Here is a 57,671-nt window from a genome sequence, read left to right as displayed (position 1 = left end):
TTCGCTGATCTACGACATCATGTCGGATAAGCAGCGGCGCGACTACGAGGAATTCCTCGAGGTCGACTTCTCGTTCGAGATTCCCGGCCTGGCCCGGTTCCGCGTCAACTCGTTCAATCAAAACCGCGGTGCTGGTGCGGTGTTCCGTACGATTCCGTCCGAAGTGCTCACGCTGGAGGATCTCGGCGCGCCACGCATCTTCCGCGATCTGATTGAACAGCCGCAGGGTTTGATCCTGGTCACCGGTCCGACCGGTTCGGGCAAGTCGACCACGCTGGCGGCCATGGTCGACCACGTCAACAAGAACGAATACGGTCACATCCTCACCATCGAGGATCCGATCGAGTTTGTGCACACCTCGCAGAAGTGCCTGGTGAACCAGCGTGAAGTGCATCGCGATACCCATGGCTTCAATGAGGCATTGCGTTCCGCGCTTCGCGAAGATCCCGACTACATCCTGGTGGGCGAGCTTCGCGATCTGGAAACCATCCGCTTGGCGTTGACCGCCGCGGAAACCGGTCACCTGGTGTTTGGCACGCTGCACACCAGCTCGGCGGCCAAGACCATCGACCGCATCATCGACGTATTCCCCTCCGGCGAGAAACCGATGGTGCGCTCGATGCTGTCCGAATCGCTGCGCGCGGTGATTTCGCAGTCGCTGCTGAAGAAGGTGGGCGGCGGCCGTATGGCGGCGCACGAGATCATGGTTGGCATCCCGGCGATCCGTAACCTGATCCGCGAGGACAAGGTGGCGCAGATGTATTCGTCGATCCAGACCGGTCAGCAGCATGGTATGCAGACGCTGGACCAGAATTTGCAGGATCTGGTGAAGCGCGGCCTGGTGACCCGCCAGCAGGCGGGGAGCTATGCCAAGAACAAGGATGTATTCAAATGATGGCGGGAACAGAGAACAATGAACGGGAAACGGGTGAAAGCCGCACCCGGCATTTCCGCTGCTCTTTCTCCGTTCCCTGTGTTCCATTCTCTGTTCCCGTCTCCCAAGGAGACATCCCATGAGCGACTTCGATTTCACCTCGTTCCTGAAACTGATGGTGCACAAGAAGGCGTCGGACCTGTTCATCACGGCCGGTGTCGCGCCTTCGATGAAGGTGCAGGGCCGCATCGTGCCGATTACGCAGAGCCCGCTGTCGCAACAGCAGTCGCGCGATATGGTGCTCAACGTGATGACGCCCTCGCAGCGCGAGGAGTTCGAGAAAACCCACGAATGCCAGTTCGCGATCTCGGCGCAGGGCGTGGGCCGCTTCCGTGTGTCGTGCTTCTACCAGCGTAATTGCGTGGGCATGGTGCTGCGCCGGATCGAGTCGAAGATCCCCACCATCGAAGAGCTGAACCTGCCGCCGGTGATCAAGCAGCTGGCGATGACCAAGCGCGGCATCATCATCTTCGTCGGCGGCACCGGTACCGGTAAGTCGACGTCGCTGGCGTCGATGATCGGCTATCGCAACGCGAATTCGACCGGCCACATCATCACCATCGAAGACCCGATCGAATACGTGCACAAGCACGAGGGCTGCATCATTACCCAGCGCGAGCTGGGCATCGACACCGATAGCTGGGACAACGCGCTGAAGAACACGCTGCGCCAGGCGCCCGACGTGATCATGATCGGTGAGGTGCGTACGCGCGAGACCATGGAGCACGCGATCAACTTCTCCGAAACCGGTCACTTGTGCCTGTGCACGTTGCATGCGAATAACGCCAACCAGGCGATGGACCGCATCCTGCACTTCTTCCCGGAAGATCGCCGCTCGCAGCTGTTCATGGACTTGTCGCTGAACCTCAAGGGCGTGGTCGCGCAGCAGCTGATTCCGACCCCGGACGGCAAGGCGCGCCGCGTGGCGGTGGAGGTGCTGCTGGGCACGCCGCTGGTGCAGGACTACATCCGCCAGGGCGAGATCCACAAGCTCAAGGAAGTGATGAAGGAGTCCACCAATCTCGGCATGAAGACCTTCGACCAGAGCCTGGTCGAGCTGTATCACGCCGGCGAGATCTCCTACGAGGACGCGCTGCGCCACGCCGACAGCTCCAACGAGGTGCGCCTGCGCATCAAGCTGGCCCAGGGCGGCGATGCCCACACGCTGTCGCAGGGCCTGGACGGCGTGGAGCTGGAAGAGACCCGCGATTCGCAGAACTTCGGCGGCGGTTTGCTGCAACGCTGAACTGCCGTTTCATGAGGAAGAAGAAAGGAGCCCAGTGGGCTCCTTTCTTTTTGGGGTGATCGCGATGGCGCCGGGAACGTCGTTGCGAAGGTGATTGCGATGTCGCGTAAAAGCTTGCTCCAACCTTGCGATGATCAATTAGGCCAATTCATACATAAGGTTAGGTAATTGCGCACTGCACAATCAGGCCGTTACCTGTGACACGGCTAGGAAAAATTAGTTACGAATTCGTTGTGCTTCGTAGTTTGTTGCGCTATACAGCCCGCTGCTCTTTGGGGCTGGACGGTGACAGAAAGGGGGGCTCGTTGCAGGCCTGTGTCCGCGGTTTCCGTCCAGATAGTGCAATTGATCTTCTCTGAGCAGGGCCCTCCCCGGGCTCGTTAGACCCACATCCCCGGCTCGCAATCCCCTGCGAGTCATGCGTTTACAAGCTAGTTGATGGGAGTACAACTCGTGAGCTATTTCGCTGCTTTTACGAAGCGGCCTAAGGGACGTTCGTCCCTGGCCCTGGCCGTTGCCCTTGCGCTCGCAAGCACCGGCGCCCTCGCTCAGTCCAATATCACCGGCTCGATCTTCGGCCAGGTCGCTGCCCAGTCCGGCAACACCATCGAGATCAAGAACGTCGACACCGGCCTGACCCGCTCGACCTCGGTCGACGACTCTGGCCGCTACCGCTTCAGCTCGCTGCCGACCGGTCGCTACCAGGTCACCCTGAAGAACAACGGCGCCAACGTCAGCACCCGCGATAACGTGGAGCTGAGCATCGCCGCCGGTACCGAAGTTTCGTTCGGCGCTGCGTCCGCTGCTGCCGACAATGCGAAGAACCTGGACGGCGTCTCGGTGGTGGCTTCGGCCCTGCCGGCGATCGACGTGTCCTCGGTCGATACCCGCACCGTGCTGACTTCCGAGCAACTGGCCAAGCTGCCGATCGCTCGTGACGTTGCCGCCGCCGCCCTGCTGGCGCCGGGCGTGATCGCCAACACCGCCTACCCTGGCGCGCCGAGCTTCGGTGGCTCGGCTTCGTCCGAGAACGCCTACTTCATCAACGGCTACGCGGTGACCAACCCGCTGACCTCGATCAGCTTCACCCAGCTGCCGTTCGACGCGATCGACCAGCAGCAGACGCTGACTGGTGGCTACGGCGCCGAGTTCGGCCGCTCCACCGGTGGCGTGATCAACATCGTCACCAAGCGCGGTAGCAACCAGCTAAAGGGCGGCGTCTACACCATCTGGGAACCGGAAGCCGGTCGCGCGAACCCGCGCAACAATTACTTCCCGAAGACCGGTTTCTACGGTGCCGGCAGCACTACGCCGACCGACGGCACGCTGTACCAGTACAACAACCGTAACCAGTACTGGAAGTCCACGGTGGGCGCGTACGTGAGCGGCGCCTTGGTCAAGGACCGCTTGTTCTTCTACCTCAACACCGAAATGAACCGCCAGGAAGGCGCCAGTGTGCTGTCGTCCTCCAATTCGTCGGCGGCTGCGTCGAACATTGGCTACAGCAGCTATACCAGGAAGATTCCGCGCTGGACCGGCAAGCTCGACTGGAATATCACTGACAACCACATCATCGAGTTGACCGGTGTGTCGGACAAGACCGAGGTCCAGTCGGACCGCTACAGCTATGACTACGGCACGCTGAGTCACGGCACCAGCAAGACCGGCAGCGTGTACACCAAGGACGGCGGCGATCTGTACGTCGGCAAGTACACCGGCTACATCACCGAGGACCTGACCGTGTCGGCGCTGTACGGCACGCAGAAGGTCAACCATGTGCAGGTCAATGGCGGTTACGACCCGAACTGCCCGTATATTCAGTCCAGCACGGTGAACCAGGTTCCTGGACTGGCGTACAACACCTGCCAGACGGCCGTGACCTCGACCATTCCGCTCGACGGCGCGAACGACAAGACCCACGGCTGGCGACTGGACGTCGAGTACCGCATCGGCAGTCATGACGTGCGCTTCGGTTACGACGCCCAGAACGCCAAGTCGTTCACCGGCAAGAAGTATGCGGGCGACTACGCCTGGATCTACGGCAAGCAGGCGAACCCGAACGCCGCCGCGAACGCGAGCCTGAACGTGATCGGTTCGCCGGCTTCCGCAGGCGGATACGGCACGCAGGGTTATTTCGTTACCAAGACCTACAGCACCACGAGCGCGAATATCGAGACCGATCAGGCGGCCCAGTTCATCGAGGACCGCTGGCAGATCAACGATCAATGGTTGCTGTCGGTCGGCCTGCGCAACGAGCAGTTCACCAACTACAACAAGAATGGCGAGGCTTACATCAAGCAGCGTCACCAGCTGGCGCCGCGCCTTGGCGCGTCGTGGGACGTGTTCGGCGATTCCACCTTGAAGGTGTACGCCAATGCCGGCCGCTACCACCTGGCCGTGCCGAACAGCGCCGCCGCACGCAGCGTTTCCGGCTCGATCCTCACCAGCCAGTACTTCACCTACACCGGCGTCGATCAGAAGTCCGGCGTGCCGACCGGGCTCAACCCGATCGCGGTGAGCCCGAACAACCCGTACCTTTGCACCAGCACTGGCGGCGTCTCCACCAACATCGAGTGCGGCCCGGCGCCGGACCCGCGTACGGTGGCAGCGAAGAACCTGCGCGCGCATTACCAGGACGAGTACATCCTGGGCATGGAGCAGCAGATCACCCCGAGCTACAACTGGGGCGCCAAGCTGACCTACCGCAAGCTGATGAGCGCGATCGACGACACCTGCGTCCCGGCACTGGGTGGCCGCTGCCTCACCTTCAACCCGGGTACCGGCAACACCTTCAACTTCCTGCAGCCGGACGGCAGCATCGTCTCCAAGCACTTCAGCAAGGAAGATCTGGGTCTGCCGGATCTGAAGCGCAAGTACTACGCGGTTGACCTGTTCGTCGAGCATCCGTTCGCCGACAAGTGGTACGGCAAGGTGGCTTACACCTTCTCGCGCAACTACGGCAACACCGAAGGCCAGCTGGCCTCCGATCTGGATACCGGCATCGGCGGCCAGCAAGACGTGTCGCGTACCCAGGACTGGGATCTGGCGCAGCTGATGGTGGGCTCGGGCGGCGTGCTGCCGAACCACCGCGCGCATCAGGTCAAGGCGTTCGGCTACTACCAGCTGGACCAGGAGTGGCGCTTCGGTGCCACGGTGATCGCGGCTTCGGGTCGTCCGAAGAGCTGCACCAGCTACTATCCGACCGCCGACCAGGGCTTGTACAACAGCTCCACGTACTGGTTCTGCGGTCTGGCTGGCTCGGGCACGGCACCGGGTACGAAGGGCTATGTTGCACCGTCGGCGGATTACACGATCTCGCCGCGCGGCTCGCACGGCACCACGCCGTGGACCTACCAGTTGAACCTCAACGTGGCCTATACGCCGGGTTGGATGGACAACAAGCTGACCCTGCAGCTCGACGCGATCAACGTGCTGAACCGTCAGACCCCGCAGATGTACAACTTCCGTTACTCGTTGAACCGCACCACGGTGAACCCGTTGTACGGTCGTGAGCTGAACTACACGGATCCGCGTTACTTCCGTGTCACCGCCCGCTACGACTTCTAAGCGGGATGGGTAGATCCGGCATCCTCGGGTGCCGGATGCCGCCTCGAAAAACCACCGGCGTCCGCCGGTGGTTTTTTTTCGGTTCGACGGGCAAAGTCGTGACTCTTTCAGGCTAAGCCGACTACCGCGGCGCGGCGCTATCGCGCATGCTTCCTGTGGATGCCGGTTCCGCCAGGGAGACGTTCTGGATGAAACTTTTCTATTCGCCGACCTCGCCCTATGTGCGCAAGGTGTTGGTCGTTGCCTACGAATTGGGGCTGGCGGATCGCCTTGAGCGGCTGCCCAGCGCGGCGCATCCAATCAACCGAGACCTCACGATCGTGCGCCATAACCCCTTGGGGCAGGTGCCAACGCTGTTCATGGACGATGGCCGGGCGCTCTACGACAGCCGCGTGATCTGCGAGTACTTGAACGATCTCGCCCAGGGTGATCTTTTTCCGCGCACAGGGAGTGCGCGATGGGTGGCACTGGGCGACCAGGCATTGTGCGACGGCATGCTCGCCGCCGCGGTGTCGATGCGCTACGAAACCGTGGTGCGTCCAGAGCATGCACGCTTCCCGGACTGGGTCGCGGGACAGAGAGCGAAAATCACCGATGGCCTGCGTTGGCTGGAAAGCCGGGCTGCCGAGCTGTCATCCCGCCTCGACATCGGCACGATTTCAGTCGCTTGCTTACTCAGCTATCTCGATCTGCGATTTCCGGAGATGAACTGGCGCGTCGATCATCAGGGCTTGAATCAGTGGTACGACATTTTTCAGCTTCGTCCGTCCATGCAGGCGACGGTATTGGGGTGAGCTTGCCGGACTGAAGGCACAAAAAAACGGGGAGCCATGGCTCCCCGTTTTTTGTTGAAGCGATGAAATTACTTCAGCTCGGTCTGGCTGGTGAACACCAGGCCGGCGTTTTCCACATGCATCTCGCCGTCGATCGCCTTGATGTGCTCGGCTTGCTGGCGCATCGTTTCGAACTGGGCTTTGGAGCGTTCGGCGGCTTTCTGGGGAGCGGCTTCATCGTCGCCTTCGGCACTGCCTTCGCCGTGGCCCATCGACGAGGTGAGTGCGGCGATGCGTTCGGACTTCTGCGCCATGGCCTTGATCCAGGACGCGTACATGTCGCCGTTAAGATGCAGGCGGGTCATGCGGCCGGCGTCGCCGGAGGCTGCCTTCAGCATGTCGCCGAGCTTGCCGTCTTCGCCTGGGCCGATCGCCAGCGCCACTGCCTTCTCGCCCATCGCGGCCCACACCGGCTGACCCAGTGCAGCGGTCATATCCTGCGGCAGCGCGACGGGCTTGCCGTCTTGCGCGAGCTTGAGCTGAGCGATGGCCGGCGATGCCAGCTTGCCCATGGCGAGCAGGGCGGCCGGGTTGTTGGTGCCCACAACGACACGCCCGGTGAACTTGGGTGCGCTCGCTTCACCGCCAGCGTCGAAGCTGTCCAGCGCCACGCGCACACCGAGCAGATCGCCGAAGGGCGGGATCGCCGCCTGCTGCGCCAGCTGGCCCAGCTTGGCGAAACCGTCGTTGAGATCCACCAGCGCCGGGCAGCTGAAGGGCTTGGCGGCGACGGCGTCGGCCTGCGCACCCCAGAAGGTGCGCAGCGATGCCACCGGCAGCGCCAAGCTCAGATCGAACGGCGCGGTGCCGGCGGCACCGAGACCGGGCAGCTCCACCTTCACGCCAGCGAAAGCCTTGGTGATGTCGTCGGCCAGCGCCACGTCCCAGCGCAGATCCTGATGCTTGGTGTCGAGCTTGGTGTAGCCGAAGCTGATCGACGGCACGCGCGCAGCGATGCGGGTGGCATCGGCTTCGCAGCTGGGCGGAACCTGCAACTGGTTGGCCACCGGCTCACCGGTCTTGGCGGACTCGGCTTCGACGTGCGCCTTGTGCATGGCGTTGAAGAAGGGGTCCTTGCCGCCAGCGGCGAGCGGTAGCGCGCGAGTCAGGTCGAGCTGGCCGATGGCCCAAGGCTTGTAACCCTTGTCCTTGGCCAGCTTCTCCAGGCGATCGTCGTCCTGGATGCTCTTGGCCGGACGATCCATGCCCAAGGCCTGACGCAGCACCGTCTGCGGCGCATCGGCCGGCAGTACAGCCGCGACAGCCTGCTTGCCGACCACGGCCAGGATCACCTGGGTGCCGGCTTCGGCGGAGACGTGCTTGCGGTAGCTCTGGCCGTCCACGGTGGCGGTATCGAGCTTCTTGCCGTAGGCGGTTTCGAGGCGGCCGACGAAGGCGTTGAACGCGTTTGCGTCGGTCAGTTCGAAGCGCAGCACCGGGGCCAGGCCCAGGCCGTAGAACGCGGAGCGGCCCTTGATGTTGAGGCCGGCGTTCTGTGCGAAGGCTTCGATGGTCTTGCCGTCCAGCTCGGCGATGAAGGCCTTGAGCAGGCGCGCGTTGTCGGCGTCCTTCTCGGCCATGTCATTGGCGGTCGACTTCAGCTGCTCCAGCTGGCTAGGCAGCTGTGCGTCGGCCTGGGCCAACAGAGCCTTGCGGGTGTCGTCATCCAGTACGTCCAGGTTGGCTACCACGTACGGCGTATCTGCCGGTACGAAAGCCAACGGGGCATCCTTGTCCTTGTGGCCGCAGGCCGCCAGTAGCACGCCGGCAATGCCTAGCGCGAGGTAGCGCTTTGTCGATCGCATGTTGATTCCCTGATGAGTGTGGTGTCGCGCGGGCATTATGCCCGTTTCGTTGCTGCACTGCGGGGTGTGGGTGGGGGCGGCGCAGGCATCCATGCCTTGGGGCCAGCGGGGCCTTTCCGTTCATCCCCGGAGCTGCATAGGGGGCAGCGGCTGAAGAGCAAAAGCCAGTGGCCAGCGCTTATTCTGCGTACGCGGCAATCGAGGCTGGCGTGGCTGAGTCGCCTTTGCCGCTTCGGGGTCGCTGGCGCCACCTCGTTTGTGGAGCATGGCGAACTTGGCTAGCATGCCGCGGCTCGGCATTGGCAGCGTCATTACGGAGCGGCTCGCATGACAATCGAATGGCAAGGGCGAATCGATTCACTCGAAGATTCGGCCGCGTTCCGCTGGCATCAAAGGGTTCGCCCTGTTGTGCCGCATGCGCCCTCCGGCATCGCGCTCATCGGCTTCGCCAGCGACGAAGGTGTCAGGCGCAATGGCGGCCGCACCGGTGCTGCCGAGGGGCCGGATGCGCTGCGCAGAGCGCTATGCAATCTACCCGTGATCGGTGACACACCCATCTATGACGCCGGTGACGAGGGCTGCGCGGACGGCGACCTCGAGCGCAGCCAGCTGCGCTATGCCGATCGCGTCTCCGCCCTGATCGATGATGGCCATTTGCCAGTCGGGCTCGGAGGAGGGCATGAAATCGCCTTTGCGAGTTATTTGGGACTGGTTCGCAGTGAGCGCTGCCGCGGTCAGCGCATCGCCATCGTCAATCTGGACGCCCATCTGGATTTGCGGGACAACCCCGTCTCCAATTCCGGCACGCCTTTTCTGCAGGCGATCCGGCATGCGGATGCGCATGGGATCGAGCTGCGTTATTTCTGCCTTGGCGTGAGTCGATCGGCCAACACGCAGCGTCTGTTTGCAACCGCTCAATCCACGGGGTCGTGGTATTGGCTGGACGAGGATCTGGCCGCGATACGCATGGCCGCGGTTCTCGCCGAGTTGAAGGAGCAGCTCGACATGGTCGATGCCATTTACCTCACGGTGTGCATGGACGTGCTGCCGGAGGCCGTTGCGCCGGGAGTGAGCGCTCCGGCGGCGCGTGGCGTTGGCGTGGACGTTGTTGAGCTCATCGCAAAGGCCATTGCACAGACCGGAAAGCTGCGAATGTTCGATGTCGCCGAACTATGTCCGCGCCTGGATCCCGTCGGCGCCACCGCTCGCGTTGCCGCGCGGCTGATTCACGGTGTGACGACGGCTCATTCCTAAGCGCTCGTCTGCTTATTTCTCGATGCGGTAGTTGAGGCTGGCGCGGCTGAAGTCGGTGGCGTTTTGAGCTTCGAAGCTCCAGCGGTGGTTGAGGTGATAGCGCAGGGTGATGACTTGGCCGGGTTCGAACAGGCCGACGCCATAGCTGAGGTAGAGGCGCGGGGAGAGGAATTTGCCGACGGTAAAGGCCGAGGTGCCACCTAAAGCTTCGTTGCTGGTGACGCCGACGTCGTCGAGGCCGATTTTGGAGCCGATGCTTTTGGCCAGAAAGTCGCCGGCGGCAGAGCCGAGCGCTTGCGCGGCAGCGCCGACCATGTTGCCTTCGCCGCCCTTCACCTGCGACAGCGGCTTGCCGGTGATGAGGTAGGCCAGCGCGTCGGATTGCTCCATCACGGGGTTGGAGAACACGGTGAGCACCGGGCGTTGCGCGGTACCTGAGACGAGCAGGCCCACTTTCTGCCCTTCGTCGATGGTGGCCGTGGGGTTGAGTTTGCGCACGGCGCGGATGTCGAGGCCGGGGTTGTCGATCGGCGTGCTGGCAAACAGCAGGCGGCCTTGTTCGATCTGCAGGCTCTGGCCATAGGCCTTGTAGATACCGTCGACAGTGATCTGGCCCTGGCCGGTGGTGGCGCGGCCGGGGCGCTCGCTTACGGTGAGGGTGCCGCTCAGACGACCGTCGAGGCCGAGGCCGACGAGATGCGTCTTGCGGCCCAGATCGACTTTCACCTGTGCAGTGATAGGCAAGCGCGCAGCCTGCTCCTGCATCTGCGCCTGGTCGACGATGACCACATCCGGCGAGGCCTTGGTGGCGCCGGCACCGGGGAGTTTGGAGACGTCCACATCCGCACTGTCCAGCGTCACGGAGCCGTCGACGTTGGTGCCCTTGTCGTCCTGCGTGAGCTGCAGGTCGGGCGAGATGATCACTTTGGCGGAAGGGATGTCGGCGACGGTGAACTGGCTGCCCTTGATGGTCAGCGCGGTGGTTGCACCTTGGCCAATGCCGGCATAGCCGCTGATCTGCAATGCGCCTTTGCCCGATTGCACGCCGCCGCTGATCAGGAATTGCTGCGCGTCGGTGGTGCTGACTACCAGCTTGCCCTCGCTGAGCTTGAGGCCGGCAAACGGTACTTCTGCCGCCAAGCCGTTGACGTTGGCCTGGCCGGCGAGGAGCGGTTGCTTGAGCGTGCCGCCGAAACGGAAGGTGCCGTCGATGCCGCCTTTCACGTTGGCGATTTCGTTGGTGAACAACTCGATGAAGGCGAGGTTGTTGATGCGAAGGTCGAGCTGGCCGTCCAGTGCCTGCTGCGCGCCGGTGATGCCGATATGGCCGTCCAGACGTCCGCCATGGTCGAGATCGGCGCGCAAAGTCGCGCGCTGGCTGCTGGGACTTAACTCGGCCTGCAAGGCGAGATCGCTGTAAGAGAGCAGCGGATGATCGGGATGCTCGGTGTAGGTCACTGTACCGTGCGGCGAGGTGATCGACGCCGTGCCGGTCAGTGCGCCGGCTGCGTTGCGGCGGATGCTGCCGCTGCCGTCGAGCGTACCGTCGGCGCGCATCGGCAGTTCGGACGAACTGGCCAGTGTTGCCAGCAACGCCAGCGGCAGGTCGCGCAGGCGGTAGTTGGCGTCGAGGTTGCCGGCCTTGTCCTGTTTCGCGGCGACGCAGAGCTGTGGCTCGCCCGCGCTCAGGCACAGCTCGGAAAGATTCATCGCACCGTCGTTGTAGCTGAGCTGCGTCGGTTGCTGCAGGCGCCAGCGCGGCAGGCCCTGCGGTTCCAGGTCGAGCGTGGACAGCGTGCCGTTCCAGGCCGAACCCTTCAGCGCACCGGTGAGCGCAAGCTGGGTGGACAGCTCGGTGCCCTTGGCCTGGAGGCTCAGTGTGTGGCGCGCTGCCGTGCCGTCGCCGCGCAAGTCGATACGCTGGAAGGCGAGGCCGCCGAGAGTGGCATGGCCGGTTTCGAGGTCGAGCTGGCCGCCGGGGTTGCTGAGGTCAGGCACGTCGGCGACCAGGTGCAGGCTGTCGATCTTCTGTTCGGCATAGACGATCGCCTGCCCCTGCAACTTGCCGTTGAGTGAGAGTTTGGGCTGCTTGCCGCGGACGCGGAAGTCGCCGTTGAGGCGGCCTTGCGCGTCCGGCAACCAGTCACCCAGCGACGCGATGGCGAGCGTGAGGTCGATGTCGTTGCTGCTGCCGGGCCTGGCCTGAATCTGCACCGTGCTACCACCGGAGGCGAGGTCGAGTTTGCCGTCGACCACTTGCTGGGGGTTGAGATGCAGTTTGCCCTCGCCGCGCACTTGACGATCGCGCAGGCGTCCGGCGAGTTTGCGAATGTCCAGCGTGGCGTCCGGTTGATCTTTGGGCAGCGTGCCAGTGGTGGCGATGTCGAAGTCCAGCGCGCCGTCCCAGCCGGCAAAGAGCTGGCCGGGATCGAGCTTGCTGGCGGTCGCGTCGAGCTGCCAGGCAAGTGCAGGTTGCATGGTGAGCGTGCCCTTGGCTTGCATGCCGCCTTGGGGCTGCTTGAGTTCCAGCGTTTGCAGATGGATGACTTTCTGCGTGCCGTCCAGATTCAGCGCGAGCTTGGCCAGCTTGCCAGGTGGCCCGATATCCACATCGCCTTCGGCATGGAAGACTTCGGCGCTGCCGCGCGCTTTCAGACTGCCATGGCTGGCGAGGTCCTGGCCGACCAGGGAGGCAGGAAGTGCGAGGTCTTTCCAGCTGATCTGCAGGTCGCCGCTCACCGATGGTGCGCCGAACTGCACCGTACCGCTGGCATCCACCGTGCCCTTGATCTGCGGCGAGCCGAGGCTGAGCTGTTCGAGATTCAAGGTTTTGAAGTCGTCGCTGAAGTGCGCGCGCAGCGGCTTGAGCAGCAGTTGATAGTCGTTGAGATCGACCTGGCCGTTGAGCGTGCCGCCGTGGCGATCGCCGCTGCCTTGCAGGTCGAGCCCGAGCGCGTGCAGTGAACTCGCACCCATCAGCGGCTTGGGATCGAAGCGTGGGGCGTCGAGCTTGGCGGTCCATGCATACTCGCCGCCCTGCACCATGGTCAGTGCCAGTTGCGCGGCCATCGGCTGAGTCAGCTTGAGATCGGCTTTCACCTGCTTGCCGTTGCCGTGCGCTTCGATGCTGCCGGCGTAGTCGACACCGCCGACTTTCCAGCTGAAGTCGGCGGTGCCGTCGCCTTGTTCACCGGCTTCGATGGCGAGTGTGCCGCTGAGGTCGGCGCGGCCGTCGGGCGCGCGCAGCACGAGTTTGCGCAGCTCGATGCCTTTGCTCGTCCATTGCCCGGCCAGGTCAAGGCTGTCGGAAGCGAACAGCGGCCGGCCTGCCTCGGTGACGCGCGCCGTGCCGACGCGAACGTTGTCCAGCACGACATCCAGCGGCGGCTTGAGCGAAAAGCTGCTTTCGCTGGCGGGTTGTTCCTGCGGCTTGGGTAGGGCGACGTCGACGCCGTCCACTTGCAGATCGAGTACGTGCAGGCGTTTGCGCAGCAACGGCCACACGCGGAGGTCGAGCGTTGCGCTGGCCACTTTGACGTCCAGGCCCTGGTCATCGGTGTAGCGTAGTCCGTTGAGTTGCAGCGGACCGATCAGCCGCCCTTGCGCCTGTTGCACACTGAGTGCGCCATTCGTGGCCTGTTCCGCACGTGCGAGCGCGAAGCGCAAGCCGCTGGCGCTGCCGAGCAGCCACCACAGCACTGCCATCACGAGCAGCAACAGCACGCCAAAGACCAGTGCGATGCGCTTGAGCCACTTCAACATGACTGCTCCCGGTACTCCATGCGTCACAGGTCCGGCCCGATCACCAGATGCAGTTCCACACCGTGGTTCCTCGCGTCGTTGATCGGTGTGCCCAGGTCCACTCGGATCATGCCTACCGGCGACAGCCAGCGCACGCCGAGACCGGCGCCGACGCGCGGCCGATAGTCGACACCGCTGAACGCATTGCCGGCATCGACGAAGGCAGCCATGCCCCAGTTCTTGGTGAAGTAGTGCTCCACCTCGGTGCTGGCGACCAGCTGGCTCCTGCCGCCGATCACGCGGCCGAAACTGTTGCGCGGTCCGATGGTTTGGAAGCCGTAACCGCGCACCGAGCGGTCGCCACCGGCGAAGAAGCGCAACTGCGGTGGCAGCGAGTCGAAGTCGTCGGTCCAGGTGTAGCCCGCGCTGCCGCGCAGGATCAGGCGGTCGCGTCGCGTGAACGCATGAATCCACTTCGCGTCGGCCGCCAACTGGCTGAAGCTGGTATCGGAGAGAAGAGTGCCCACCGTGCTGCGCGCATAAAGGTCGATCGACCAGCCATCGCGTACAAAGGTAGGGTTGTCGACCTTTTTGCGCGACAGCGAAGCCTCCGGGTAGAACAACGTGCTGCGGCCGTGCTCGAGGCCCTCGGCGTTGTCCTTTTCGCCGCTTTTTTTACCGACGGTGAAGGTGCCCGACAACGCATGCAGGCCGATGGTGCGGGTCCAGCCATGCCACAGCCGGGACTCATTGGCGACCAGTTCCAGCGTGCGCGACTTGGAAGTGGCGGTGTCGGCGTCGCGGAAGTTGGCGCCGAAGTTGAAGCTGCGCTGGTTGTCGCCTGGCATCGGGATCGAATACAAGGTGGACAGCGTTTTCAGGCGCTGCGCCAGCACGAGTTCGTTCTTCCACTTGTGCCCGCGCCGATTCACCCAGCGTCGTTCCATGCCGCCGCGCACGCCCAAGCCGGTATCGGTGCCGATAAAGGGGCCGCCCGTGTAGATCGTGCGTTTGGCTGGGGCCAGCTGCACGTTGACATCGACCACGCCGTGCTTCGCGTCGTCGATGTTGGGCAGCACGTTGACGACCGAGAAATAGTCCGCGCCATTCAATGCCTGCTGCAGCTGAAGCAGCTGGCCCTGCGAAAAATAGTCGCCGGACTTGAACGGCACGTAGCGATCGAGGAAGCCGTCGCGAAACTGCGAGCCCTCGAAGTGCACCTGCCCATAGCGATAGCGTTGTCCCACGTCCCAGGCCAGCTTGATCGCGGCGCTGTGCTCTCCCCGGTTCACCTCCACGCGACGGGTGACTAGTCGGGCGTCGAGGAAGCCGTTGGCGGTAAGCGCGTAACTCAAGGCATCGCGTGCCGTGTCGTAGCTACCGTCGTTGAGCGGTTGGTCCTTGAATTTTTCGATGGCCCGCTCGGCGCGTCGAATGCCGGGAATATCAGCGGCTGTCCTATCCAGCGTCACATCGACCGACGTCACTCGCACCGGCTCGCCCTGTGTCACATGCAGAGTGACGCGCCAGTCCGTGCCGATCTGTTCGATGCGGCCGTCGACGCTGGCGTCGTAATAACCATATGGTTGCAGTGCTGCTTTGACTTGGGCTGGTGCGCGTTCGTAGAGGCGCTGGACTTGAGCCTCGCTGACCTCACGCGTGGCGTACTGGGACAACGCGACGCCCGCGGTCACTGGCCCTTTGAGCGTGTCGTCCACGCCTTCCACCACCAGTTGCACGCCGGCATGCGCCAACGTGTTGAGCAGCAGCAAGGGCAGGGTGAGCAGACCCAGGCGTCGGCGAAGGCAACGATGGCGATACGTAGTCAGCGTTGCCTTAGGGCGCATGCACAGGTTCCATCCAATGAGGCGGCGGGCAAACGCATCACCCAAGACCGAGCTTAACGGCTGGAAGCTTGACCGCAAATGGACAGTGGTGTTCCGTGGAAAATTCTGAAACTGCGCTTTTGCCCAGGTCGGAAGCGCTCAGCTCGTCATTCCCTGCTTGCGCCTGCACGCAGAGAATGACGAACCCTCAGCCGGCTTTGTCGCCAGCCTTGTGCGCAATCCACGCGCCAATCACCGCCGACAGGTAGGGAATCGCCTGCGCCGACAGGATGAACATCCACAAGGTGCCTTCGATGTACTGCGTGCCGTAATTCATCGCCATGCCGATGACGCACAACGCCAGCGCGCAGGCCATCAGCAATTCCTCGCGCACCGGTGCGAAGGCGGCGAAATTGCTGCCGCCGAGACGGCGGCTCTTGGCGGTGACCACGAACGAGGTCTTCTCGCGCGTAAGGCCGTGCAGGATGCCGCGCGCAATCGCGTGCGACAGGCCCATGCTGGCCAGCGAGGCCATCAGCGTGTCGTACCAGCTGCAGGGGACGCGGGCGCGATAGAGCACGATGCCGAAGATCGCCTTGGCGAAGAAGAAGCCGATCACCGGGATCAGGAACAGCTGCATCGGCAGGGTGAACAGGCTCGGTGCCGCAACCATGCCGGCGGTCCAGAAGATCGCCATCAGGGTGAAGATCAAATGCAGCGCGTCGGCGAACCAGCTGAACCAGCCGGTGAGGAAGTGGAAGCGCTGGCCGGCCGAGAGCGGGCCCTTCTTGGTCATCCAGTCCCAGCGACCCTTGAGGATCTGCATGGCACCGAAGGCCCAACGATAGCGCTGGCTCTTGTAGGCCTTGAAGTCGGCCGGGGTGAGGCCCTTGCCCATCAGTTCGTCGACATAGACCAGCTCGTAGCCGGCATGCATCAGGCGCAGGCCGAGTTCGGCGTCTTCGCAAATGGTCCATTCCGACCAGCCGCCGGTGCCTTCCAGCGCCGAGCGCCGCACCATGGTCATGGTGCCGTGCTGGATGATGGCGTTGCGCTCGTTGCGATGGTGCATGCCGATGCGGAAGAAGCCGTCGTATTCCCACGCGGTCATGCGGCGGAAGCGGTTGTGCTCGAAGTCGCGATGCGCCTGTGGGCACTGCACCACCGCCACCTTCGGATCGTGGAAGTGACCGGTGAGGGTGGCCAGCCAATCGGCGCGTACTTCGTAGTCGGCATCGATCACCGCCACCACGTCCGCGCTCGGATCGGTTTCCTGCAGGCCGAAGTTCAGCGCGCCGGCCTTGAAGCCGGGCCATGGCTCCAGATGGAAGAAACGGAAACGGCTACCCAGTTTTTCGCAATATTCCTGCACCGGCTTCCAGATCGCCGGGTCCTTGGTGTTGTTGTCGATCACCAGGACTTCGTAGTTCTCGTACTGCAGTGCGGCCAGCGAATCGAGCGTGACGATGACCATCTCCGGCGGCTCGTTGTAGCAGGCCAGATGGATGGACACGAACGGCTGCTTGGCCGGCGGATCGGGGCGCAGCATGCCGGCCTGGCGTACCCAGCCGCGGCGCCACAGCACCTCGGTGAACTCGAAACCGTTGATCAACAGAATGGCGAGGATCGCCACCTGGGCCGGGAACAACAGCGCCAGCATGGTCCAGTCGATCCAGCTCAGGTAGAAATTGAAGGGCAGGGTGGCCGACCACACGATCAGGCCGCAGGCCAGCTGAATCAGCGCGGCGAAGAAGAAACGGCCCATCAGCTTGAAGCGGGTGTAGCGACGCGCGAACCAGATCATGGGCAGCAGCGCCAGCAAGCTGGCGGCCAGCGCCTTCCACGGCCAGGCGGTGTCTTCGGTCACCGGGCCGGTGAACGGGAATTTCAGCTGGCGGTCGGCATTGAACATGCCCCAATAGGCTTCGGTGCGGCCGGAGAGCTTCTCCTTCCACGGCTGATCGAAGGCCTCCATCACGTAGTAGTCGATGTTCTGCTTCTTGGCCGCATTGAACCAATCGCGCAGGAAGATCGCCTCGTTCGATACCGACGGTTCGGCGTACTGGAAACGGTCGCCGTTCGACGGCCAGCCGATCTCGCCGATCACGATGTGCTTGTTGGGGAACAGTTGCTGCAGATAGCGGTAGTTGCCTAGTGCGTCGGCGATGCCTTCGCGTTGCGGCCGACCGTTCCAGTAGGGGAACAGGTGGACCGTGATGAAGTCGACGTGGTCGGCCAGCTCCGGGTACTTGGCCCAGATGTGCCACGGCTCGGCGATCGACACCGGCTGCTTCAGCGCCGCGCGGGTGCGGTCGGCGTAGGCCATCAGCTGTTCCGGCGAAATATCGTTGCGGAACAGCACTTCGTTGCCGACGATCACGCGGCTGATCGAGTTGGGATAGCGGCGCGCCTGGGCGATCAGCGCTTCCAGCTCCAGCTCGTTATTGTCCAGGCGGCGGTCGATCCAGGCGCCGGCCATCACATCCAGGCCGTCACGCTCCGCCAGTCGATAGACCTGGGAGTTTTGCAGCATGGAGTAGGTGCGGACGCGCGAGGTGTACTTGCTGATCAGCTTGAGATCGCCCTCGATCTCCTCCTCGCTGGGAAAATCGTTCTTCAGCGGGTTCTGGTAGCGCTGGAACGCGGAGAGCGCGAAGCCGCCGATCGGGCCTTTCCAGTCTCCCGGGCCATGCGGCAGGTTGCTCCACCACCACAGGCCAATATTCATCGCGGCCACGATCAGCGCCAGCAGGATGGCTGCAAGCAGCGGGTGCCGGCTGTGGTGGGTGGCTGCTGCGGTCGCGCTCAAGAACAATCCCCGTGGTTGCCTCTCACACGAGGCCCTAAAGCCTGAGGAGCTTACCGATGCAGCGCGGCCGGCTCAACAAAAGCCGGCCGCGATGGTCAGCGCTAGGTCAGACCCGGCGCGGGGTTGCGCCTCACTTGAGCAGGGAGCGGAGCATCCATGCGGTCTTTTCATGCTCCTTGAGGCGGCCGGTCACTATGTCGGCTGTGCCTTCGTCGCCGGCCTGGGCGGCCACTTTGATGGTTTCGCGGGCGGTGTGCGCGGCGATTTCGTGGCCGTCGACCAGCTGGCTGACCATGTCCTTCCAGTCCGGCACGCCGGGCTCCTCTTTAATGGTGGTCAGCTTGCCGAACTGGCTGTAGGAGCCGGGGGCGAACACGTCCAGGGTGCGGATGCGCTCAGCGACTTCGTCGGCTGCCAGCCACAGCTCGTTGTACTGGGTCTCGAACATGGCGTGCAGGCTGTTGAACTGCGGGCCGGTGACGTTCCAGTGGAAGCTGTGGGTCTTCAGGTACAGGGAATAGGTGTCGGCCAGCAGCTTGGACAGTTGCTTGGCGACCTGTTCGCGATCCTTTTTGGCAATACCGATGGAAATGGCCATGGTGGTGCTCCTTTCTGACAGGTGATGAAGAGTCTGGAACTGAGCTTAGCGGTCCGAGGAGTCAGGAAGAAATGAATCCTTCTGATCTTGCCGATAGTCAGCAGCTATCATGTGCGGTCCGATGAGTGATGCCTCCGCAACCCGACCACCTGTGCCCGATGCCCGCCTGCGCCAACTGCGCAAGGCGCTCGACGGGGTTTCCAGTCGCGACTTTGGCCGGCTGCTGGGCCGCTGGCGTGGCCTGTCGCGCCGTCCTGACGACAAGAAGCAGGACGCCTTGGCAGCCGATATCGAGCGGTCCGCGGCAAGGCGCCGCGCACGGGTCGAGGCCAAGCCAGCGATTCGTCTGGACGAGTCGCTGCCGATCACCGCGCGCGCCGACGACATCGTCAAGCTGATCCGCGATCACCAGGTGGTAGTGATTGCTGGCGAGACCGGCTCGGGCAAGACCACCCAGCTGCCCAAGCTCTGCCTGGCGGCCGGTCGTGGCGAGGCGGGGATGATCGGCTGCACCCAGCCGCGGCGGTTGGCCGCGCGTTCGGTCGCGCGTCGCGTAGCGGAGGAACTGGGCACCCAGCTCGGTGATCAAGTCGGCTTCCAGGTGCGCTTCACCGATCAGGTCTCCGAGCGCAGCCTGGTCAAGTTCATGACCGACGGCATCCTGCTCGCCGAGACGCAGGGCGATCCGTGGTTGTCGGCCTACGACACCATCATCATCGACGAGGCGCACGAACGCAGCCTCAACATCGACTTCCTGCTGGGTTACTTGAAGCGGCTGGCGGTGAAGCGCCCCGATCTGAAGATCATCGTCACCTCGGCCACCATCGATACCGAGCGCTTCGCCGAGCACTTCGAGGGTGCGCCGGTGGTGTCGGTGGAAGGGCGTGCCTATCCGGTGGACGTGCGCTGGCGGTCGCTGGACGAAATGGGCGCGCGTCGCGGCGGACGCGACATGCAGCAGGGCAGTGCGGATCACATCGCCGCCGTGCTGGACGAGATCACTCATGACGACCCGCGCGGCGACGTGTTGGTGTTTCTGCCTGGCGAGCGCGAAATCCGCGACGCGCATCTATTGCTGTCGCGCCGACAGTATCGCGAGACCGAGATCCTTCCGTTATATGCGCGGTTGTCGGCTGGCGACCAGGACCGTGTGTTCAAGCCCGGCCCGAAGCGGCGCGTGGTGCTCGCCACCAACGTGGCCGAAACCTCGCTGACCGTGCCGCGCATCCGCTACGTGATCGACACCGGCAGCGCGCGCGTGAAGCGCTATAGCCAGCGCAGCCAGCTGGAGCGCCTGCATGTGGAGCCGGTGTCGCAGGCGGCTGCCGATCAGCGCAAAGGTCGCTGCGGTCGTGTTGGTCCAGGCATCTGTTATCGCCTGTACGACGAAGCCGATTTCACCAGCCGCGCGGCGTATACCGATCCGGAACTGCTGCGCTCCTCGCTAGCCAATGTGATTCTGCGCATGCTGTCGCTGCAGTTGGGCGAAGTGGACGAGTTTCCGTTCCTGGAGGCGCCCGATCCGCGTGTGGTGGCTGACGGCTATCGTCGCCTCGCCGAGATCTCCGCCATTGATGAGCAACGCAGGCTCACGGGCATCGGCCGCATCTTGGCGAGGTTGCCGATCGATGTGCAGCTGGCACGCATGCTGGTGGAAGCCGAGAAGCTGCACAGTCTGCGCGAGCTGTTGACGATCGTGTCCTTCCTCAGCATCCAGGACCCGCGCGAGCGCCCCGCCGACGCGCGCCAGCAGGCGGATGCGGCGCATGCGGCGTTTGCCGATCCGAAGTCGGATTTCGTGGGCGTGCTGAACTTGTGGCGCGAGTACGGCAAGGCGCACGAGGAGCTGACGCAGTCGAAGCTGCGCGACTGGTGTTCGCGGCACTTCCTTAGTTTTATGCGTATGCGCGAATGGCGTGAATTACATCGGCAGTTGTTGCTGGTGGTGCAGGAGCTGGGTTGGACCTTCACTTCTCCTTCTCCCCCTCGGGGAGCCCATACCCTTTCTCCTTCTCCCCTTCGGGGAGAAGGTCGGGATGAGGGGGCAACCTCGCGACAACCCTCCCGCAGCGCGACAACGCCGGCAAAGAAAGGCCGAGATAGGCGAGCTTCCCGCGAGCACCCGCCCCTCACCCCAACCCTCTCCCCAGAGGGGAGAGGGAGTGATGAAGCAGAGCGTTCGTACGAATCCGTCCACCGCAGCTTGCTGGCGGGTTTACCCACCCAAGTCGGTCATAAGGACGAAAAGGGCATCTACCGCAGCACGCGCGAACGCCGCTTCCAGGTATTCCCCGGTTCGGCCTTGGCGAAGGTGCCACCCAACTGGCTCTTCGCCTCGCAGATCCTCGATGTCGGCGGCAAGGTGTGGGGCATGATGTGCGCCCGCATCGAACCGCTATGGGTCGAGCAACAGGCGGCGCATCTGCTGCGTTCGGCTTGTCGCGATGCGCATTGGTCGCGCAAGCGCGGGACGGTGGTGGCTTACGAGCAGGTGAGTCTGTTCGGTCTGACCTTGGTCGAGCGCCGTCCCGTGACATTCCAGCAGCAGGACCCGGTGCTGGCTCATGAGATATTCGTTCGAGAAGCCCTCGCGCGCTGCGATATCGATGCCCGAGCGGATTTTGTGCGCGCCAATCAGCGTGTGCTGGAGGATGCGCACGGCATCGAGGCCAAGCAGCGTCGCGAAGGCCTGATCCGTCACGAAGACGAGCTGGCCGGTTTCTTCGAGGGCAAGCTGCCGCAGGACATCGCCAGCAGCCGTGCGCTGGATGCCTGGTATAGCCGGGCGCGACCGGCCGAACAGGCCGCGTTGCGCTGGTCGATCGACGACGTGATGGCTGGCGGCGCGGGGCTGGACCCCAAGGCGTTTCCGGCGGCGATGGAGATGCCGCCAAAACGTTATCGCTTGGAATATCGCTTCGTACCTGGCGATGAGGCTGACGGCGTGACGCTGCACCTGCCGCTGGCGATGTTGAACGCGCTGCCAGCGGCGCGCTGCGAGTGGCTGGTGCCGGGGCTGCTCAGTGAAAAAATCGCCGAATTGATCCGTAGCCTGCCCAAGCCCTTGCGTCGCAACTTCGTGCCGGCGCCGGATTTCGCGCGAGCTTTCGTCGAAGCGGAAGCACCGCGCGATGAGCAGCTGACCAAATCGCTCGCCGCATTCCTCAAACGGACCACGGGTGTGGACATTGGCCCGCACGAGTTCGATGCGACTGCCTTGCCGCCGCACTTTGCGATGCGCTATCGACTGCATGACGAGAGCGGTCGCACGCTTGCCGCGGGCCGCGATCTCGCCGCGTTGCGCGGCCAATGGGAAGGTCAGGCGCGCGAAGCCTTCTCGCGAAAGACCGATATCGAACTCACCCGCGAGGATGTCACCAGCTGGGACTTCGAGGACATCCCGGCCCAGGTGCGTTCCGAAGGCGGCCTGATGGCTTTCCCCGCCCTGGTCGATCTGGGCGAGGCGGTGGCGTTGCGTGTATTCGAGCGCAGCGACGAAGCGCGCGAAGCGCATCGCCTTGGCGTGGTGCGGCTGCTGCGCAATGCCATCGCCACCGACATGAAGCAGGCGCGCCGCCGCTTGCCGATCAGCAATCCGCTGGCGCTGAAGTACGCTCCCCTAGGTGGCGTGGATGGTCTGCGCGAAGATCTGATCGAAGGCGGGTTCGCCGATCTGATCGAGCGCTACGATCTCCACGTGCGTACAGCAGGTGCCTTTGAAGCCCTGCGTACGCAAGCCGCGCGCGAACTGTTCGCCGCCGCGGTGGAGCGATTGAAGCTGGCTGAGCCGGCCATCGAGGCGCAAGCCGAGTTGAAGCCGTGGCTGGAGCCGCCGTTGATCGGCTTCGCCCGTGCCAGCTACGACGATCTGCGCGAGCAGCTCGATGGCCTGCTCACGTCCGGTTTTCTGCGCGAGCTGCCGACGTCACGACTCACGCATTTTCCGCGCTATCTGAAAGCCATGCGCCTGCGCGCGGAACGCCTGCGGCAGGATCCATCCAAGGATCAGCAGCGCATGCTGCAGGTGCTGCCGTATTGGCGCGAGTACCTCAAACATCGTGCCGCAGGCACGGATCCGGCGGCGTTGGCGGAGCTGCGCTGGCTGATCGAGGAATGGCGCGTGTCCCTGTTCGCCCAGGAATTGAAAACAGCCGAGCCGGTCTCGGCGAAGCGATTGGCGAAAGCGCTCGAGGCGCTTCTGTAGGAGCGCACCCTGTGCGCGATGCGGCCCGCAAGGGCCGCGTTTTACCCGGCGCAGAACAAAACAGGCTCCGCTTCGCGGAGCTTTCGCGCACAGGGTGCGCTCCTACAACAGCGCGAGCGGCACCCTTCGCGGTACTAGAATGACTGCATTGTTGAGGATGGAAGCCTTCGTGGTTCAACCCGCCCCCACTACTGAATCCAGCTTGGCCCTGTGGCACAGCCGCGCGGGCACGGTGTCGCCGCTGCTCGCCCAGGCTCTGGAGGCTTGTGCGCAGCGTTCGGTGCACGAGGCGGAGTGCGCGGATGTACTCGACTTGCTGGGCATGCTCGGTTGCGATGCGCAGACCCAAGCCGCTGCCTTGTGGTTCGAACTGGCGCGCGTCGATCCGGCGCTGTGGTCCGAGCGTGAATCGCATATGCCGACGGAGTTGCAGCGCCTGGTGTCCGGCCAGCTGGCAGCTGAAAAAGTCTGGGCGCTGCACGCGCAGCAAGCTCCGGAAAGCGGCGCGGAAGGTTTGCGCCGCCTGCTGCTGGCGATCATTCGCGATCTGCGCGTGGTGTTCATTCTATTGGCGCGGCAGCTGGCGCGTATGCGCACCGCCAGCGCGTTGGCGGAGTCCGAGCGTCAGGAAGTGGCGCGGCTGACCCGCGACATTCATGCGCCGCTCGCCAACCGTCTCGGTATCTGGCAGTTGAAGTGGGAGCTGGAAGACCTGGCCTTCCGCTACTTGCAGCCGGACACCTATCGCCGCATCGCCCGCCTGCTCGACGAGCGCCGTACCGACCGCGAGGTGTTCATCCGCGAGTCGCTGGCCGAACTGAAGCGTTCGCTGGACGCCGCCGGCATCCGCGCCGACCTGGCCGGCCGGCCCAAGCACATCTATTCCATCTGGAAAAAGATGCAGCGCAAGGAGCTGGAGTTCTCCGACCTGTACGACATCCGCGCGATACGCGTACTGGTGGACAGCGTAGGCGACTGCTACGGCGCACTCGGTGTGGTGCACTCGCTGTGGCCGCATCTGCCGGGCGAGTTCGACGACTACATTGCGCGCCCCAAGGGCAACGACTACCGCTCGCTGCACACCGCGGTGATTGGCCCGCACGGCAAGACGCTGGAAGTGCAGATCCGCACCCACGAGATGCATCGCATCAACGAATTGGGCGTGGCCGCGCACTGGCGCTACAAGGAAGGCGGCAGCGGCGACAGTGAGTTCGAAGCCAAGATCGCCTGGATGCGGCGCTTGCTCGAACCCAAGACGGAAGGCAGCGAGGGCGATCTCGCCGCCGAGCTGCACACCGAGCTGATGGAAGACCGCGTCTACGTGCTCACCCCCAAGGGTGAGGTGGTGGACCTGCCGCGCGGCGCCACTGTGCTCGACTTTGCCTATCATGTGCACACTGAGGTGGGGCACCGTTGCCGCGGCGCCAAGGTCAACGGCCGCATCGTGCCGCTGACGTTCCAGCCGCACAGCGGCGACCGTATCGAGATACTCACCGCCAAGACGGCCGAGCCGAGCCGCGACTGGCTTTCGGCGCACCACGGCTACCTCCATACCTCGCGCGCCAGGGAGAAGGTACGCAACTGGTTCCGCCGCAGCGCGCACGATGCCAACCTCGCCGCGGGGCGCACGATGTTCGAGCGCGAACTCAGGCGTCTCGCCCTGCCGTCCGCCGACATCGGCAAGCTGCCTGCGCATTTCCACGTCAAACAGCTGGATGACGTGCTGGTGTCGCTGGCCCTGGGTGAAATCACCCCGGGCCAGATCGCACGCGCGCTGCAAGAAACGGAAGCGCCGCTGACCGATATGACGCAGTCGGCGCTGCCGGTGGCGTCGCGTCACACCACGCTGGACCACAGCGCGCTGAGCATCGAGGGCGTAGGCAACCTGCTGACCACGCTGGCGCGCTGCTGCCAACCGTTGCCCGGCGATGTCGTGCGGGGTTTCGTGACGCGCGGCCGCGGGGTGTCGGTACATCGCGCCGACTGCACCAGCCTGGCGCGACTGGCCAAGCGCGATCCGGATCGCGTGATCGAGGTGGAGTGGGGCAAGGCCGCCGCGCAAGCCTACGAGGTGGACGTCGAGCTGCACGGTTACGACCGTAAGGGCTTGCAGAAGGACGTCACCAGCGTCATCAGCAACTCGGGCACGCACATCATTGCCTCGTCCAGCCGGGTATTCACCCGTACCGGCGAGGTGGAGATGCGCTTCACTCTTCGCGTGCGCGATTACGAACAGCTGTCCACTCTGCTGGGACGCTTGGTGGCGTTGCCCAACGTGGTGGAAGCCAGGCGCGTCAGCGGCAGCTGAACGCAGGTCTTTTCGAGGCGGGGGCGGCTGCGGTGCGATGCTAAGCTGCCTCGGTTGAGGCCATTGTGTAGACCATGAACGGACGCAAAGACCAGCACGAACAAGGCCCACAAGGGCGCATGGAACCGACTCTGGGCGATATCGATCGTCTGGACGAGCCGGTGCCTGCGCCGTCGAGCCCGAATGACGAACTGCCCAAGGTCACCTTGGACCCCGAGCGCCGCCGTCCGGTGCCGCCGACTGCGCCGCGCTCGCGTCGGTCCTCCAGCAAGCGTGGCTGGCTGTGGCCGCTGCTCCTGCTGCTGGTGCTCGGTCTTGGCGTTACGTTCTGGCTGCAGCAGGACCGCCTGCGCGGCCTGGTACCCAATACCGAACTCAATGATGTGCTCGGCCGCGCCGAACAGGCTTTGCAGAATGGACGCCTGGAAGGCACGGACGGCAGCAGTGCGCGCGAACTGTTCGAGGCCGCGCGGGCGCTGGAGCCGGACAACGATCGCGCCCGCGACGGCCTGCGCAAGGTGGGTCTGGCTGAAGTGGCGCACGCCGACGCGGCGCTTGCCGCCGGCCAGCTCGACCAGGCCGAGCAAGCCATGAATACCGCCCGCGAATTGCTCGGCGGCGGTAGCGATGTGGATCGCCTTGCCCAGCTCATCGGCAAGGCACGCGGCGCCAGCGTACAAACGGGTGCGCTAGTCGACCAGGCGCAGCAGGCCATGGCTGACGGCAAGCCGGAAGAAGCCGGCAATCTATATAAGCGCGTGCTGGCGGCCGATCCCGGCAATGCCGTGGCGACGCACGGCCTGGACAAGGTGGGCGACGCGCTGGCCGCCCAGGCGCGCAAGGCCATTGAAGGGGGTGATCGCGCCGCGGCAAGCGCCAGCGTCGATCGCCTTGCGGCTTTGTTGCCGAACTACGGCGAGCTGCCTTCGTTGCGCGCCGCGCTGGTACAGGATCGAAAAGCCAACGACGGCGAGTTGGCCGATGCACTCAAGAAAGGTCAGGACGCGTTGCGCGCCGGCCATATGGCCGGGGCCGGCGACGACACGGCGCTCGCCCACTTCAAGGCGGCACTCGCCATCGACCCCGACAACGCCGAAGCGAAAGCCGGGCTGGGGCAGGTGGCGCAGGCGTTGATCGTGCAGTCCAATGCGGCGCTGGATAGCGGGGACAACGCGCAGGCCGGCCAGCTGCTCGACCAGGCCGGTGAGTTGGCGCCCAAATCGGCTGAACTGGTGGCGGCACGCGCGCATCTCGCCGACGTAAGCAAGCACGCGGAGGCGGGCAAGCGCACCCCGGCAGGCGAAGCGCCGGTGGCCGAGGCAACCCCGGAGACACTGACGCCGCAACAGAGCGCCGAGCTCGCTCGGCTGATCCAGCGTGCGGACGCTGCGGCGCATCGCGGCGACATCATGTTGCCGCCGGGCGAAAGCGCGTATGACCTGTATCGCGGCGCGCTGGCGATCGACGGCAACAACGAGGTTGCGCGCCGTGGACTGCAGGACCTGCCTTCACAGGTGGCCCGCCAATTCAATCAGGCGCTGGCCAACGGCAACCTCGCTCAAGCGGGGGAGCGTCTGTCCGACCTGAGCGATCTCGCACCGGGCGAAGCCGGGCAAGCGGAACTACGCCAGCGTCTGGCCGGCGCGTGGATGGATCAGGCCGAGCAGCAGCTGGCTCGCGGCGATCGTGCGGGTGCGGCGCAAGCCCTGGATCGCGCCCGCAAGCTGTCCCCCGATAATCCGCGCCTCTCCACGATTGCTGCCCGCCTCCAGGCCGGCGGCTGAGTCGGGATGTCGTCATGAACGTTCTTGTCTTCGGCGCCAGCAGCCAGATCGGCTATTTCCTGCTGCCGCGCCTGCGCGCGCGAGGCGATACCGTGTTTGCGCTCAGCCGCCATGTGCGGCCCGCGCAGGATGGCGTGACTTGGCTGCAAGGCAATCTGCCGCATAGCGTTCCTTCGCTTGGGCCGCTTTCAGCAATTATCAGTTTCGGACCGTTACAGGGGCTTGCCGACTGGCTCGCCCAGACCGAGATCGACGGCTCGCCGCGTGTGATTGCCACCAGTTCCATGAGCGCCGAGACCAAGCGGAACTCCGAAGTGCCCGCCGAACGCGCGATCTCGCAGCACCTGCGCGACGGCGAAGCCGCCCTGGCGGCAGCATGCGAGCGTCGTGGCTATGCCTGGACGGTCTTTCGACCCACCCTGGTTTACGGCGCCGGACTCGACAAGAGCCTGACGCCGATCGCACGGCGGGCAAGTCGCACTCACGTATTCCCGTTGCCGGCTGGCAGTGGCATGCGCCAACCGGTCCATGCCGACGACATCGCGCAAGCAGTGTTGACGGCGCTTGTCACGCCGGATGCATCGGGCAGGATTCTCCCCATCGGTGGCGGCGAGCGATTGCCGGCGGGCGAGATGTTTGCGCGCGTGCGCCGGAGCCTGCCGATGGCGACGCTGCCTATCCCCTTGCCGGCCTGGCTGCTTCGTCTGGGGCGACATGGCGTGCCGCGTCTGCGCGGCCCGCTCAGCCGGCTGGAAGGCGACCTGATCGCCGACAACGGTGACTTGCAGCGGGTGTTGGGTGTATCGCCACGCCCGTTCCGGCCGGATGCGGCGTGCTGGGGCATGGGCAAAAACTGAGTAAATTCCACCAAATCGCTGCCTGGTCGCCCCATTTCCGCCCCAAATAATGGCCCGCATTCATATGCCCGCCGGGAAGCAGGCCCTATGATCGCTGCCTTATCGCCCAGGATTCCTCCCCGTTGGCCTTTTTGACCCGACTCCGCTCTATCGCAAGCGCCGCCTGGCCCTGGGTGCGCATTCCGTTCTGGATCTGCATGGGGCTGTTGTTCGGTTTCGTGTTGCCGTACACGCTGGTGCTGAACAAGCGGGTGCAGGATCGCTTCAACGACCTGGTCTTCGCGGTGCCCACGCGTATCTACGCCCGCCCGCTGGCCCTGGAGCCGGGCCAGCCGATGACCCCGGCTGCGCTGGAACTGGAGCTGACGTTTTCCGGCTACAGCAACGACGGCCGTGGCCAGGTCGCTGGCAGCTGGGCGAAGGACGGCTCCAACTACGTCATCTCCTCGCGCGGCTATGCCGGCCCGGATGGCGGCGAGCTGCCCAAGCGCGTCCGCGTGTCGCTGGCCAAGGGGCAGGTGACGGCGGTAAAGGATGTCGCCAGCGACAAGGCCGTCAAGGGGGCGCACCTGGACCCGGCACGTATCGCCACCTTGTATGGCGCGCAGCAGGAAGAGCGCCGCATCGTGCGCCTGGCCGACGTGCCGCCGCTGCTCATCGCCGGTTTGCAGTCGGTGGAAGACCGCGACTTCAAGCATCACATCGGCATCGATTTCCTCGCCATCATGCGCGCCTCGTTCGCCAACCTGCGTGCGGGCCACACCGTGCAGGGCGGCTCCACCCTGACCCAGCAGCTGGTGCGCAACCTGTTCCTGGATCGCGATCAGAACTACACGCGCAAATTCAACGAAGCGCTGATGTCGATCCTGATCGAGGCGCACTACGACAAGGGTCGCATTCTCGAGGCCTACGTCAACCAGGTGTTCCTCGGCCAGCAGGGCAGCCAGGCCGTGCATGGTTTTGCCGCGGCATCGGAGTTCTATTTCGGCCGGCGCATGGAAGACCTGCGTCCGCAGGAAATGGCCTTGCTGATCGGCATGGTGAAGGGGCCGAGCTATTACGACCCGCGCCGCTATCCGGACCGCGCGCTGTCGCGCCGTAACCTGGTGCTCGATCAGTTCGCCAGCACCGGTCTGATCAGTGCGGCGGATGCCAAGACCGCGGCAGCGACGCCGCTGGGCATCGTCAGCAACGGTCAGCTGCCGCACAACCGGTTCCCGGCCTTCATGCAGCTGGTGCGTGCGCAGATCATCAACGACTTCGACGATGCGACGCTCAGCGCCGGCAACCTCAGCGTCTTCACCACGCTCGATCCGGCCGCGCAGTTGTATGCCGAGGAGGGCATCACCACCGCCATGAAGGCTCTGGGCAAGCGTGGCGATGCAGCGCAGGCGGCCGCCGTGGTCACCGACGTGCAGACCGGCAGCGTGCTTGCCGTGGTCGGCAGCAAGGACCCGGGCGACCAGGGTTTCAACCGCGCGATGGATGCGCGCCGCTCGATCGGCTCATTGATCAAGCCGCTGGTTTACCTGGTGGCGTTGGCGCAGCCCGAGCGTTGGAACCTGGGCACACCGGTGGACGACACGCCGGTCAGCATGCGTCAGCCCGATGGCACGCAGTGGACGCCGAAGAACGACGAGGGCGACGTGCACGGCCAGGTGCCGATGGTCGATGCGCTGGTGCACTCCTGGAACCTGGCGACCATCCACCTCGGTCTCGAAGTGGGCGTGCCGAGGATCAAGTCCTTCCTGGAATCCTTCGGGCTGACCGACATCAATCCCAGCCCATCGCTGCTGCTCGGTGCCCAGGGACTGGCGCCGCTGCAGGTGGCGCAGCTGTACCAGTACATCGCCGCTGATGGCCATGCGCTGCCCCTGGTAGCGGTTCGCGGCGTGGTCGACGACAAGGGTAAAACCATCAAGCGTTATGAAGTGAAGACTGGCAATGGCGAGTATCAGCTCGCTGTGCGGCAGGTGACGTGGGCGATGCAGCAGGTGGTGCGTTCGGGTACGGCGGCGGCGATCGGCAAGACCCTCGGCAATCTCAATGTCGCCGGCAAGACCGGTACCAGTAACGATATGCGCGACAGCTGGTTCGCCGGCTTCACCGGCGACCATCTGGCGGTGTTCTGGATGGGCCGCGACGACAACAAGCCGAGCGGCCTCTACGGCGCCACCGGTAGTTTGCGCGCGTGGCAGGAAACGTTCCGCAAGCTGCCGACGCGTCCGCTGTCCGCTGCGCCGGGCGAAGGGTTGGAACTGGCCTGGATCAGCCCAGCCACTGGCAAGCGCACCGACCCATCTTGCGAAGGCGCGCGCCAATTGCCGATAGTTGCCGGTACCCTTGCGCAGGATGCTGAAGGCTGCTTCTGGCAGCGTGTACAAAACTGGTTCGGCGACAGCGCGCCAGCGCCGGCCTCTACCGCACCTATCCGAGATTGATCATGTCGTACCGCTTTGCCCGCCGTCCCGTTCTCTCCGCTGTACTGGTCGCCCTTGCGCTCACCGCCTGCACCCAACCCAGCGCACCTTCGCAAGCCACGCGCCCAACGCGTTCGGACAACGACATGCTCGCGTCCATCCAGGCGGCGGGCGACAAAGAGAAATCGGTGATCGACGTGCACCCGTTGCGCGATCCGGGCGTGGCATCGCTGCAGGATGCGGCGCAGACCGATCTACGCACCGGTCAATATGATGCGGCCGCCGCCAAGCTCGACCAGGCGCTGACGTTGAGCCCAAACTCGCCTGACCTGCTGCAGGAGCGCGCCGAATTGGCAATCCACCTCAAGGACTATGCGAACGCGGAGAAGCTGGCGCGCAAGTCCTGGGAACTCGGTCCGCGTCTGGGGGCGCTCTGCGCGCGCAACTGGAAGACCATCGCGGAACTGCGCCTGCATGCTGGCGACGATGCCGCCGCCACCACCGCCGACAAGTGGGTGAAGCAGTGTCACGTGGAAGGCGTGCCGCGCTATTGATGCCGCACCACTTGGGGCGGGTAACTTCCCGCCCCGGTGACTCACCTGGAGCGACGCTCAGTGGTGATGCTTGCTGTCCGCCGCCGCTTCCTTGGCCTGATCCGCGGGTGACTCCTTCTCGTTCGAGACTATCTTTCCGCCGATGGCATCCACCTGGATCTCGGTGATGTCCTTCGAGCCGGGTGTCTTGATATCGAACGACCACACCAGCTTGCCGTGCTCGCGCTCAAGCTCGGAGCTGGCGATGCTGCCACCGGGTACGGCGGCCAGCGCGGTTTCCTTGGCCTGACTCTCGGTGACCTTGGCTTGCGCCATGAGTTTGGCCTGACTCGCGCTGCCGGCCGTGACGGTGCCCGCGCCGAGTGCGAGCAAGGCAATGAGCGAACTGACAACAGCGGTACGAAGACGCATACGTAGCTCCCTTGAAGGATGACCTGCACGGCGCGGTGGTTACCGTCGCCTGCTGCCAGTGTTCTCCCTCGGCATTCGGCTTCCCTTAGGGATGCTGGCTCAATGACGTCATGACGTTGCTGTGTCAGCGTCCAGCAGCCCCTCATAGGCCAGCAGTTCGCCAAGCAAGGGCAAAGCAAAGCTCACTGAAAACCGGTATTGGCCCTGCTCTATGCGCTTGTACGCGTCGCCGCGCGGCAGCAGCCAGGCCGGCAGGCGTAACGGACCTCTCGTGGCACCCACGCAACGCCAATACCAGCCGCCATCGATGACCTCGACCTGCAGCAACAGCGCGATAGCGCTGGTGTCCTCGACCCAGTAACCGTCAGGCCACCGGCCTACCGGCCGGAAGGTTGATGGGAAGTGATGCGCATCATCAAAACGACGATCCCAATGGAGCTGCCCATCCGTATGGTGGATGGAGACCTTCAGCGTATGCGCGCGGCCTTCGTCAACCGGCACACCAAGCTTGCGAGCCAGCCTGCGGCCAACCCATCCAGCGACGCCACGACCAATGCGGATACGCACCGGGCCATGCAATCGTCCGCCGTGTCGGTGCAGATCCTGCAGTAGCGGATGCAATCGCTCAAATCCATCGCCAAACCATGCGCTGACGGCGGTCTCCGTCATTGCGATACCTCGATGGGAACGATGGCGAACAGCGATCGGGACCGCATGGGGAAATCCGCGTGGTATGGGCCGTCGCAGTCTAGGGCATCGCCCCTGCGCGCAGAGTCGGCGATACTTGTGCGATGACCGATACCGACGTATCCGCGCTGCTCGGCGCGGACGGCCCGTTCGCCCGCGAACTGCCCAACTTCGCCCCGCGTGACGCCCAGCAGACGATGGCGCGTGCCGTGCAGCACGCCATCGTCGAGCGCGAGACGCTGATCGCCGAGGCCGGCACCGGTACCGGCAAGACCTATGCGTATCTGGTGCCGGCCCTGCTATCCGGCGAGCGGGTGATCGTTTCCACCGGCACCAAGGCGTTGCAGGACCAGTTGTTCTTTCGCGATCTGCCGAAAGTGCGCTCGGTGCTCGGCGCGCGGCTGAAGACGGCGCTGCTGAAAGGGCGGGCCAATTACCTCTGCCTGTACCGCCTCGACCAGACTGTGCGCGAAGGAGCCAGCTTCGACCGCGCACAAGCTTCCCAGCTCGCGGCCATTCGCGCGTGGTCGGCACGGACGCGCCATGGCGATCGCATGGAGCTGGCCGAGGTGCCTGAAGAATCGCCGATGTGGCTGCGCGTTACGTCCACACCGGAAAATTGCCTGGGCGTGGAGTGTCCGTTCTACGACGACTGCCATGTCGTGAAGGCGCGACGCGAGGCGCAAGAGGCCGACCTGGTGGTGGTGAACCATCACTTGCTGTTCGCCGATCTCGCGTTGAAGCAGGAAGGCTTCGGCGAAATCTTGCCCGGCGCGCAGGCGTTCATTCTCGACGAGGCGCATCAGATTCCGGAGCTGGCCGGCCAGTTCTTCTCGCAAAGTATCAGTGCGCGTCAGTTGACGGAGCTGGCACAGGATGCGCTGGGCGAATGCAACGGTATTACCGGCGCGATCGGCTTGGTGCTGGAGCCGGTCGAGGCTTTGCAGGAAGCGATCCGCAAGCTGCGGCTGGCGATGGATGCGTTGCCGGAGCGCGGATCCTTTCATCAGCTGGAAGCCTCGGCGGCCATCCGTGAGGCGTTGCACGACTTGCGTGAAGTGCTGGCCGCGCTGACCGATGTGCTCGCGTCACAGGCGGAACGTTCACGCGGCTTCGCCAATGCGCACGAACGCGCCGCGCATTTCTGCGAACGATTGGACCGCATCGTCGAGCAAGCGGATGAGCAGGACGTGCGCTGGTACGAAACCTTCCCGCGCGGCTTTGCCTTGCACGCCACGCCGCTCGACCTTGCCGCGCCATTGCGCGCCCTGCGTGAGCGGACGCAAGCGGCGTGGATTCATACCTCGGCCACCTTGTCGGTCGCCGGCAACTTCGGCCACTTCGCACGGCAACTTGGTTTGGACGATCCGCAGACGCTGGGGCTGGAAAGTCCTTTCGACTACGCTCACCAGGCCCTGTGCTATCTGCCGCCCGCGCTGCCCGATCCCGCGGCGCGCGATTACACCGAGCGTGTGATCGACGCTGTGATGCCGGTGCTGCAGGCATCCAACGGCCGCGCCTTCCTGCTGTTCACCTCGCACCGCGCCCTGCGTCGCGCTGCCGAGCTGTTGCAGCAGCGCGTGCCGTGGCCGTTGTTCGTGCAAGGCACGGCACCGAGGCATCGCCTGTTGGAAGAATTTCGCGCCAGTGGTCACGGCGTACTGCTCGGTGCGGCCAGCTTTTGGGAGGGCGTGGACGTGGCTGGCGAGGCATTGAGCGTGGTGGTGATCGACAAACTGCCGTTCGCTGCGCCGGACGATCCCGTGTTGCAGGCACGCCTGGAAGCGCTGGAGCAGGCCGGCATCAACCCCTTCATGGGCTGGCAAGTGCCCAGCGCCGTGATTGCGCTCAAACAGGGTGCCGGCCGCCTGATTCGCGACGTGCACGATCGCGGCGTGCTGATGCTGTGCGATCCGCGACTCACCAGCAAGGGCTATGGAAAACTGTTCCTCGCCAGTCTGCCGCCCATGCCGCGGACGCGTGAGTTGACGGATGTGCAGACGTTCTTTGGCGAGGCGGCTGCGGCCGATAGGGCAGAAGGGTAGGCACTGCCAATCCACGCCAAAGTCCGCGTAGGATGTCCTCCCACATTGGGGAGGGCAGACCATGGCAAAGGTGATTGGACTGGGCGGCATCTTCTTCAAATCCCGCGACCCTGCGGGCCTGGCAGCGTGGTATGCCGAGCACCTCGGCCTGCCTGTCGAGAAATGGGGTGGTGCCCGCTTCAACGAAAGCGAGAGCCGCGACGCCTACGCGGCATGGGCGCCCTTTGCCGCGGATACTTCCTACTTCGGCCCGGGCACGCAGCATTACATGGTCAACTACCGCGTCGACGATCTCGATGCGCTGCTGGCGCAGCTTCGCGCGGCAGGTGTTGCCGTAGACGAGCGCGTCGAGGAAAGCGAGTTCGGCCGCTTCGGCTGGATCATGGATCCAGAAGGGACGCGCATCGAGTTGTGGCAACCGTCTGCGACCTAAGCCGACGACTCCTATCGTCTAACGCATCCAGCTGCGGCGCACATGCGCGCATAGCAGGGTGAATCAGGTTGGGGGCGGAGGCGATCAAAACAGAAGTGATCCAAACATCGGGGCATGACGCCGGCGGGTATACCCTCCATCGGCTTGGCCTTTTTAATGATCGCCATCCCACCGGCGCTGGCTGCGACAAGCGCTTCACTTCGGTTAGACGCTAAGACACACAATCTGTGCGTCTTTTCGTGCGTGCACCGCGCTTGTCTGCTCAAAAGCGCGGCAACGCTCGCCTTGTGCGGAGACTCACATGAAGCGGACCAGACGCAAGCCGGCAAAGACCACGGCCGGCCGGAAGCATCAGCCCGTTGCTCCGCCTGCGCCCGGCACGGGGAATCCACCCTATGGGGATCCGGTACGGGACGTTGGTCAGCCGGTGTTTTCGCAGCCACAGCCCACACCGGATCCGGCCACGTTCCAGGTCAATCACCCGTCGGACGGCCCGGCCTACACGGCGATCGACCAGCTCAACAAGCAGCACAAACTGCAACCGCTGCCCTTTCCTGCGCCGCGCGGCGGCGTGGAGCCGAGGCTGACGCTGGATCAGGTGCTCGGCGGCAACACAGCAGCGATCAAGCGCATCACCCAGGGCGGCCAACTGGTGTTCCATTCCACCGGCGACTGCGGCAGCACGCGCGGCCCGGCGACGCAGAACATGGTCACCGACAAGATGACCAGCGACTTCCAAGAAGCCGATCCGCGCGAGGTGCCGCAATTCAACTTCCTGCTCGGCGACATCGTCTACAGCTTCGGCGAGGCGAACTATTACTACGACCAGTTCTACGATCCTTATCGCGATTACGCGGCACCTATTCTCGCGGTGGCCGGCAATCACGACGGCATGGTTTCGCCGCTGGCGCACGCTACCTCGCTGGATGCGTTCCTGCGCAACTTCTGTTCGGAAGGATTCACGGTAACTCCCGATGCTGGCGGACTGTCGCGCACGGCGCAGATCCAGCCGGGCGTGTTCTTCACCTTCGAGGCGCCGTTCGTGCGCATCATCGCCCTCTACAGCAATACGCTGGAGGACCCGGGCGTCATTGCCGACGGCAACATCGGTCATAGCCAGCTCGACTTCATCAAAGCCGCGCTGCAGCGGGTCAAGGCGGAGAAATACACGGGTGCCCTGTTGTTCATGGATCATCACCCGCCCTACACCGTTTCCCGCCACGGCTGGAGCTTGGATTTGCTCAAGCAGATCGACACGCTGTGCGATCAAGTCGGCGTATGGCCGCATGCCTTCCTGTCGGGCCACGCGCACAATTACCAGCGCTTCACTCGTACCCGCAGTGGCGGCACGCAGATTCCCTATGTGGTCTGCGGCAACGGCGGCCACAACGTACAGAAGCTGGTCAAGGGCGGGCAACCCACGCTGCGTGCGCCGCAGATCATCCAGAACGCCGCAGCCAGCGCCGACCAAGTGGTGCTGGAAAACTACGACGACAAGAACTACGGCTATCTCCGCGTCATCGTCGACGCCAACCAGTTGCGCATCGAATACCACCCAGCCACGGATGGCGCGGACACCAAGACGCCGGATGATTTCGTTACCGTCGACCTGGCCACGCGCAAGCTGGTGCACTACATGGCCAACGACCTGGGCATGCCGGCGTTGGCGAAGCAGGTGCGCAAGCTTCGGCGCGGAACGAAGAAGTGAATGCAGGGCCTGAGAGCCTGTTCAAAATCTCTGTTTTTTGTATCGATATGCACTTCCTCCTCCTGCGGAGAGGCTAGGAGGGGTGAGCCCTTGGTTCGTGCTCTCCAGGTCGTGATAACCCCACCTGGAGAACCCGAACACAAAACACCCCCAGCAGCGCCTGCCCCCTGGGCCCCGGCGTAGAGATCTTGAACAGGCTCCAAGACAGGCCGCCGCCACGTGAGTAAGGCATCGGCCAAATGGGCGCTCGCAGGCCAGTTTGATCCGTCGATCGCCGATCTTGCGCCATGTGGAGTAACCTTTACACATAGATCAATTGCGTATCTCGAGGGCCCGCCCAAAATGAACTTCGTCGCATAGGGCGACGTTCTGGGGCAGATCAATGAACACTCGACTTATATTCACCACCACTTTCTTGCTGGCTTGCACAGGGTCGGCTTTCGCGCAGCCCTCGCCGCTTACGGCAGCCCCCACGATGGACGGCATGATCATGGAGGCAGGCGCGCCGGTCGCCGCGCCCAAGTTACAAGCGGCCATGCGTTCCCTGTGGCATGAGCATGTCGTGCATACCCGCGAATACGCACTGGCCGTGCACGCGCACGATGCAACCAAGACCAAGGCTGCGGAAGATGCGGTCGTCGCCAACGCGAGAGCCATCGCCGAAGCCGTCGGCGGTTTCTACGGGAAGGCTGCCGGTGATCAGATGTTTACTCTGCTGGCGGGACATTGGGGCGGCGTGAAGGCACTCACGAACGCAGACAACACACACGACGCTGTGGGTCAGGCGGCGGCTCTGAAAGCGCTGAGCGTCAATGGCGCTGAGATTGCAAAGTTCCTCGCCGCCGCCAATCCCAATCTGCCAGAGCCAACGGTGGCAAGCCTGCTGGCAGGGCACGTTGCGCATCATTCCGCGCAGATCCAGGAAATCATGGCGGGTGATATGAAGACCGAGGCCACGACCTGGACGGCGATGCAGCAACATATGGATGTCATCGCCGATGCGTTGGCCGGCGCGATCGCCAAGCAGTTCCCCGCCAAGGCCGCGTGAACATGAGTGGCCTCGGCCTCTTGGGCGAAACCCAGCAGCGTCTGATGAGGGCGCTGCTGGCTGAGCACGCCGGCTGCACGGTCGAGACCCTCTGCGTGAAACTGCGCATCACCCATAACGCCGTGCGCCAACACTTGAGCGCTCTGATGGCGCACGGCTATGTGGAGCGCGCTCAGTCGCGGCCCAGCGGAGGGCGGCCTTTGGCCACCTTTCGTATCACCGAGACGGGGAGCTCGCTGTTTCCCCGCAACTACGGTGTCATCGCTACCGAAATGTTCGCCGCGCTTCGAAGCCGGCTGGGTGACGAACAACTCGATCATTTCATGCAGCAGATGGGGCAAGACCTTGGGCAGCGGGAGGTGCCGTTGCCTGCGACGGCAAGTCACGAGGAGGTGGTGCGCGCACTCGCTGCGCATCTCGATCGGCTCGGTTATGAAGCCTTGCCGGTCAAATATCGCGACGAGTGGCAGATCGAAGCCTTCAATTGCGTCTTCCACGACGTGGCCAGGCAGCACAAGGAAGTCTGCAAGTTCGATGTTGCCTATATGAAGGCGGCGAGCGGGCGTGACGTCCACCATATGGAATGCATCGTGCGCGGTGGGCAGTGTTGCCGTTTCCGGGTCGACGCCAAGGTGGCGAAGCCAGACGCCGATGCAGAGCAATCCGAAGCGGATGACTAGCCCCGGCGGGGAGCACGTCATCACTTTGGATGGCCATTCATTTTCCAGCCAGCTACTGAGCGCTCAAACGCGTACTCTTGCGCGGCCTCGGTTCTGAGTCGCCCTCCATGCACGACACTGTTAAAGATCCGCACTCCCGTGCGGCGATTCCGCTTGCCCCTTCTTTGGACCCGACGCTGGCCCAAGCTCATATGCCGCGGCGCTTCCGGCCGCTCGACATGCGGGTGCTGTGGATTTCCGCCATGGCGATCGTGCTGGGCGCGATCATGGCCGGTGTGGCGCGTGCACTGACGGCACTGATCGGGCTCATCACAAACATCGCGTTCTATGGCCGCTGGAGCGATGCGTTCGTCAGCCCTGCGGGTCATCGGCTCGGGCTGTGGGTCATCCTGGTGCCTGTCGTTGGCGGCGTGATTGTCGGCGCGATGGCGCGATGGGGATCGCAAGCCATCCGCGGCCATGGCATCCCCGAAGCTATGGAGCAGGTTTTGGTCAACGAGAGCCGGATAAAGCCGCGCCTCACCTGGCTCAAACCGGTCTCTTCCGCCGTGGCCATCGGTACCGGTGGTCCGTTTGGCGCGGAGGGGCCGATCATCGCCACGGGCGGCGCGCTGGGTTCGCTGCTTGGTCAGTTCGTGCATGTCACTGCCGACGAACGCAAGACCCTGCTCGCAGCCGGTGCGGCGGCTGGCATGGCGGCGGTATTTTCCGCGCCGGTGTCCGCGGTGTTGCTGGCCATTGAACTGTTGCTGTTCGAGCGCCGCGCACGCTCCCTGATCCCTGTCGCGCTTGCGGCTTTCGTCGGTACCGGTGTGCGTTATGTCGTCGAGGGCAGCGAGCCGATGTTCGCCATGCCCGCATTGAGCGCTCCGGGGCTTGGCGCCTTGGTCGCCTACGCGCTGCTCGGACTTCTGACCGGCGTGGCCAGCGTCGGCATCACGCGGCTTACCTATGCCATCGAGGATGGCTTCGAGAAGCTGCCGATCCACTGGATGTGGTGGCCGGCGCTGGGCGGACTCGTGGTCGGCGTCGTGGGGTACATTGCGCCGCTGACGCTGGGCGTGGGCTATTCCAATATCGGCGCCGTGCTTTCCGGCGAGCTTGGCATCGGCGCGATGATGGCCTTGTGCTTCTTCAAGCTGCTTTCCTGGTCGGTAGCGCTGGGCAGCGGCACCTCTGGCGGTACATTGGCGCCGCTCTTCACGATCGGCGGGGCGCTGGGCGGCGTGCTGGGCCTTGCCCTGATGCATGCAGCACCGTGGTTGAAGATCGATCCCCGCATGGCGGCGCTGGTGTGTATGGCGGCGATCTTTGCGGGAGCGTCGCGGGCCTTTCTCACCTCGGTCGTCTTTGCTTTCGAAACAACCTTGCAGGTGCACGCGCTGCTGCCGTTGCTAGGCGCCTGCGTCGCTGCGTACCTCGTCTCGGGCCTCATGATGAGGCACACCATCATGACTGAGAAGATTGCGCGGCGCGGCGTGCGCGTACCCAGCGACTATGCCGCCGACCATCTCGACCGCATCCTTGTGCGCGATGCCTGTAGCCGCGACGTCGTCAGCCTGAGGGCGAGTGATTCGCTCGCGAAGGTGCATCAATGGATGGAAGGCGGCAGTCCGGCAACCAGGCATCAGGGCTTCCCGGTGCTGGGCGACGATGGCCAGCTGCTTGGTGTCGTGACCAGGCGCGATCTGTTCGATCATCACCCGGCTGAAACCCTGGTGGGCACGCTGATTCGACGACCGCCGCTGGTGGTGGTGGAAGGTCACTCGCTGCGTGACGCAGCGGACCATATGGTTGAAGCCGACGTGGGACGTCTGGTGGTGGTCGACCATGCCAACGCGCGCCGCGTGGTCGGCATCATCACGCGCGGTGACCTGCTTGCGGCCCATGCGCATCGATTGCGTGAGGCACGGAAGATATACCGACACTTGGCAGGCAATGCCAAAAGTGGGGGAGGTGGCTAGGGCGTTGGAGTGCGGCGTTTGACGGTTTGGTCTCTAAGAGCCTGTTCAATGGGTTTCGTCCTCGCTGCCGCGTTCTATCTCTTTCGCACACGCCGCCGCCCGATCCAGTAATAGCTCCCGCTCACGCGCATTGCGCGTGAGCGCGGCGGCGCGTTCGAATTCCGCCTTCGCTTCATCGGGGCGATTGAGTTTGCGTAGCAGGTCACCGCGAACACTCGGAAGCAGGTGGTAGTTCTTGAGTGAAGGTTCGCCGGTGAGCGTCTCGACAATGGCGAGTGCGGCGGCAGGGCCAAAGGCCATCGAGACGGCGACGGCGCGATTGAGTTCGATCACGGGTGAGGGAGCGATTTGCGCAAGCTCGCCATAGAGCGTGACGATACGGCGCCAGTCGGTGGCTTCGGCGGTGCGGGCGCGAGCGTGGCAGGCGGCGATGGCGGCCTGGCTGGTATAGATGCCGCGGGTTTCGTCGAGTTTCTCGGCGCGCTGTAGTGAAGTCAGGCCGCGCTGGATCAACAGCCGATCCCATTGTGCGCGGTTCTGATTGAGCAGCAGGATCGGTTCGCCGGTGGGGCCGGTGCGTGCGCCGGCGCGTGAAGCCTGGATTTCCATCAGGGCGACCAGCCCATGCACTTCGGGTTCCCGCGGGCTCAGCTCGGCCAGGATGCGGCCGAGGCGCAGCGCTTCATCGCAAAGTGAGGGGCGCATCCAGTCGTCGCCGGCAGTGGCGGAATAGCCTTCGTTGAAGATCAGATAGATCACGCCGAGCACCGAGGACAGGCGTTCCTGCATCTCGTCGCCGCGCGGCACTTCGAACGGCACCTGCGCATCGGCAAGCGTGCGCTTGGCGCGCACGATGCGCTGGGCGATGGTGGGTTCCGGCACGAGGAAGGCGCGGGCGATTTCGTCGGTGGTCAGACCGCCGAGCAGGCGCAGGGTGAGCGCGACGCGTGCCTCCATGGAGAGCACGGGATGGCAGGCGGTGAACACCAGGCGCAGCATGTCGTCGCCGATGTGGTCGTCCGCGGCCAGCTCCACTTCGGAGAAGGCGAACTCCTGTTCAGCCTCAAGCTCGCGCGTAATTTCCTCGTGCTTGCGTTCGATCAGTTTGCTACGGCGCAAACGGTCGATGGCACGATGCTTGGCGGTGGTCATCAGCCATGCGCCGGGGTTGTCCGGCACGCCCGATTCGGGCCATTGCTCCAGCGCGATCACCAGCGCGTCTTGCGCCAGCTCTTCGGCCAGGCCGACATCGCGCACCATGCGCGCGAGGCCGGCGATGAGTTTGGCCGATTCGATGCGCCATACGGCGTCAATGGCACGGTGGATGTCGGTCGCGGTCATAGCTCCCGATCACACCATCACCATCGCTCAGGTGCAACCGCCGGAAGGCATCGTTCCGCCGCATGGACGGAGCATCCCAAGCGTCGGCTTATTGCGGCAACGCGATCACCATCCACGACACGCCGAAGCGGTCGGTGACCATGCCGAAGCTGGCGGCGTAAAAGGTTTTGGCCGGGGGCATCTGTATCTGGCCGCCGTCGGCCAGCGCATCGCAGCAGCGTTTGACCTCCGCCTCGCCGTTCACCGTGAGCGAGAGCGAGAAGCCGCTGAACTTGGTGCCGCCCGTGTTGTAACCATCGGTGGCCATGACCATGGTTTCACCGATACGGAAGGCGGAGTGCATCACCTTGTCAGCCGCTGCGGGGTCACTGTGGCAGTCGGGCTTCTGCGGTTCCGGATTGTCTTTGAAGCGCATGAGCATAGTGACTTCGGCGCCCAAGGCTTTTTGATAAAAGTCGAGCGCTTCCTGGCAGCGACCGTCGAAGTTGAGGTAGGGCTGGGCCAACATGAGAGTCTCCTTGGGCGGGTTTGAGATTGGACGGTCAATGTGGTGCGGGTGTGCGTCAACGCGTGGAGCGTGAGGCCACTTCGGCGCGCAGACGTTCTCCCCGTTCGCGCAATTCCGGGGTGAGCTCGGCACCGAAGTCTTCGGCCTCGAACACCCGGCGGATCTCGATCTCCGATTCGCCATCGAAGGGATTGGGGCAGCGCCTCATCCATTCGATGGCCTCCTCGATCGATTTGACCTGGATCAACCAGAATCCGGCGATCAGTTCCTTGGTTTCGGCGAACGGCCCGTCGATCACGGTGCGCTTGCCGCCGGAGAAATGTATGCGCGCGCCCTTGGAGCTGGCGTGAAGACCTTCGGCGGCGAGTAGGACGCCGGCTTTCACCAGTTCCTCATTGAACTTGCCCATGTCGCTCAGGAGCTGCTCGCTCGGCATTACGCCGGCTTCCGAGTCCTTGTTGGCTTTGACCATCACCATGAATCGCATCGTCGTTCTCCTTGGTAGGGTGGGAATCCGCCAGTTTTTGGGGACTCTTGCCTAGGCGACGATTGGGGATCGGCTGGATCGACACAACGGGCGGAAAGTTTTTCGCGCCTCGTCTGGGGAGAACAAGCTAGGAGTGAGTGGAACGTAGTGAGAAGTGAGAGACATGGGCGAAAACCGCAGTTATCAGCCTTTTTCTCACTTCTTAATCCTCTCCGCTCACTCTAGGCAGTCCCCGCCAGCCGCCGCAGCGCCGCCGCTGCAACCGCATCCGCGGGCACGAACGCTTCCAGGGCCAATTCGGCCAGTGTGATATCGACCGGTGTGCCGAAGATGGTGGTGGTGCTGAGCATCGACAGTACGACGCCATCGACTTCCAACGGCATCGAACTGGCGACGCCCACCGGGTCGGTCCCGCTGATGTGGGCGTGTTCGCCAGGGCAGGTCAGGGCCTGCAGTTCATGCAGCAAGGCCATCAGCTGCAGGTCATGGCTGGCGGCGCCGCAGCCGGTGTCGGCGGCCATTCGCGCAGCAGGTCGCCGACGGGGCGGTGAAGGTCGGTGAGGGCGGCATTCATGCCAGCGATGATGCCGGTGCCGCGCGAGTGTGTCCCTGGTGTGTTTCCAGCATGAAGCGCTCGATGTCGGCGATCAGGCGACTGCGGTGCGTATGGAACAGACCGTGCGGTGCGCCTTCATAGGAAATCATGTGGGAGCCTTCGACCAGGGCCTGGATGGCCTGGCTGTTCGCCAACGATTCGCTGACATCGCGGTCGCCGTGGATCAGCAGCAAGGGCAGGTCGAGCTGTTGCAGTTCGTCGCGCAAATCCGCGTTCAACTTGGTGCGGATGCACTCGACCAGCGCCTTGAGCGAGGCGTCGAGAATGATGTCGATGGTGTGGCGGATGGTTTCCGCCGAGGTGCCGGTGCTGCGCGGCAAAAAGAAGCCGTCTGCGCCCTCGGCCAGCCAGGCGGGCAAGTCGCCGGCGATCTCCGCGATGACTTGTTCGATGACTTCTGGACCGATGCCATCGGGATGGCTGGCGTTTCTCAGATAGCAGGGCGAGATAGCACCCAGATATATCGCGCGGGCGATGCGCCGGGTGCCATGGCGTGCGAGATAGCGGATGCTTTCGCCGGTGCCCATGGAGTGGGCGACGAGCGTGATGCGATCCAGGTCCAGGTGCGCGATCAGTTCGGCAAGGTCATCGGCGAGCCGGTCATAGTCGTAGCCGCCGCCCGGGCGGTCTGAGCGGCCATGGCCGCGGCGGTCGAGAGCAATGCAGCGGCGGCCCGCTGCGCTGAAGTGCAGCATGTGCGGCGCCCACATGCGCGAGTCCAGCGCCCATGAGCTGACGAATACCATGGGGTCGCCCTGGCCCCAGTCTTCATAGAACAGGCGGGTTCCGTCGGTGGCTTGGAAGAACGGCATGGCTGGCTCCTTGGTGTGGTCGTTGAATGGAGCCAGCTTGCGCCAGCGGTGGCCGCAGAACGATTACCTAGGAGGTAATGGCTTCGCGAAAGCCACGCGCCGCCCGCAAACGGCCCGATCCCGGCACAGGGCGGGCCGTGCGGCGTGCTGTGATTTGCACTCGGGAAAACTGCGGGGGCGTTTGTGAAGGGATGGCGAGGAAATCATGCGCGAAGAAATCATGAGATGGGCTCGATGGATGGTGGGTCGCGGCCCGGACTGCAAAAACCGGTGCGCAAGCGCGACTGTTACCATGGCGCGGCTATGAATCTGCTCGCCATCGAAACCTCCACCGAAGCCTGTTCCGTCGCCCTGGTCCACGGCGACGAAGTGATCGCTCGCAGCGAAATCGCGCCGCGCCGTCACGCCGAACTCGTCCTGCCCATGGCCAATGGCCTGCTGGCGGAAGCAGGCCTGGGCCGTCATGCGTTGGATGCCATCGCCGTTGGACGTGGGCCGGGCGCCTTCACGGGTGTGCGCCTGGGGATATCGCTGGCGCAGGGCATGGCGCTGGCGCTGGATCGCCCGGTGGTGACGGTATCGTCGCTCGCCGCGCTGGCGCTGGAGGCGCCCGAAGACGATGCCGCCATCCTTGCCGTGATCGATGCGCGCATGGGCGAGATCTATGCCGCGAGCTATCGCCGCGACGACAACGGCGGCCTGGTGTCGCTCGATGACGAACGCGTTTGCACGGCGGAGTCGCTCGCATTGCCGAAGGCCGATGCGTGGCATGTCGTCGGCACCGGCTGGGCGACGTATGCGGAGGTGTTGGGCCATCGTCTGACGGGTGCGCTGCATTCATCGAACGGCGCTTGTTTCCCGCAGGCCGAACATGTCGCTGAACTGGCCGTGCGCGAATTTCGCGCCGGCCATGCGTTAGCGCCCGAATTGGCCTTGCCGGTCTATCTGCGCGACAAGGTGGCGCTGACGTTGGCGGAGCAGGGGCGCTAAGAGTGGTGCTGGGCGCTGCCGGATCAAAGCTGCCCGATGACCAGCTGCACCAGCAGGCTGCTCACCGATACGGCGGCCCACACGCCTAGGCCCAGCAGAATCGGACGCGCACCGGTCGAGGCCATTCTGCGCAGGTTGGCCGACAGTCCTATGGCCGTGAGCGCCACGATGATCAAAAACTCCGCCGCCATATGGATGGCCGGCTGGATCGCCGTGGGCACCAGGCCCGCCGTGCGCACGCCGGAGGCCACCAGGAACCACAGGATGAACCAGGGGAAGATTTTGCGCAGGCTGAAGTCGCTGGAGCCCTGCTTCTTTTCGCGCCATGCCACCGCGAAGGCCAGTGCCAGGCAGATCGGAATGATCAGCGTGGCGCGGGTGAGTTTGACGATGGTGGCGTAGTCGCCCGCTTCCTTGCTGAAGCTGTAGCCCGCGGCCACGACCGACGATGTGTCGTTGATGGCCGTGCCGGCCCATAGGCCGAAGCCGAGGTCGGACAGATGCAGCACGTGCCCCAGCAGCGGAAACAACAGCACCGCGACCAGGTTGAACAGGAAGATGGTGGAGATGGCGAACGCCGTGTCGTGTTCGTCCGGCTTGATGATGGGGGTGACGGCCGCAATGGCCGAGCCGCCGCAAATAGCCGTGCCTACGCCGATCAGAATCTTGAGTTTGTCATGCACTTTCAGCGCGCGGCCCAGGCCCCAGGCGGCGAGAAAGGCCACGGTCATGGTGACCAGGGTTACTGACAACGACTCCAGGCCGGTCTTGGCCACCTGAGCGAGGCTCAGGCCGAAACCGAGCGCGATGATCGACCACTGCAACACCTGCTTGCCGGCGAACTGGATGCCCGGCGTGAACTGTCCGCTCGGCGCGACCAGGTTGCGCACCAGAATGCCGAGCACGATCCCGAACACCGGCCCACCCACCAGGGGAGCCACCCGACCCAAGCCGAGCGCAAGCAAAGCTATGCCAGTGGCGAGCAACAGGCCCGGGGCGCGCTGGCCCAGCGTCGGGCTGGCAGGGGTGGGGATAGCGGTGGTGTTCATGGACGGTCTTCCTGAAATCGAACACCATTGTCCTGCCGCCGGCCCATCAGGAAAATTTGGAATATCTGATTCAATGTATAAGATGAGCTGATGATCAATATCAGCCCTCGCCAGCTCGATGTGTTCGTGCAGGTGGCCCGCCTAGGCAGCGTGCGTGCCGCGGCGGACGCGCTGCACCTGACTCAGCCCGCCGCCAGCATGGCGCTGGCCGAAATGGAGCGGCAACTCGATGCGCCTGTGTTCGCTCGCGAGCGGGGGCGGCTGCGGCTCAACGCGCGTGGCCGTGAGTTATTGCCGCTGGCGCAGGAGTTGTTGGAACGCTACGCCGAGTTCGGTCGTCTTGGACGCGGCGGGGCGGAGTCACTCGCCGGAGAGCTGCGCATCGGTGCCAGCAACACCGTAGGCAATTATCGCGTCGGCGAATTGCTCGGCCGTTTCGTGCGCGCGCATCCTCAGGTGGCCATTCGTCTGCGCGTTGCCAATACCGATGCGATTGCCGCGGCGCTGCTGGCTCATGAGCTGGACGTGGGCTGCGTGGAGGGGCCGGTGGCGCACCCCTCCTTGGAGATGGAGCCGTGGCGCGACGACGCACTGGTGGTGTGCGCGCCGCCCGATCACCCATTGGCGCGTAAACGGCGATTGCAGCCGGAGGATTTCGCCGGTGCGCGTTGGGTGCTGCGCGAACCAGGCTCGGCCACCCGCACGACCAGTGAGCGTGTACTGGCGCAACTGCCGCCGGGCGAGACGGCACTGGAATTGGACCAGATCGAGGCGATCAAGCAGGCCGTCGTGGCAGGCCTCGGCATTGCCTGCCTGCCCGAGGTGGCGGTGATCGACGCACTGGCGGCGGGCCGCCTGAAGGCATTGAAGACACCGTTCCTGGACTTGCGCCGCAAGCTGTTCCTGCTGATGCATCGGGAGAAGTATCGCGGCGCGCTGCTCGACACCTTTCTCGCCGATGCCAGGTTGTAGGTAGGAGCGCACCCTGTGCGCGACCAGCCCATACAGCGATGTGTGGTGGGTCAGGTTGAAATCGTGGGTGGCAGTTAACCGCCGATCTCGGCCAACAGCGCCTCGGCTTCCTCATGCGTGCGTGCACGGAGGATGGCCGGTGCGAGCCGACGCAAGGCGGCGTGATCCAGCGTGGCGATGCGGTCGCGCACATGCAGCAGCTGGCTGGAGTGCATGCTGAACTCGCACAGGCCCAGCGCCAGCAGCATGGCGGTGAACTTGGTGTCGCCGCCGATCTCGCCGCACAGGCTCACCGGCTTCTTCGCGCGTCGGCCCGCGGAGATGACGTACGAAATCAACCGCAGCAGGGCGGGCTGCAGCGGGTTGTAGATATTGTCCAGCGCATCGTTGCCGCGGTCGGCGGCGAGCACGTATTGCGCCAGATCGTTGGTGCCGATGGCGAGGAAGTCGGCATGATCGAGCAGCGAGCGCACGTTGATGGCGGCGGCCGGCACTTCGATCATCGCGCCCAGCGGCAGTTTCTCCGGCAAATCGACGTTTTCGCGCTTGAGGTCCTGGCGAGCCAGTTTGAACAAGGTGCGCACGGCGATCAGTTCGTCCGGTTGCGTCACCATCGGCACCAGCACACGCACCGGGCCGTAGCAGGCGGCACGCAGGATGGCGCGGATCTGGGTGGTGAACACGGCTGGATGGCGCAATGACAAGCGCACGCCGCGCACGCCCAACGCCGGATTTTCCTCGCCACGTGCCGCCAGGCCGGCGGCGTCGGCCTTGTCGGCGCCGAGATCCAGCGTGCGGATGGTGACGGGCAGGCCGCCCATGCCCAGCACCAGATCGCGATAGGCGATGAATTGCTCATCTTCCGATGGCAATCCCTTGTGGCGCAGGAACAGGAATTCGGTGCGGTACAGGCCCACGCCGTCGGCGCCGCGTGCGCGTGCCATGGCGATGTCGGTGGGTGTTTCTGCATTGGCCAGCAGGCGTATGTCGACGCCGTCGCTGGTGCGGGTGGGGGCGTTGGCCAGCGAGGCCAGACGCCTTCCCTCCGCCTGCGCTTCGCGTTGCCAGGCACGATAGCGGGCCAGATCCTGGGCGGTGGGATGCACTACGGCTTCGCCGCGTTCGGCGTCGAGCAGGATCAGGTCGTCGTCGTGGATGCTGGACAACGCATCGCGCGCGCCGACCAGCATGGGCAGGTCCAGGCTGCGCGCAAGGATGGCGCTGTGCGAATAGGCGCTGCCGGAACTGGCTACTACACCGAGCAGGCCGTTGCCGGCGAGGTGCGCCATGTCGGCGGGCGCAATGGTGTCGGCGATAAGGATTTCGCCCACGCGCGCCGCCAGCTTGCGCTCTTCGCGACTGGTCTGGCGTTGCAGGGCGGAGATGACGCGGTTGATGACCTGGTCGACATCTTCCTTGCGGCTGCGCAGGTAGGGGTCGTCCATCGCTTCGAACACGGCGGCAAGGCGATCGCGTTGCTTCTTGAGTGCGGCGCCGGGGCGGTAGTGGCCGATGCGCACCAGATCGTCGAGGCCGCGCAGTAATTCCTGGTCGTCCAGCAACAGGCTGTGTGCGTCGATGAACTCGTTGACCTCGCGGGCGAGCGCGCCGTGAAGTTTGCCGCGCAGTTCGCGCAGCTCCTGGCGCGCGGTGTCGAGGGCGCGATGCAGTTTCTCAAGCTCGACCTCGATCTCTTCCTCGGCCAACGGCCGCATATCGACGAGGTAGCGACTGGGTTGCACCAGGCGCGCGCGGCCGAGCGCCATGCCACGGGATGCACTAGTACCTGAAAGGACGTGTCTCATAAGCACCCTCCGTGGCGCGCCGCAATTCGGAGAAAGCGCGAGACATGGGGCCGACCGGTGACCGCGGCAATAGCGGTTCTGCACGTCGTGCGACGGTTTGCGTCGGACGTCACGTTTTGCTGCAGCGATGGGCTGGCAAATGCTTTCGCCACTCAGGCTCCTTCGTCGAACTTGCGATCGAACAGCGCGACCACCGCGCTCAGGGCTGTGTCTTCATCCGGTCCTTCGGCCCGCACCGTTAGCGGCGTGCCGATACCAGCGGCAAGCATCATGACGCCCATGATGCTTTGCGCGTTGACCTCCCGCCCCTTGCTGACCAACCACACGGTGGATTTGAAACCCTGCACCAGTTGCACCAGTTTGGCCGAGGCGCGGGCGTGCAGGCCCAGCTTGTTGGTTACGACAATCTCTTTCTCAAGCATGATCGATGAAGATTCCTCCGCGCCCGCCGCTGGCGGCGACTTCCGCCAGTTCGTCGAGCGGCTTTTCCGCATAGTTGAGTACGCGCAGCAGCATCGGGAGATTGAGTCCCGACACGCAACGCAAATGAACGCCCAGCGCACTGAGCGAAAGACCGATGTTGCAAGGCGTGGCGCCGTATAGATCGGCCAGTACCAACACGCCGTCGCCGGTATCCAGCTCACGGGCGTGCTTGGCGGTGAGTGTGCGCATCACGTCCGGGTCGGACGATGGCGGCACTTCCACCGCTTCCACGCTCAACGGCAACTTGGGCAGCACATGATGGGCGGCCGAAATCAGCGCTTGGCCGACCGCTTCGTGGGTCATCAACAGCACGCCAACGCTCATGGCCGTGTGCCTCTCGGATTTGATCGGAACGTAGACAGGGACGCCTGCATTGGAGTCACTCGAGTTCGCGATGGAAGGTGAGCGCCCCTTCGTGACGGGCGCGGTAGTGGGCGGCGAGCCGCTCAACCAGGTACACCGAGCGGTGCCGGCCACCGGTGCAACCGATGGCGATGGTCACGTAACTGCGGTCGTCGGCCTCGAAGCGCGGCAGCCAGGCATCCAGCCAGCGCACCGTGTCATTGAAATATTCTTCCACCAGCGGCTGCGACTCGAGGTACTCGCGTACCGGCATATCTTTGCCGGAAAGCGGCCGCAGTCGCGGTTCCCAGTGAGGGTTGGGCAGGCAGCGCGCATCGAACACGAAATCCGCGTCCAGCGGCAGGCCGCGGCGGAACGCGAAGGACTGGAACATCAGAGTCAGGCCCTCAGTGGCCTCCGCATAATCGGTAGCTACCAGGCGGCGCAGCTGGTGCACGTTGAGTTCGCTGGAATCGATCACCTTCTCGGCAATCGTGATCAGCGGGCGCAGCAGCTTGCGCTCCTCCATGATCGCATCGGCCAGCGACAGGCCGAGGATCGAAAGTGGATGGCGACGACGCGTTTCCGAATAGCGCTTGATCAACACGTCGTCGCGACAGTCGAGGAAGATCAAATGCACCTGCACGCCGACAGCGGCAAGTTCGGACAACACCGTCGGCATGCGCAGGAAATCTTCGCCGCGATTGCGCACGTCCACGCCCACCGCGATGTGGCGCCGTTTAGCGCTGTCGCTGCCATGACTGACCGCGGCGACCAGCTCAGGCAGCAGTGCCGTGGGCAGGTTGTCGACGCAGTAGAACTCCAGGTCTTCCAGCGCGCGCAGGGCCACGGTCTTGCCGCCGCCGGACATGCCGGTCAACACGATCAGGTGGATCGCGTCGGGTTGGTGGATATCGGTGGGCGAGATGGTGTTGCTCATGAGGTCACCACGGCGGCAGCCGGCGCATCTGGTGCGCCTGGCGGTCGATGAAAGTCTGTGCAGGGTCGATGCCCTTGCTCTTCAACATATGGTTGCGCACGGCGGCTTCCACCAGTACCGCCAAGTTGCGGCCGGGTGCCACGGGAATGGTGATCATCGGCACCTGCACTTCGAAAATTTCGCGGTGCCCCACGTCGCCGGTGAGGCGGGTCAGCCCGTCGGTGTCCTCGCCGTCGCGCATGGGCTTGAGGTGGACCACCAGGCGCAGGTACTTCGATTGCTTGACCGCGGTATGGCCGAACATCTCGCGCACATTGAGTACGCCCAGGCCGCGCACTTCCAGCAGATCCTGCAGCAGTTCGGGGCAGTTGCCGTCGATCACGTCGGGGGCGATCAGGGTGAACTCGGTGGCGTCGTCGGCGACCAGTCGGTGGCCGCGGCTGATCAGTTCCAGCGCCAGCTCGCTCTTGCCCGAGCCGGATTCGCCGGTGATCAGCACGCCGATCGAAAATACTTCGAGGAACACGCCGTGCAGGGTCATCTTCGGCGCCAGCATGCGCGCCAGGTGGTATTGCATCCAGGTCAGCAGCTCATGGCCGCGCTTGGAGCTGATCCACAGTGGCGTATTGGTTTCCTCGGCCACCTCGCGCAGGTCGGCGGGGATCGCCTGATCCTTGGTGACGATCATGGCCACCGGCTGGTACGCGGCGATCTTGTTGATCGCTTCCCAGCGCTGGCGCGAATCCAGTCCGTCGAGGAAGTTCAGTTCCTCGGTGCCGATGATCTGGATCTTGTTGGGATAGATGACGTTGAGGTAGCCGATCAGCGAAGGGCGGCGCGTCGTGGTGGCGCCGCGTTCGAGCACACGCGATTCGCCGCGCATGCCGGAAACCCAGCGCAGCGCCATGCGTTCGTGGACACCATCGTAGAGTTGTCGTGCGGTGAGCCGATCCAAGCCTTGTCCTTTGCGCCGCGGGTTGGCCGGGTAGGGCGAGCGGCGGCGGCAAGGAGCATTGTGCCAGTTCGGGAGGGGGCGCGCCCCGATGGGGCGGATAGTGCTGGTCGTAGAGGCCCGCCCTGGGGTAGGGCGGGCCGGAAAGGATCAACCGTACTGCCGCTCTTCGCGGACTTCGCGCTGATGCTTGTCGCTGATCTTCTCGCGGTGCTTGCGCAGTTGGGTCACCAGTTTGTCGAACAGCATTTCGATGGAGGCGTACATATCCGACGTAAGCGCTTCGGCATGCAGCGCGGCACCGGTGACATTGAGCGTGCCTTCCGCACGCTGCTGGAGCTTGTCGACCGAGAGCACGATGCTGAGGCTGATGGCCCTTTCGTCGAGGCGGGTGAGGCGATCGAGTTGGCTGTTCACCCGGTCGCGAAGGGCGGGGGTGATTTCGATCTGCTGGCCGCTGAGCTGGAATTGCATGTTGCGCCTCCTCTGGTACTGCCGCCGCTGGCGGCGTGGATCGATGTGCCGGTCACATGACGGCTCACGTCGTCATGCCATCGACACACCACTGTCATCTCTTGGTATGGGGACGTTTTCCATCCCGCCAAGTTCCCGAGATCAGTACGAAACGCGCAGTGCCAACCTGAACAAGCCGTATGAGTCAGCCGTAGGGATCAGCCGGCGCGCTGGCGTTCGCTGGAGCTCGGAATTCGCATAGCCTCCCGATATTTGGCAACGGTTCGACGGGCCACCTGGATGCCCTTGCGGTGCAGTTCTTCGGCGATGGCCTGGTCGGAGAGCGGTTTGCGCGAATCTTCCGCATCGACGAGTTTGCGCAGCATGGCCTGGATGGCGGTGGCCGAAGCGCTGCCGCCATCCTCCGTGGACACGCCACTGGAGAAGAAATGCTTCAGCTCGAAGGTGCCGCGCGGGGTATGGATGTATTTGCGTGTGGTGACGCGAGAGATCGTGGACTCGTGCATGCCCACTTCCTCGGCGACCTCGCGCAACACCAATGGGTGCATGGCTTCGGGGCCGTAATCGAGGAAGGCGCTCTGCCGGCGCACGATGGCTTCGGCCACTTTGAGCAGGGTCTCGGCGCGCGATTCCAGGCTCTTGATCAGCCAGCGGGCTTCCTGCAACTGGCCACGCATCCAGCTGGCATCGTCGCCGCGGGCCTGGGCGATCAGGTTGCAATAGTGCTGATTGAGGCCAAGGCGTGGCTGGCAGTCGGGATTGAGGCTGACCCGCCAGCGGCCGGCGTCCTTGCGGGCGTAGACATCCGGCGCGACGTATTCCACCGGGGTGACATCCAACGCGGCGCCTGGGCGCGGATCCAGGCTGCGGATAAGTACGGCGGCGGCGTGGGTGTCGTCCTCGCTGGCGCGCAGGCGCCGGGCAAGGCGTGCGATGTCGTTGCGAGCGAGTAGTTCAAGTTCACTGTCGACAATGCGCAGGGCCAGCTCGCGCTGGGGTAGCGTGGGATCGAACTGTTCGAGCTGGATGCGCAGGCAATCGCGCAGGTCCAGGCTGGCGACACCCGTGGGGTCGAAGCGCTGTAACTGCCGACGCACCGCGTCCACTTCTTCCACGCTGGCCTTGAGATCGGCCGGCACGGCAGCGGTGACAGCATCCAGGCCTTCGGTGAGGTAGCCGTCTGCGTTCAGCGAGTCGATCAGGATCGCTGCGATGGTGCGCTCGCGCAGGCTCAGGTGGGTCAGATTGAGCTGCCACAGCAGATGTTCCTGCAGGGTTTCCGGCGCTGCGTTCTGCGGTTCGAAACCGTCGTCGTCCGAGGCGGTGTTGGAGCGGCTGCCGGTGCTGCTGGAGAAGTCGATGGGTTCTTCCGCCCTGCCGCCGGATTCGCTCCAGTCGGCTACATCGTCAGCGTCGACGTCGTTGCTGGCGGACGCTTCAGCAGCGGGCGCTTCGAATTCGCCGTTCTCACCGTCGCTTTCGGAGGCGCTGTCTTCAGAGAATTCGAGTAGCGGGTTGCCCTCGGCGATCTGCCGCAATTCAGCCTCCAGCTCCAGCTGCGACAACTGCAGGAGGCGAATGGCCTGCTGCAACTGTGGCGTCAGGGTGAGCTGTTGATTGAGGCGAAACTGCAGTCCGGGTTTCATGCCAGCCGGGTCGGTTGAACTCACGTTCATCCTACCCCTTAAGCTGGGAGTGCGGCCATAGGTTCGAGCGCTTAACGCCTAGGCCGGATGGCCGAATGTGATGGGGTAAGAGAAAGTAAGTACGGAGAAGTAAGCGTTTCACAGCCCAAAGCCCCTCATCCCGGCGGACTTACTGCTTACCGCTTACGTCTTTACTTGGTCTTCACAGTTTGAATTCGCGTCCCAGATAGACCTCGCGCACCTTCTCGTCGGCAAGGATGTGCGCCGGCGTGCCTCGCGAGAGCACTTCGCCATCGTTGAGAATGTAGGCGCGGTCGCAGATGCCGAGCGTCTCGCGTACGTTGTGATCGGTGATCAGCACACCGATGCCGCGTTCCTTCAGATGGCGCACGATGCGTTGGATTTCACCGACCGAAATCGGGTCGACGCCGGCGAAAGGCTCGTCCAGCAGCATGTAGCGAGGCTCGGCGGCCAGCGCGCGGGCAATTTCCACGCGACGGCGCTCGCCACCGGAGAGGCTGATGCCTTTCTGCTCGGCGATGTGCGAAATCTTGAGCTCGTCCAGCAGGCTTTCCAGCGCGGTGGCGCGCTGTTTGGCGTTGAGGCTCTCGCGCAGTTCCAGCACCGCCATGATGTTGTCGGCCACGCTGAGCCGGCGGAATACTGAGGGCTCCTGCGGCAAATAGCCGATGCCCAGCTTGGCACGTGCGTGCATGGGCAGGCCGGTGATGTCGTACTTGTCGAGCTTGATCGAGCCGGCATCGGCTTCGATCAGGCCTACCACCATGTAGAAGCAGGTGGTCTTGCCGGCGCCGTTTGGGCCGAGCAATCCCACCACTTCGCCTTCACGAATGGAAAAGGCGAAGTCGCGCACCACTTGGCGCGCACGGAAACGCTTTTGCAGGCCTTCGGCGGACAGCATCGATTACTTACCCTCGGCCGGCGCGGCGGGTTTAGGCGCCGGTGCGGCGGGTTTCTGCTTCGGTACCAGCGTGCCGTGCACCAGGCCGTCGCCGCCGGATTCGCCGGTGATCAGGCTGGTGTCGGTGTTGTAGGTGAGCTTGTCGCCATTGAAGGTGCCTCGGCCCATCTGCGTCACCTTGGCGTTGCCCGTGAGCACGGCAATGCCGTTGATATTGTCGTAGTCGAGCGTGGCGGCATCGCCCTGCATCAGATTGTTGTTCTCATCCAGCTGCTGGATGTGCGCCGGATTGCCGGTGACCACCACGCGGGCGATCTGGGTATCCGCGTCCAAATGCACCTTGGCTTCACTACCCGTGATCAGCAGCGTGCCCTGGGTGAGCTTCACGTTGCCGCTCAGGGTGGTGATCGTGTTGGGCGCGTTGAAGGCATTCGTGGTCTTGGCCACGAAGTCCATCGGCTTGGTGCGATCGTCTTTCTTGGCGAAGGCCATGGCTGGCAGCAAGGCGAGCGCGGCCAGTGAAAGCAGGCCGATCGCGGTGTTACGACTTCCGTTTGCGCGGCGGGAACGAGCCGTGGCTGTCATTGAGCAGCTCCAGATGATTGTCGTTGAGGTTGGCACGCATGCCGATCCCTCGCATTGTAGTGGCGCCTTGGTTCATCTGCGCCGCCTCGGCGGTTTCCATGCGGTTTTCCTTGGGCCAGGCGGTGACCTCGGAGGTGTGCAGCTCCGCCTGGGGGCTGTCCGCAAAAGCCGCGCGATGCATGTAGACCGGGCCCTGCAGTTTGAGCAGGGTGCCGCTCTTGTCGACCCAGCCGTATTCCGATTCGCCCAGCCAGTCGGGCACGCCCGGGGTGTTGGAGGGCATCTGGAACTTCGGGGCGTCGATATATAGCGATTCGTCGCCTTCGCGCCGATCCAGGCGCGGGCCGGTGACGCGGAAGCTGGGCTGGCCGTCTTCGCCGTAGACGTAGCCCTTGAAGTTAGTGAGGGTGTAGCCGGAGCGCGGCGGACCGATGAAGTCATTGGCCTTGGGCGCGGGGCCGATCCACCACAGCAGCAGCTGGCTGAGGCCAGCGGCCAGGCCGACCAGGACGATGGCTGAGCTCAGGCGGCGATCGCGCACGTATTCGCGAAGGCTCACTGCCAGCGCTCCCGCTCAGCGTCGGCCTTGCCCTGGGCAAGCAGGATCAGGTCGCACACTTCACGTGCCGCGCCCATGCCGCCGCTGAGGCGAGTCTGCCAATGTGACTGTTCGGCCACCCAGGGGTGAGCGTTGGCCACGGCTACGGCCAAGCCGGCGAGACGCATGGGGGGTAGGTCGGGCAGGTCGTCGCCGATGAAGGCGACCTGCTCGGCGGTCAGGTTCAGTGCCTCGATCAATTGCAGCAAGCAGGCGCGCTTGTCGCTCTGGCCCTGATAGACGTGGGCGATATCCAGCTCCTCCGCGCGCAATGCGACGGGGTGACTGATGCGCGCGGTGATGATGGCCACCTGCACGCCGTTGGCCTGCAGCCGTTTCAGGCCCAGGCCATCGTGTACGTGGAACACCTTGGTTTCATGTCCGTCCTCGCCGTACCACAGGCGGCCGTCGGTCAGCGTGCCATCCACGTCGAACACCGCGAGACGGATCTTCGCGGCGCGGGCGAGCAGGTCGGCGGGGAGGTTGGCGAGATAGCTTGAAGGCGGCACGGGGACAGTCTGGATAGGGAAGGGGACGGCTGGAAAGCTGAAAACGGATGAAACAGGAGAAGGCTGACCTTCACCTTATCGTCCGCTGCCTAGTTTCCGCGGCCATGAACCGTGACGAGCCATCAAACCACGCGGGCACGGAGCAGATCGTGAATGTTGAGGGCGCCGACCACGCGCTGTTGCTCATCGACCACCAGCAAGGCATGGATCTGGTGCTTCTCCATCATCTGCGCGGCTTCGATGGCCAGTTTGTCGGCACCGATGGTCTTGGGGCCGCGGGTCATCAGGTCGGCGACCGCGGCACCGCGCAGGTCCACGCCATCGTCGTCCAAGGCGCGGCGCAAGTCGCCGTCGGTGAACACGCCGAGCAAGTGATGGCTGGCGTCGATAACCGCAGTCATGCCCAGGTGCTTGCGGGTCATTTCCATCAGCGCCTGGGTCAGGCTGGCGTCCGGGGTAACGGCGGGGATGCCGTCGCCGGTGTGCATGATGTCGCTGATGTGCAGCAACAGGCGGCGGCCGAGGGTGCCTGCCGGGTGCGAGCGGGCGAAATCTTCGGAGGTGAAGCCACGGGCCTCCAGCAACGCAATGGCCAGCGCGTCGCCCATGACCAGCGCCGCCGTGGTGCTGGCGGTGGGGGCCAGGCCCAGCGGGCAGGCTTCGGTGGAGATGCTGGCGTCCAGATGCAGATCGGCCTGGTCGGCCAGGGAGGAGCGCTCATTGCCGGTGATGGCGATCAGCGGGATACCCTGGCGTTTGATCACCGGCAGGATGAACAGCACTTCGTCGGTCTCGCCGGAATTGGACAGCGCCAGCACCACGTCCTGCGGCAGGATCATGCCCAGATCGCCGTGACTAGCCTCTCCCGGATGCACGAAAAACGCCGGCGTACCGGTGGAGGCCAGTGTTGCGGCGATCTTGCGGCCCACATGGCCCGACTTGCCCATGCCGGTCACCACCACGCGCCCGGCGCAGCCCAGGATCATGCGACAAGCCTCGACGAAAGCCGGCCCGATGCGCGGCTCCAGCGCGCGGATGGCGGCCGCCTCAGTGGCGATCACCGTGCGGGCGCTGCGCACGATGGCCTCGGCGTCGAGCGTGGAGGGCTTGGCGGGATGGGCGACGTGGGCGTTCATGCGTCCTCGGTGGTTGGGCGGGCCGAGATGCCAATTTTGGCTTCCCGTTCAATAGTTTGCTTGCCGCTCTTCGACACTTGCCAGTGGCTTGAACCATGGCGCGTCGTTTCTGTGACAGCAGATTTCCATTAACATGGCATATTCGCATTTTATCGTCACGGTCGTTGCCAATGGGTTCCGTATGGAATCCGGTTCTCCGACGTCAGACGTCCCCTAGTACAAGTGCTCGCTCTTGATTTGGAACCACCCGATGGACGCTGCCACCATTCAGGCAATGATTGAAAACGGCCTGCCAGGTGCGCAGGCGCAGGTCAGCGGTGATGACGGCGTGCATTTCGAGGCGGAAGTGGTGGCTGCCCAGTTCGCCGGCAAGCTGCCGCTGGCCCGCCATCGACTGGTTTACGCCACGCTGGGCGATCTGATGGGCGGCGCGATCCATGCGCTGGCGCTCAAGACCCTGACCCCTGAGGAAGTCGCGGCGCGCCGTTAAGGGCCCTCTGATCTATTACACGCAGGCGTCACCGTTGCTGTTTGCGCGCAGATCGCCGTTGCGATGGCGACGGCAGACTGGACGTCTGTCTAGACGGCGCGGCGGTGAGCTGCGCGCAAACAGCAACGGCCTTACTTATGATTTTTACAGATGACAAGGTGACATTCAGGAAGGGCGCTGCCACTGCCGCGCGGCTCGACCTGACAGCCAGTCAGGCGCTTCGCCACGCGGCAGTGGCAGCGCCCTTCCTGATTGTCATGCCGCCTACGTGTAATAGATCAGAGGGTCCTTAATGGCT

Annotated in this window: 45 protein-coding genes (1 of these 45 running past the window's edge); 20 read left to right on the top strand and 25 right to left on the bottom strand. The window is 64.2% G+C overall.

Annotation, left to right across the window (positions count from 1 at the left end):
- The 4 genes from OUZ45_RS17765 to OUZ45_RS17750 form a co-directional block, all read left to right on the top strand.
- Positions 1–895 carry the 3' portion of a type IV pilus twitching motility protein PilT gene (locus OUZ45_RS17765; RefSeq protein WP_266171505.1) on the top strand. Its footprint begins 143 nt before the window's first position, so the window shows 895 of its 1,038 coding nt (coding positions 144–1,038); its start codon lies beyond the left edge, outside the window; it ends in the stop codon at positions 893–895.
- Positions 896–1,013: 118 nt separating this feature from the next.
- A complete protein-coding gene (locus OUZ45_RS17760) occupies positions 1,014–2,180 on the top strand; it encodes a PilT/PilU family type 4a pilus ATPase (protein WP_266171504.1) in 1,167 nt (388 codons plus the stop codon).
- Positions 2,181–2,633: 453 nt separating this feature from the next.
- Positions 2,634–5,747: a TonB-dependent receptor gene (locus OUZ45_RS17755; RefSeq protein WP_266171503.1), complete on the top strand. Its 3,114-nt coding sequence runs from the start codon at positions 2,634–2,636 to the stop codon at positions 5,745–5,747.
- 188 nt (positions 5,748–5,935) lie between these two features.
- Entirely contained in the window at positions 5,936–6,541 is a 606-nt protein-coding gene (locus tag OUZ45_RS17750; RefSeq protein ID WP_266171502.1) for a glutathione S-transferase, read from the top strand.
- Positions 6,542–6,609: 68 nt separating this feature from the next.
- Here OUZ45_RS17750 and OUZ45_RS17745 read toward each other — a convergent pair whose 3' ends face one another.
- Positions 6,610–8,385, bottom strand: a complete 1,776-nt coding sequence (locus OUZ45_RS17745) for a hypothetical protein (protein ID WP_266171501.1) — start codon at positions 8,383–8,385, stop codon at positions 6,610–6,612.
- 327 nt (positions 8,386–8,712) lie between these two features.
- Between OUZ45_RS17745 and hutG the strand changes: the two genes are divergently transcribed.
- A complete protein-coding gene (hutG, locus tag OUZ45_RS17740) occupies positions 8,713–9,639 on the top strand; it encodes a formimidoylglutamase (protein ID WP_266171500.1) in 927 nt (308 codons plus the stop codon).
- A 12-nt stretch (positions 9,640–9,651) separates the two neighbouring features.
- Here hutG and OUZ45_RS17735 read toward each other — a convergent pair whose 3' ends face one another.
- The 4 genes from OUZ45_RS17735 to OUZ45_RS17720 all read right to left on the bottom strand — a co-directional run bounded on the left by OUZ45_RS17735 (position 9,652) and on the right by OUZ45_RS17720 (position 18,613).
- The gene (locus tag OUZ45_RS17735; protein ID WP_425601711.1) at positions 9,652–13,401 is read right to left on the bottom strand and encodes a translocation/assembly module TamB domain-containing protein; all 3,750 of its coding nucleotides are present in this window, start codon (positions 13,399–13,401) and stop codon (positions 9,652–9,654) included.
- A 23-nt stretch (positions 13,402–13,424) separates the two neighbouring features.
- A complete protein-coding gene (locus tag OUZ45_RS17730) occupies positions 13,425–15,227 on the bottom strand; it encodes an autotransporter assembly complex protein TamA (RefSeq protein WP_266171499.1) in 1,803 nt (600 codons plus the stop codon).
- Between the two features lie 187 nt (positions 15,228–15,414).
- On the bottom strand, positions 15,415–18,015 hold the full coding sequence (locus tag OUZ45_RS17725; RefSeq protein WP_266171498.1) for a glycosyltransferase family 2 protein: 2,601 nt from the start codon (positions 18,013–18,015) through the stop codon (positions 15,415–15,417).
- Positions 18,016–18,145: 130 nt separating this feature from the next.
- Positions 18,146–18,613 carry a Dps family protein gene (locus OUZ45_RS17720; protein ID WP_266171497.1) on the bottom strand — a complete coding sequence of 156 codons (468 nt, stop codon included), beginning with the start codon at positions 18,611–18,613 and terminating at the stop codon, positions 18,146–18,148.
- A 121-nt stretch (positions 18,614–18,734) separates the two neighbouring features.
- Here OUZ45_RS17720 and hrpA point away from each other — a divergent pair, with 121 nt between their 5' ends.
- The 6 genes from hrpA (at position 18,735) to OUZ45_RS17690 (ending at position 30,740) form a co-directional block, all read left to right on the top strand.
- Positions 18,735–22,817, top strand: coding sequence for an ATP-dependent RNA helicase HrpA (gene hrpA, locus OUZ45_RS17715; protein WP_266171496.1), 4,083 nt, complete (start codon positions 18,735–18,737; stop codon positions 22,815–22,817).
- Between the two features lie 139 nt (positions 22,818–22,956).
- Entirely contained in the window at positions 22,957–25,125 is a 2,169-nt protein-coding gene (locus tag OUZ45_RS17710) for a bifunctional (p)ppGpp synthetase/guanosine-3',5'-bis(diphosphate) 3'-pyrophosphohydrolase (protein ID WP_425601710.1), read from the top strand.
- A gap of 74 nt (positions 25,126–25,199) precedes the next feature.
- Complete coding sequence (locus tag OUZ45_RS17705) at positions 25,200–26,909, top strand: hypothetical protein (RefSeq protein WP_266171495.1); 1,710 nt, start codon at positions 25,200–25,202, stop codon at positions 26,907–26,909.
- Between the two features lie 14 nt (positions 26,910–26,923).
- Positions 26,924–27,766: an SDR family oxidoreductase gene (locus OUZ45_RS17700; protein ID WP_266171494.1), complete on the top strand. Its 843-nt coding sequence runs from the start codon at positions 26,924–26,926 to the stop codon at positions 27,764–27,766.
- 122 nt (positions 27,767–27,888) lie between these two features.
- Complete coding sequence (gene mrcB, locus OUZ45_RS17695) at positions 27,889–30,207, top strand: penicillin-binding protein 1B (protein ID WP_266171493.1); 2,319 nt, start codon at positions 27,889–27,891, stop codon at positions 30,205–30,207.
- Between the two features lie 2 nt (positions 30,208–30,209).
- Complete coding sequence (locus OUZ45_RS17690; protein ID WP_266171492.1) at positions 30,210–30,740, top strand: tetratricopeptide repeat protein; 531 nt, start codon at positions 30,210–30,212, stop codon at positions 30,738–30,740.
- Positions 30,741–30,797: 57 nt separating this feature from the next.
- Here the strand turns inward: OUZ45_RS17690 and OUZ45_RS17685 are convergent, their stop codons facing one another.
- Together OUZ45_RS17685 and OUZ45_RS17680 are read right to left on the bottom strand one after the other, a co-directional pair.
- Entirely contained in the window at positions 30,798–31,151 is a 354-nt protein-coding gene (locus OUZ45_RS17685; protein WP_266171491.1) for a PepSY domain-containing protein, read from the bottom strand.
- Between the two features lie 108 nt (positions 31,152–31,259).
- Positions 31,260–31,820: a DUF4166 domain-containing protein gene (locus tag OUZ45_RS17680; protein ID WP_266171490.1), complete on the bottom strand. Its 561-nt coding sequence runs from the start codon at positions 31,818–31,820 to the stop codon at positions 31,260–31,262.
- Between the two features lie 122 nt (positions 31,821–31,942).
- Between OUZ45_RS17680 and yoaA the strand changes: the two genes are divergently transcribed.
- The 6 genes from yoaA (at position 31,943) to OUZ45_RS17650 (ending at position 39,716) form a co-directional block, all read left to right on the top strand.
- A complete protein-coding gene (yoaA, locus tag OUZ45_RS17675; protein ID WP_266171489.1) occupies positions 31,943–33,883 on the top strand; it encodes a DNA repair helicase YoaA in 1,941 nt (646 codons plus the stop codon).
- Positions 33,884–33,944: 61 nt separating this feature from the next.
- Positions 33,945–34,316, top strand: coding sequence for a VOC family protein (locus OUZ45_RS17670; RefSeq protein WP_266171488.1), 372 nt, complete (start codon positions 33,945–33,947; stop codon positions 34,314–34,316).
- A gap of 301 nt (positions 34,317–34,617) precedes the next feature.
- On the top strand, positions 34,618–36,024 hold the full coding sequence (locus OUZ45_RS17665) for a metallophosphoesterase family protein (protein WP_266171487.1): 1,407 nt from the start codon (positions 34,618–34,620) through the stop codon (positions 36,022–36,024).
- A gap of 382 nt (positions 36,025–36,406) precedes the next feature.
- Positions 36,407–37,072 carry a hypothetical protein gene (locus OUZ45_RS17660; protein ID WP_266171486.1) on the top strand — a complete coding sequence of 222 codons (666 nt, stop codon included), beginning with the start codon at positions 36,407–36,409 and terminating at the stop codon, positions 37,070–37,072.
- 2 nt (positions 37,073–37,074) lie between these two features.
- The gene (locus tag OUZ45_RS17655; RefSeq protein WP_266171485.1) at positions 37,075–37,752 is read left to right on the top strand and encodes a helix-turn-helix transcriptional regulator; all 678 of its coding nucleotides are present in this window, start codon (positions 37,075–37,077) and stop codon (positions 37,750–37,752) included.
- 107 nt (positions 37,753–37,859) lie between these two features.
- A complete protein-coding gene (locus OUZ45_RS17650; RefSeq protein ID WP_425601709.1) occupies positions 37,860–39,716 on the top strand; it encodes a chloride channel protein in 1,857 nt (618 codons plus the stop codon).
- Between the two features lie 45 nt (positions 39,717–39,761).
- Here the strand turns inward: OUZ45_RS17650 and OUZ45_RS17645 are convergent, their stop codons facing one another.
- The 5 genes from OUZ45_RS17645 to OUZ45_RS17625 form a co-directional block, all read right to left on the bottom strand.
- A complete protein-coding gene (locus tag OUZ45_RS17645; RefSeq protein ID WP_266171484.1) occupies positions 39,762–41,057 on the bottom strand; it encodes an RNA polymerase sigma factor in 1,296 nt (431 codons plus the stop codon).
- A gap of 88 nt (positions 41,058–41,145) precedes the next feature.
- Entirely contained in the window at positions 41,146–41,565 is a 420-nt protein-coding gene (locus OUZ45_RS17640) for a VOC family protein (RefSeq protein WP_266171483.1), read from the bottom strand.
- Positions 41,566–41,620: 55 nt separating this feature from the next.
- Positions 41,621–42,052: a YciI family protein gene (locus tag OUZ45_RS17635; RefSeq protein WP_266171482.1), complete on the bottom strand. Its 432-nt coding sequence runs from the start codon at positions 42,050–42,052 to the stop codon at positions 41,621–41,623.
- 221 nt (positions 42,053–42,273) lie between these two features.
- Entirely contained in the window at positions 42,274–42,573 is a 300-nt protein-coding gene (locus OUZ45_RS17630; RefSeq protein WP_266171481.1) for a hypothetical protein, read from the bottom strand.
- A gap of 49 nt (positions 42,574–42,622) precedes the next feature.
- Complete coding sequence (locus tag OUZ45_RS17625; RefSeq protein ID WP_266171480.1) at positions 42,623–43,480, bottom strand: alpha/beta fold hydrolase; 858 nt, start codon at positions 43,478–43,480, stop codon at positions 42,623–42,625.
- A gap of 303 nt (positions 43,481–43,783) precedes the next feature.
- On the opposite strand from OUZ45_RS17625, the gene tsaB reads away from it, so the two are divergent.
- Positions 43,784–44,470: a tRNA (adenosine(37)-N6)-threonylcarbamoyltransferase complex dimerization subunit type 1 TsaB gene (gene tsaB, locus OUZ45_RS17620; protein ID WP_266171479.1), complete on the top strand. Its 687-nt coding sequence runs from the start codon at positions 43,784–43,786 to the stop codon at positions 44,468–44,470.
- 23 nt (positions 44,471–44,493) lie between these two features.
- On the opposite strand, the gene OUZ45_RS17615 is transcribed toward tsaB, so the two are convergent.
- A complete protein-coding gene (locus OUZ45_RS17615) occupies positions 44,494–45,519 on the bottom strand; it encodes a YeiH family protein (RefSeq protein ID WP_266171478.1) in 1,026 nt (341 codons plus the stop codon).
- A 90-nt stretch (positions 45,520–45,609) separates the two neighbouring features.
- Between OUZ45_RS17615 and OUZ45_RS17610 the strand changes: the two genes are divergently transcribed.
- Positions 45,610–46,491, top strand: a complete 882-nt coding sequence (locus OUZ45_RS17610) for a LysR family transcriptional regulator (protein WP_266171477.1) — start codon at positions 45,610–45,612, stop codon at positions 46,489–46,491.
- 74 nt (positions 46,492–46,565) lie between these two features.
- Here OUZ45_RS17610 and ptsP read toward each other — a convergent pair whose 3' ends face one another.
- The 12 genes from ptsP to OUZ45_RS17550 form a co-directional block, all read right to left on the bottom strand.
- A complete protein-coding gene (gene ptsP / locus OUZ45_RS17605) occupies positions 46,566–48,296 on the bottom strand; it encodes a phosphoenolpyruvate--protein phosphotransferase (protein ID WP_266171476.1) in 1,731 nt (576 codons plus the stop codon).
- Positions 48,297–48,448: 152 nt separating this feature from the next.
- A complete protein-coding gene (locus OUZ45_RS17600) occupies positions 48,449–48,718 on the bottom strand; it encodes an HPr family phosphocarrier protein (RefSeq protein WP_266171475.1) in 270 nt (89 codons plus the stop codon).
- Positions 48,711–49,103 (bottom strand): PTS sugar transporter subunit IIA, encoded by a 393-nt coding sequence (locus tag OUZ45_RS17595; RefSeq protein WP_266171474.1) that lies wholly within the window; start codon positions 49,101–49,103, stop codon positions 48,711–48,713. The genes OUZ45_RS17600 and OUZ45_RS17595 overlap by 8 nt, the downstream gene beginning before the upstream one ends.
- A 55-nt stretch (positions 49,104–49,158) precedes the next feature.
- Positions 49,159–50,061: an RNase adapter RapZ gene (gene rapZ / locus OUZ45_RS17590; RefSeq protein WP_266171473.1), complete on the bottom strand. Its 903-nt coding sequence runs from the start codon at positions 50,059–50,061 to the stop codon at positions 49,159–49,161.
- A gap of 4 nt (positions 50,062–50,065) precedes the next feature.
- Complete coding sequence (hprK, locus tag OUZ45_RS17585; RefSeq protein WP_266171472.1) at positions 50,066–51,016, bottom strand: HPr(Ser) kinase/phosphatase; 951 nt, start codon at positions 51,014–51,016, stop codon at positions 50,066–50,068.
- Between the two features lie 147 nt (positions 51,017–51,163).
- Positions 51,164–51,487, bottom strand: coding sequence for a ribosome hibernation-promoting factor, HPF/YfiA family (gene hpf, locus OUZ45_RS17580; RefSeq protein WP_266171471.1), 324 nt, complete (start codon positions 51,485–51,487; stop codon positions 51,164–51,166).
- 197 nt (positions 51,488–51,684) lie between these two features.
- Positions 51,685–53,133: an RNA polymerase factor sigma-54 gene (locus tag OUZ45_RS17575; RefSeq protein ID WP_266171538.1), complete on the bottom strand. Its 1,449-nt coding sequence runs from the start codon at positions 53,131–53,133 to the stop codon at positions 51,685–51,687.
- Between the two features lie 202 nt (positions 53,134–53,335).
- Positions 53,336–54,055 carry an LPS export ABC transporter ATP-binding protein gene (gene lptB, locus OUZ45_RS17570; protein ID WP_266171470.1) on the bottom strand — a complete coding sequence of 240 codons (720 nt, stop codon included), beginning with the start codon at positions 54,053–54,055 and terminating at the stop codon, positions 53,336–53,338.
- Positions 54,056–54,058: 3 nt separating this feature from the next.
- A complete protein-coding gene (gene lptA, locus OUZ45_RS17565; protein WP_266171469.1) occupies positions 54,059–54,640 on the bottom strand; it encodes a lipopolysaccharide transport periplasmic protein LptA in 582 nt (193 codons plus the stop codon).
- Positions 54,597–55,199 (bottom strand): LPS export ABC transporter periplasmic protein LptC, encoded by a 603-nt coding sequence (lptC, locus tag OUZ45_RS17560; RefSeq protein WP_266171468.1) that lies wholly within the window; start codon positions 55,197–55,199, stop codon positions 54,597–54,599. The genes lptA and lptC overlap by 44 nt, the downstream gene beginning before the upstream one ends.
- The gene (locus OUZ45_RS17555; RefSeq protein ID WP_266171467.1) at positions 55,196–55,747 is read right to left on the bottom strand and encodes a KdsC family phosphatase; all 552 of its coding nucleotides are present in this window, start codon (positions 55,745–55,747) and stop codon (positions 55,196–55,198) included. The genes lptC and OUZ45_RS17555 overlap by 4 nt, the downstream gene beginning before the upstream one ends.
- Before the next feature lie 122 nt (positions 55,748–55,869).
- Positions 55,870–56,883 carry a KpsF/GutQ family sugar-phosphate isomerase gene (locus OUZ45_RS17550; protein ID WP_266171465.1) on the bottom strand — a complete coding sequence of 338 codons (1,014 nt, stop codon included), beginning with the start codon at positions 56,881–56,883 and terminating at the stop codon, positions 55,870–55,872.
- Positions 56,884–57,133: 250 nt separating this feature from the next.
- On the opposite strand from OUZ45_RS17550, the gene OUZ45_RS17545 reads away from it, so the two are divergent.
- Positions 57,134–57,373, top strand: coding sequence for a BolA family protein (locus OUZ45_RS17545; RefSeq protein WP_266171463.1), 240 nt, complete (start codon positions 57,134–57,136; stop codon positions 57,371–57,373).
- Positions 57,374–57,671: the final 298 nt, after the last annotated feature.

Origin of the sequence: Dyella subtropica (genome assembly GCF_026283965.1) — a bacterium.
GTDB lineage: Bacteria > Pseudomonadota > Gammaproteobacteria > Xanthomonadales > Rhodanobacteraceae > Dyella_D > Dyella_D subtropica.
Note: the sequence above shows the minus strand (reverse complement) of the source record. Positions and strands in the feature narration are given on the sequence as shown.

Excerpts from the sequence above, each read along its gene's own strand:
- OUZ45_RS17610 (WP_266171477.1), top strand. The coding sequence starts at position 45,610 with ATGATCAATATCAGCCCTCGCCAGCTCGATGTGTTCGTGCAGGTGGCC.
- OUZ45_RS17545 (WP_266171463.1), top strand. The coding sequence starts at position 57,134 with ATGGACGCTGCCACCATTCAGGCAATGATTGAAAACGGCCTGCCAGGT.
- OUZ45_RS17645 (WP_266171484.1), bottom strand. The coding sequence starts at position 41,057 with ATGACCGCGACCGACATCCACCGTGCCATTGACGCCGTATGGCGCATC.
- OUZ45_RS17665 (WP_266171487.1), top strand. The coding sequence starts at position 34,618 with ATGAAGCGGACCAGACGCAAGCCGGCAAAGACCACGGCCGGCCGGAAG.
- OUZ45_RS17760 (WP_266171504.1), top strand. The coding sequence starts at position 1,014 with ATGAGCGACTTCGATTTCACCTCGTTCCTGAAACTGATGGTGCACAAG.
- OUZ45_RS17670 (WP_266171488.1), top strand. The coding sequence starts at position 33,945 with ATGGCAAAGGTGATTGGACTGGGCGGCATCTTCTTCAAATCCCGCGAC.
- OUZ45_RS17690 (WP_266171492.1), top strand. The coding sequence starts at position 30,210 with ATGTCGTACCGCTTTGCCCGCCGTCCCGTTCTCTCCGCTGTACTGGTC.
- ptsP (WP_266171476.1), bottom strand. The coding sequence starts at position 48,296 with ATGAGACACGTCCTTTCAGGTACTAGTGCATCCCGTGGCATGGCGCTC.
- yoaA (WP_266171489.1), top strand. The coding sequence starts at position 31,943 with ATGACCGATACCGACGTATCCGCGCTGCTCGGCGCGGACGGCCCGTTC.
- OUZ45_RS17595 (WP_266171474.1), bottom strand. The coding sequence starts at position 49,103 with ATGAGCGTTGGCGTGCTGTTGATGACCCACGAAGCGGTCGGCCAAGCG.
- OUZ45_RS17735 (WP_425601711.1), bottom strand. The coding sequence starts at position 13,401 with ATGTTGAAGTGGCTCAAGCGCATCGCACTGGTCTTTGGCGTGCTGTTG.
- OUZ45_RS17625 (WP_266171480.1), bottom strand. The coding sequence starts at position 43,480 with ATGCCGTTCTTCCAAGCCACCGACGGAACCCGCCTGTTCTATGAAGAC.
- lptB (WP_266171470.1), bottom strand. The coding sequence starts at position 54,055 with ATGCTGTCCGCCGAAGGCCTGCAAAAGCGTTTCCGTGCGCGCCAAGTG.
- OUZ45_RS17660 (WP_266171486.1), top strand. The coding sequence starts at position 36,407 with ATGAACACTCGACTTATATTCACCACCACTTTCTTGCTGGCTTGCACA.
- OUZ45_RS17720 (WP_266171497.1), bottom strand. The coding sequence starts at position 18,613 with ATGGCCATTTCCATCGGTATTGCCAAAAAGGATCGCGAACAGGTCGCC.
- OUZ45_RS17745 (WP_266171501.1), bottom strand. The coding sequence starts at position 8,385 with ATGCGATCGACAAAGCGCTACCTCGCGCTAGGCATTGCCGGCGTGCTA.
- OUZ45_RS17615 (WP_266171478.1), bottom strand. The coding sequence starts at position 45,519 with ATGAACACCACCGCTATCCCCACCCCTGCCAGCCCGACGCTGGGCCAG.
- OUZ45_RS17730 (WP_266171499.1), bottom strand. The coding sequence starts at position 15,227 with ATGCGCCCTAAGGCAACGCTGACTACGTATCGCCATCGTTGCCTTCGC.
- OUZ45_RS17705 (WP_266171495.1), top strand. The coding sequence starts at position 25,200 with ATGAACGGACGCAAAGACCAGCACGAACAAGGCCCACAAGGGCGCATG.
- OUZ45_RS17750 (WP_266171502.1), top strand. The coding sequence starts at position 5,936 with ATGAAACTTTTCTATTCGCCGACCTCGCCCTATGTGCGCAAGGTGTTG.
- OUZ45_RS17550 (WP_266171465.1), bottom strand. The coding sequence starts at position 56,883 with ATGAACGCCCACGTCGCCCATCCCGCCAAGCCCTCCACGCTCGACGCC.
- OUZ45_RS17700 (WP_266171494.1), top strand. The coding sequence starts at position 26,924 with ATGAACGTTCTTGTCTTCGGCGCCAGCAGCCAGATCGGCTATTTCCTG.
- tsaB (WP_266171479.1), top strand. The coding sequence starts at position 43,784 with ATGAATCTGCTCGCCATCGAAACCTCCACCGAAGCCTGTTCCGTCGCC.
- OUZ45_RS17680 (WP_266171490.1), bottom strand. The coding sequence starts at position 31,820 with ATGACGGAGACCGCCGTCAGCGCATGGTTTGGCGATGGATTTGAGCGA.
- OUZ45_RS17655 (WP_266171485.1), top strand. The coding sequence starts at position 37,075 with ATGAGTGGCCTCGGCCTCTTGGGCGAAACCCAGCAGCGTCTGATGAGG.
- OUZ45_RS17600 (WP_266171475.1), bottom strand. The coding sequence starts at position 48,718 with ATGCTTGAGAAAGAGATTGTCGTAACCAACAAGCTGGGCCTGCACGCC.
- OUZ45_RS17685 (WP_266171491.1), bottom strand. The coding sequence starts at position 31,151 with ATGCGTCTTCGTACCGCTGTTGTCAGTTCGCTCATTGCCTTGCTCGCA.
- hpf (WP_266171471.1), bottom strand. The coding sequence starts at position 51,487 with ATGCAATTCCAGCTCAGCGGCCAGCAGATCGAAATCACCCCCGCCCTT.
- OUZ45_RS17575 (WP_266171538.1), bottom strand. The coding sequence starts at position 53,133 with ATGAAACCCGGACTGCAGTTTCGCCTCAATCAACAGCTCACCCTGACG.
- rapZ (WP_266171473.1), bottom strand. The coding sequence starts at position 50,061 with ATGAGCAACACCATCTCGCCCACCGATATCCACCAACCCGACGCGATC.
- hutG (WP_266171500.1), top strand. The coding sequence starts at position 8,713 with ATGACAATCGAATGGCAAGGGCGAATCGATTCACTCGAAGATTCGGCC.
- lptA (WP_266171469.1), bottom strand. The coding sequence starts at position 54,640 with ATGACAGCCACGGCTCGTTCCCGCCGCGCAAACGGAAGTCGTAACACC.
- OUZ45_RS17630 (WP_266171481.1), bottom strand. The coding sequence starts at position 42,573 with ATGGCCGCCGACACCGGCTGCGGCGCCGCCAGCCATGACCTGCAGCTG.
- hrpA (WP_266171496.1), top strand. The coding sequence starts at position 18,735 with ATGAGTGATGCCTCCGCAACCCGACCACCTGTGCCCGATGCCCGCCTG.
- OUZ45_RS17640 (WP_266171483.1), bottom strand. The coding sequence starts at position 41,565 with ATGTTGGCCCAGCCCTACCTCAACTTCGACGGTCGCTGCCAGGAAGCG.
- OUZ45_RS17710 (WP_425601710.1), top strand. The coding sequence starts at position 22,957 with ATGACTGCATTGTTGAGGATGGAAGCCTTCGTGGTTCAACCCGCCCCC.
- OUZ45_RS17635 (WP_266171482.1), bottom strand. The coding sequence starts at position 42,052 with ATGCGATTCATGGTGATGGTCAAAGCCAACAAGGACTCGGAAGCCGGC.
- OUZ45_RS17650 (WP_425601709.1), top strand. The coding sequence starts at position 37,860 with ATGCACGACACTGTTAAAGATCCGCACTCCCGTGCGGCGATTCCGCTT.